The organism is Ligilactobacillus saerimneri DSM 16049 (assembly GCF_000423265.1).
Classification (GTDB): Bacteria; Bacillota; Bacilli; order Lactobacillales; family Lactobacillaceae; genus Ligilactobacillus; species Ligilactobacillus saerimneri.
This window is the reverse complement of the sequence record NZ_AUHQ01000005.1, coordinates 1-57,344: the sequence shown is the minus strand read 5'-3', so window position 1 is coordinate 57,344 and position 57,344 is coordinate 1. Positions and strand designations below refer to the sequence as shown.

Sequence of the window (57,344 nt, the reverse complement as noted above, 5' to 3'; positions counted from 1 at the left end):
TTAGATAACAGGCGGCAAGAATGTATTCTTGCTAACAAACAAGTTATGTACTTGGAGAATATCGGTGGCGCATGGTTTAGGCAAAAGAGTAGAGAAACTTCTGCAAAGAACACTAGACTGGTATAAAATAAAGGGTATATAACTTAGAGAAAGTTGAGAATTAGCTAGGATGACGAAAACACTCTCACTTGTGGTGCCGTGCTATTACGAGGAACAAACAATTGACCTTTTTTATGCGGCAGTTGAAGATATCAAATCCCAGCTGCCCGGATTAGAACTAGAATATTGGTTTATCAATGACGGGTCGCGGGACCAAACATTAGCCAAAATGCGGGCATTACAAGCCCGTGATCCAGAGCATGTGCATTATGCGTCCTTTTCCCGCAATTTTGGTAAGGAAGCAGCAATGCTATGTGGGCTTCGCTTAGCAACTGGGGATTACGTTACAGTAATGGACGCTGACCTGCAGGATCCACCAGATATGCTCCCCCAGATGGTTGAGATCTTGGAAACTACGGACTATGATTGTGTCGGCACTCGGCGGGTGGACCGCGAAGGTGAACCCCCAATTCGGTCATTTTTTGCCCGGATGTTTTACCGGATCATTAATAAAATTTCGGACAGTGAGATCGTCGATGGAGCCCGTGACTTTCGGGTGATGACGCGTCCGTTTGTCAATTCGGTGCTAGAGTTGAGCGAGTACAACCGTTTCTCCAAGGGGATCTTTAGCTGGGTTGGGTATAAGACCAAGTACCTCCCATATGAGAACCGGGAGCGGGTAGCTGGAGATACGAGCTGGAATTTTTGGGGCTTGTTTAAATATTCGATTGATGGTTTAGTGAATTTTTCCCAATTTCCGCTCGATATTGCTTCGCTGGTTGGCTTGTTCTCATCATTATTTTCCGGGCTGGGAATCCTCTTTATTGTTATTCGGTACCTGATGTATGGTGATCGGACAACTGGTTGGGCCTCAATGGTCTGTATTGTCCTTTTTATCGGGGGGATTCAGCTTTTGTGCTTGGGGATTCTTGGCAAGTACATTGGCAAGATTTTTACTGAGGTTAAGCACCGTCCGATTTATATCGTGAAAGAAAAGAAATAATTATCTAAAGTGAGGGTAGGATCATGATTGATTTACATGAAATCATCGACAAGATGAACCCCAAACAGAAGTTTAACTATGACAAAATAATGCAAAAGATGGTTCAGAGTTGGCAGGCTAATGGTATTCGCCCGCGGATCCTAATGCACAGCTGTTGCGCACCGTGCAGTACATATACTTTGGAATATTTGACCCAGTATGCAGATGTGACGATTTATTTTGCTAACTCTAATATCCATCCACGTGATGAGTACCTGCGACGGAAGTATGTCCAGCAGAAGTTTATTCATGATTTCAACGCGCAAACAGGAAATAAAGTCCAATTTATTGCAGCTCCTTATCAGCCCCAGGAATACTTTGAACAGGTTCGAGGATTGCAGGATGAGCCAGAAGGAGGGGCCCGGTGTCGGGTATGCTACAATTATCGTTTAGATTTAGTGGCACAAAAGGCCGTTGAGTTGGGCTTTGACTACTTTGGCAGTACATTGACGATCTCGCCCCATAAGAATTCCCAAGTGATCAACAATGTGGGGATTGACATTCAGGAGTTATACGATACGCAGTATCTCCCCAGTGATTTCAAAAAGAATAACGGGTACCGGCGGTCAGTTGAGATGTGTCATGAATATGACATTTACCGGCAGTGCTACTGTGGCTGTGTCTTTGCAGCTAAGGCCCAGGGGATTGACCTGAGTCAGATCAGGCGTGAGGCCCGGGCTTTTCTAGTTGGTAAGGATGGCGACCAAGAATTCCCAGAAATTGTCTTTAACATTGAACGAGAAAATAAGTAGCAATGAAAAGCGGATGGGGAATGCCTTAACAGCAGTACATCTGATAATAAAGGGTACTCCGCATATGGTAAAATCTCCGGGAGGCTGGCCCTGCATTCATGCCTTATTTCCTGGATGATCTGATAGTATCCTCTGACCGTGCGCGCTGGTGAACTAACTTCAAAACTAAATTTAGACATAGTAAAACCCCCATAATTGGATTGTTTTAGTCCAACTATGGGGGTATTTTTACTCCTAGCCTTTATGGTTATTCATGTTTTTCTGGTTTTTCCGCCAATGTAATCAACCCAACGGCATTCATCCCAGTGTGGGTCATAATGATAGGACTAGTTAATTCAGCAAGATAAGGAATATCCTTGTTGACGTTATTAACTAACACGTTGTCCTTGATCCTTTGTAAAAATTCTGGATCAGTAGCGACGTTGGACAAGGACAAAGCTTGGATTTGGTTGTCCTGGTGCATTTTCGCAATTTCCTTAGTATGCTTGAGGAAAAGTTTGCGTCCCCGCCCCTTAGCATAGATCCCCAAGCCATCGTTGTTAACCCGAACGATAACTTTAATATTGATGATTTTAGTTAAAGCACCGGCGACCTTGCTAATGCGTCCTCCTGCAACTAAAGCATCAAGATTATCAACTAAAACATCAATTTGAGTTCGATGCCAAATATCGGTTAAGTGGGCCTTGATCTCATCCATAGACTTGCCAGCAGCGATATCTTTGGCTGCGGCAATAACTTGGAAGGCCATCCCGCGGTCAGTTGACTTACTGTTGATAACAGTAACCTTGCCATCGACCATCTCGGCGGCAGCCACAGCTGTTTTGTAAGTTCCGCTTAGGAAGTCAGCCATCATAATTGCGAGCACTTCGCTCCCGTCAGCGGTTAACTGCTCGTAAAGATCAAGAAAACGTCCTAATGCGGGTTGACTAGTCTTGGGAAGGATGCCCCGCCGTAAGTATTCCACTAACTCTGGTCTTGTGATCGTTTCCCCATCAATGTATTGCTTACCTTCAAGTTCGACGGATAGTGGAATAATCGTAATATTGTATTTTTCAATTTCAGCAGGTGTTAACTGAACTGAAGAATCGGTTAAAATTTTAATAGCTCTTGTCATAGGGATACCTCACACACGATCCTTTATAAAAAGGTTTTCTTTCCTTTAATTATACGGCAAAAAGGTTTTGATATGCAACTAGTTATTAAGGTTGTCTGATATAGATTTGAAGTCTATATGTCTAGATTAAAAGACCAAGACGCGCAGAGAATACGGTCGTTGCCGTTCGCTGATTTGGAGCTCACCTTCCTCAAAGGTGATGATCTTGTACGGACCACCGTTAATTTGCGTTGCTAGACTAGAATTTTCATCACTTGCAAGAATGTTTTTTAGTTGCAAGTTATACTTTTGTGGCAAATGACCAATGATCAATGGTGGTCGGTCATGGGGGAGGTATTTGAGAGCATAGAGTTCTGCTGCGGGGTCAAAGTCAATCACAAAATCTCCCAGATAAACATCTTGGGGGTAACGTTGGACTTGGAGCTCCTCATAGTCTTTGAGCAAAAGTAATTGGATATTTTTTTGTAGTGCTTCATCAGTATAGGAATCTAAAAGAGCCGTTTCTGTATCAAGCTTGTGGAGGGCAAGCTGCAATACGTCAAGATGTTCATATAGATCGGGAATTTCAGTGTCGATATACCAGGGATCGTTATATTTGATTTCATGGTATGGACTGACAGCTGCGGGTTTTTTGGATGATTCTGCCATTAAATCACCTCCTAATGAATAAATTTTGCGTATGTTTATCTTAGCACAAGTCAGAGCTGGCGCCGAATAAAGTTGACAGCGCATTCGTAATGGAAGTGTAGTATCATAGAAAGTGAATAAAGGATGGTGAGCGGATATGTTTGCTGAACGACTACGAGCATTACGACAAGGAAGAAATATGACTCTGACAGAGTTAGCACGCGAATTATCGAAGATGACCCCTGATGAACGTCCCAATACTGGGCCCCAAATAGGTAGTTGGGAGCGCGGAGTGAATACTCCTTCATATATTGAGGTTCATAAATTAGCAGTTTTCTTTGGGGTTTCCATGGATTACTTGGCTGGTCGGGCTTATCCTCAAATTGACCTTAATGAATTGTTTGCGACGACTTCCCAGTTAGAATTTGCTGGGCAAAAATTGAGTTCAGCTGACCGTAACGCCATCTATGGCCTGGTTAAGGGTTATGTCCAGGGTAAATACTTCGATCCAAATGGGGCGAGTGGTACGGCCTTGACTGATGATTTGACATTACCACTAGATTGAGAGTTGAAAAAGTGAGAGTAGATTATAAGTTAATTATTCGTAACATCTTTCTAAACGTTATGGGAGCGCTGGTTTATGCCATCGCCGTCCGGGCTTTCCTCATTAGTAATGACCTCGGTGAGGGTGGGGTAACAGGTCTCATGACGATATTTTACTATTGCTTCAAGATCCCGACTTGGTTGACCAACTGTGTGCTCAACACAATCATTTTGATCTTGGGATGGAAACTACTGGATAAAAAGACGGTTTATTACACTCTTTTAACCATCTTTTCGATTTCAGCCTGGCTGCATGTTGTGGATCGGATCCACTTTGAACTACATGATCCCTTGGTAGCTGCTTTAGCAGGTGGGACTCTGATGGGGATCGCCATGGGATTGATTTTCAAAGGACATGGGACCATCGCCGGGAGTACCGTTTTAGCCGCTATTTTGAACAAATATTTTGGCTTCAAAACAGGTTATGCGATGCTAATTTTTGATTATGCAGTAGCTATTCCATCCTTAGTGGTCATAGGGTTTGAAAACATGCTACTAACCTTGGTAGAACTGTATGCTTCAGCAGTTGTTTTGAACAAGATCTTAGCCTGGGGAGTTGACCAAAAGGCGCTGTTAATCACCGGAGAATTTCCGCAGACCTTAGGCACAGACTTAACCCAGTTGTATGGGGGAAAAATAACTGAGTTAGCTGGAGATACAGGAGTCCAATTATATTATGTTTGCGCCACAAGCAAGTATGTTAATGCGCTTAACAAGATCAAACAATTAGCGCCAGCAGCATACGTCGTGGTATCTGATGTGCGCAGTAGTTACGGACGGGATGTACTGCGTTTACTATAACAAGATATTGTGAGTGGAAAATAATCTTTGCGGTAAGCTAGGACGATAAAGTGCGGTGTTCTTTGCTCGTACTTAGAATTAGACTTACGGTTATTTTCCCCGTTAGTTGTAAAACAAAGATCGAGGCTGGTGAGAAAACACTGTTTTCTCCCAGCCTCTTGTACTAGGAAGATAGGCGAAGCTTTTTGTCTCCCTTATAATCTATGCTAAAATTGAACTACTAACATTTAAATGCTTAGGACGCATGAAAGGAGAAGTAATCTGATTGTTTACGATTTTGCATAAAATGTACGGTCCACTGTTTGATGGTCATAACTGGGCAACAGTGGTGACGTCCAAAGAAGATTGGATCATCATTTTGACGTTAGTTCTATTAGAATGTATTTTGTCTGTTGATAACGCGATTGTTTTAGCTGCCCAAACGCAAAAGCTACCAACAAAGCTTGAACAAGAAAAGTCTTTATTCTATGGGCTATGGGGGGCCTATATTTTCCGCTTTATCCTGGTCGGATTAGGGTCATACTTGATTAATTTTTGGGAGATTAAAGTGGTCGGAGCAGTTTATCTGATTTACCTGTCTGTTCGCCACTTTTATGAAATTCTTCGTCCTGACCGGGTCCATCACAAGGACAAAAAGAAGTCCCTTTTTGCATGGATGCCTCTATTCTGGCAGGTAGTTATTTCAATTGAGATGATGGATATTGTCTTCTCCGTTGACTCGGTATTGGCTTCCTTGGCTGTTTCACCGAACCCTGTGATTGTATTTATCGGTGGGATGGTTGGGATCTTGTGTATGCGGGGGATCGCTGAAGTGATCATGCGGTTAATGGATGTCCTCCCCGAACTGAAAGTGATGGCCTATGTTCTGATTGGGATCATTGGGATTAAACTATTATTGTCAATCCCAGCAATTGATATTGAAATTCCAGCGACATGGTTCGGTTTAATCGTGTTATTAGCCTTTATTGTGACATTTATTGTGCATTGGGCTAGAAACAAAAAGTAATGTCCAAATGGAGAAAAGAGGAAGAGTGGATGCGACAAGTAACACCAGCAACTATTGAACAATTGACTGCGGATCACATGGCGCTAGTAGATTTTTGGGCTTCATGGTGTGGTCCTTGTCAAATGATGGAACCAGTCTTAGCTGCATTAGATCAGGAATTCGGGGTAGAGATTAACTTTGGCAAACTGAACGTTGAAAAGTACCAAGACTTTGCTGTATCCAATAACATCATGAGTATTCCAGCTTTAATCTTATATGTTGATGGTCAACCCAAAGAAAAAATTACGGGGTATCGGGAGTTAGCTGCCATGCGGGCATATTTGAAACGTAAGCTAGCTGAATATCCAGCTTAGGGGTTGTAATAGTGAAAATTAAGAAAAGTCAGATTATCGGTAATACATTGAGTATCATGATCTGCGCTATGCTGGGTGGGAGTTTACGCTACTGGCTCAGCCAGGTTATACCTTTATGGCCCATGCTTGTCATCAACCTTAGTGGATGTCTAATTTTGGGGGGCTTGACCTTTTATTGGCTTGAACGCAAGCCTCTCGCTGAATGGATCACTGTTGGCTTGGGAACCGGGTTGCTTGGTGCCTTTACCAGCTTTTCATCGTTTACCCTCGATGTAGTCAAAATGACTAGTCCTGGATTGGTCTGGGGATATGTGCTCCTCAGTATTGGTGGCGGGTTGCTGGCAACTGCTAGTGGCTGCTATATTGGGCATTACCTAGGTACACGGGAGGTACGCCGATGACATATTTGTGGATATGTTTGGGAGCCAGTTGTGGTAGTGCCGTGCGCTATCTGATTACAACATGGTTTAAAACTCAACGGTGGGGGCAAACCTTCCCGTATGCCACTCTCATTGTAAATCTCACGGGAGCCTGGGGTTTGGGCGTATTGGCCCACCACCTGGTAGCAACTAGTTCGGCTTATTTACTACTGGGAACTGGGTTTATGGGCGGATATACAACTTTTTCGACTATGAACCTAGAATTGTGGTTACAGGCTAAGAGTAAAAAGTGGGGGCAGTTGATACCTTATTTATTATTAACTTATGGTGGGGGTGTACTCCTAGCTTGGTGGGGGTATCTCTTATAAAAATAAAAGATGTGATTGAAGAACGATGAAAGAAGAAAAAATTGCGATAATAACTGATAGTTCTAGCGGGTTGCCGGCAGAATTATTAGCTAAAAACGATATACAAGTGATTAATATCCCCATTCGTGTAGGGGAAAAAGTCTATCGTGAAGGAGCAGGACTGGATCCGTTGTGGTTTCAGGCTGAGATGGCAGAAACAGATCAAGTTCCGGTTTTAGAACAATTACCTGTATCAGTGTTACAGGAACAGATGAATAATTTGAGAACGGCGGGGTATACTGACGCATTGTATATCCTTTTGTCGGGGGGAATTTCCCCTTTAGCTTCCAAAGTGGAGGCCTGTGCCAACCTCGTGGATGGGCTTAAAGTGACCGTCTTTGACTCTCTAACTGCAGGGGCAAGCCTGGCGCAGATGGTGCAGTTAGCAGTAGCTATGCGCCGTGACGGGTGTGATGTTTCCGAAATATTGACGGCTTTGCGTGAGTATCAAGGTAGTTCGGCGACACTGTTGGTGTTACGTAATTTGCGCCAGTTGAACAAGCACGGTTATGTATCCAATGGATCAACCCTGGTTAGTAACATTCTCTTGCGGTTAAAGACGCTGGCGCTATTTGATGAAACCGGGCGGTTAGTGATGGTTGATACTCAGAGTCGGCTCAAGACACTTTATAAAGAAGTTACTAAACGCGCCCATAAAGATTACTTGAACTTACAGGACCGAATGGTGATCACTATCATGGAAACGCCTGACCGGATGAGTACAGATAGTTTAGATGAGATTCGTGAACAATTGACCAGCACTTTTCCGAAAGCTAAAGTTGTGGTCAAACCTTTTCCACCATCTTTGATCACGATCACTGGGGCACACAGTGCGGGGATAACTTGGGGGCCCGACTGGGAGTTTCTAGCGTTAAAAAAGAATTGAGATTTAAATAGAGATTATGTGAGCGGGAGACGTAACTAGTGTTGCTAGTTAGGCCGCTCTTTTTTGATTGAGGAAGTGATGGGCATGCGGGTTGCGATCAGTAGTGATAATCATGTGGATAGTAATCAGGTAGATGTGGATGAAATTGTTGCACGACAAGCAGAATATTTACGTATTCACAGTGTGGATATGTATTTTATTGCCGGCGATGTCACCAATGATTTTCAAAAAACAGTGGATTATGTGGAAAAGTTAACTGCTTTAACCACAGCTGAGGTCCGTTTTATTGCGGGCAATCATGATATGCTCCATAATGTAACGTACACAGAGCTCGAGTCAAACCTTCATCCCCAATATTTCCACAGGCAGCAGTTAAGGCTCCCTAACTGGACGATTATTGGTAACAATGGCTGGTATGATTATTCCTTTTCACAGTATTATACACAGCCGGCTAGTGTGGCGCGGTGGAAAAAGGCTTTGTGGGTAGATAGTCCGCTCCAGCAGCCAGGATCCGACCGGGAACGGATGGATCGTGTTTTGGCCCAGATAAAACAAGCTTTGGACCAAGTACAAACCCCTAATGTGCTGGTCATTACCCACTTTGTTCCCCACCGCCAGCTTCTATGGCCCAAGCCAGCACGGGTTAAGACCGCCCGGCATGAACGGATTTATGAAATGGTAGTTGCAATGATGGGAAGTCAACGACTGGGTGATTTGCTTGCAAGTTATCCCCAGGTAAAGGATGTGATTTACGGCCATATTCATGGAGTTCACCCACCCCAAGTCTATGATGGGATTACCTACCTAAATCCAGCCGTGGGAGTAAATAAACCGCGCAATCAAGAATGGCAATGGCCAAACTTTATGCAACAATGGCAACATCAATTAGTGGTGCTCGATCTGACATAAAAAGTTATCCAGATGTTAATAACCCGGTAGCAAGGAGATTTTCTTGCTACCGGGTTATTTAAAGGCTATTTATTCTTATATGTGGAAACTTCGATCAAGTTTTGATCCGGGTCATGGACATAAAGGGAAAGCATTTCTCCTTCTGCTCCTAATTTTTTCACCGGACCAGCCACGATATCGACAAAGTAGCTCACCATATGGTTGTGCACATCTTCCATATTGTCACCAACAACAATTGCAAGGTCGGCCGCCCCAACGGTGGGGTGTGTGGCCTTGAGGGCGTCACGATCAACACGCTGCAGGCGAATCAATTGGTGCCCGCAACGGAGGGTAGTTACCTGGTCATCACTTTGGTCAGCGATGATCGGCATATCAAACACTTCATGGTAAAAACGTTCCGCAGTAGCAATATCACTAACAGTCAGAACGATATGGTCAAGTCTTCTTACACGCATAATTAAATACCTTCTTTTTTATAATTTTTCCATCCTTTAATGCAGGTGGTAACAAAGTAAGTCCCAATAACAGTAACCAGGGCTTCGGTGATCGGTACGCTAGCCCAAACCCCGTTGATCCCAAACAGGTGGCCACAGATGACAATGGCAGGAATAAGAATAATGTATCCCCGCATGATGGAAAGGAAAAAAGCCTGGCGTGGCCGGTTGACAGCAATCATGAACATCATCATTAAGACGTTTAGTGCGACGAAGAATGCACAAATAAAATAGATCGGTAAACCTGATGTTGCATAGACACTCAGAGCTTGGGAGTGAGCGGTGTTGAACACTGCAACTACTGGTTGGCGGAAAAGCGTCAAGCAGATAAAGGTTCCGGTTGCAATTCCCAAAGTAACCTTGAATCCCAGCTTCAGGGAAGTGATTACGCCCGCATAGTTATGCTTGCCAAACTCACGACTAGCAATCGGTTGGACTCCGAGCGCAACCCCGTTACTCATAGCGATGACAACAAGCGCGATGTTAGCGATAACTCCATAGGCAGCGATTGCCGGGTTGCCCCCTAAGCCAAGTAAGACCCAGTTAAAAGCAAAGATACTTACCCCACTGCTTAGCTCATTGAAGAAAGAAGCAGTCTCCAGGCGGGCGGCTTTGAGGAGCCAACGCCAGTCAGGCATAGCGAGGTGTAAGGTCAGAGTTCGCTGAGCAAAGCGCCGGTGAAAACTAGCTACCACAAGGTTGAGGGTCGGTGCGATCGCAGCAGCAATTGCTGCCCCATTCATTCCCAGGTCAAAGATAAAGATCAAGACATAATCCAAAACAATCATCGAAAGGGTTTCGGTAAGGGCAGCAGCCATCGTCAGTGAAGGATTACCATCGTTACGAATAAAGTTAACGGTGATGTACTTGCACATGATAAAGGGAGCTGACCAAGCAAGGATCCGAAAATAAGGATAGGCCAGAGGCAGGGTTTGTTCATTGGCTCCTAGCAGATGTAAGATTGGAGTGGTAAACAGATAAAATAAAATGATAAAGATAATCCCCGTTCCGGCAGCAAAGGTAATCAATTGGCTGAAGAGGTTGCGGACCTTTTCAGGATGACGCACCTTGTTGAGAGAAAAGAGGGTCGAGCCCCCGACCCCGAGCATCAAGCCGATCGCATTGAAAAAATTAAAGACAGGCAGAACAATATTAAGGGTGGATAACCCGAGCTCTCCTGCGGTGATGGAAACAAAAAGGGTATCAATCAAGATATATAGGGAGATCCCCAGGTATGCAAAAATATTGCGGAAAATATAGTGGCGAGTTTCTTGGATAATTTCTTTTTGCAAGCATGTTCTTCCTTTCACGAGCATATCAAATTTAGTATACCAGAGTTTATGGTGGAAAGCGTAAGGAAGTGTGCGTTGAGTAGGCAATTAAATTCAAGTATAATTGGGCGTGTGTAGAGGTATGATTTTTGATCTACATATAGGAGAGGCTGGGGAAATTTTGTTTTTCTCAGCCTCATTCTTTATTTGCAAATTCTATATCAATAACATGGCTGTTCGAGTTTGCCGCAAGGATTATTTCTAAGCATATTTGACAAGTATTTTTGGTTGTAAGGACCAAAGGTGTACAATGATACAGTTAAGTAATTATTTTAAAGAGGCGATAATATGCATAAGGGAACAAAGATTATTACTTTAGATAATGGCTACCATTTGTGGACTAATACGCAGGGCGAGGGGGACATTCATTTACTTGCCCTCCATGGTGGTCCTGGTGGCAATCATGAATATTGGGAAGACGCAGCTGTACAACTGCAAAAACATGGGATCAACGCCACAGTAACTATGTATGACCAATTAGGTTCACTTTACTCAGACCAGCCAGACTATTCCCGACCAGATATTGCGGCTAAATATTTGACGTATGAATACTTTTTAGATGAAGTCGACGAAGTACGGGCTAAGTTAGGTTTAGACAATATCTATCTGATCGGGCAGAGCTGGGGTGGCTTGCTTGTTCAAGAATATGCAGTTAAGTACGGGCAGCATTTAAAGGGAGCAATCATTTCATCTATGGTTGACGAAATTGATGAGTATGTTGACCATGTCAACTATCTACGGGAAAAGACTCTTCCTGCTGATGCCGTGGCCTTTATGAAAAAATGTGAGGCGGCGAATGATTATAGTAATCCCCAATACCAAAAATACGTTCAAGTAATGAATGAGAACTATGTAGATCGTAAGCAACCATCCAAGTTATACCACTTGTATGACCTAGGGGGAACTGCGGTATACAATGCTTTCCAAGGGGATAATGAGTTTGTGATCACAGGTAAACTCAAAGACTGGCATTTCCGGGATCAATTATCTAAGATCACGGTTCCAACCCTCTTAACCTTTGGCGAACACGAAACCATGCCTCTTGCAACTGCCAAGACGATGGCAAGTCTCATCCCTAACTCACGGCTGGTAACTACACCTGAAGGGGGTCACCACCACATGGTGGATAATCCGGATGTTTATTACCACAACTTAGCTGAATTTATCAGTCAAGTTGAAAATCATACTTTCAATTAAGCTTAAGTTTGCAGAGTGCGCAATGATGCTAGCCACAATATGGTCAGTGTTGTTCGGGCACTCTTTTTTTATTAACTAGACGACAAACGTAACGATAACGTCTTATAATGAAACTAATAATAATGAAAGGGTGATGACGATGCAAATTGGTTTTATCGGAACAGGGGTTATGGGAATGGGAATTATCCAAAACCTATTACGTGCAGGCTATCAAGTGCAGGTTTTTAACCGCACAAAGGCTCACGCACAGACAGTAGTAGCTGCTGGTGCTCAATGGGTGGATAGTCCAGCTGCTCTAGCTGAACAAGCGGATGTGATTTTCACAATGGTAGGTTTCCCCCAAGATGTCGAACAAGTTTATCTAGGTGAAAATGGTCTTTTAGCCCATGCCCATCCCGGACAAATTATGGTTGATATGACGACTAGCAAGCCATCACTAGCTCAAAAGTTGGGACAGTTAGGGCAGGAGCAGGGGGTTGCTGTTTTAGATGCCCCGGTTTCTGGAGGCGATATTGGGGCAAAAAACGGGACCTTGACAGTAATGGTTGGGGGCCCTGAGGCGACTCTAAAGCAGCTCCGCCCCTTAATGACCAGTTTTAGCAAGGAAATTAATTACTTCGGCAGTTGGGGTGCAGGCCAGCATGCCAAGATGGCCAACCAGATTATGATTGCGGGTACAATGACAGGGATGACAGAGGCGCTGGTTTATGCACGACATGCGGGCTTGGATACTAAGCAAGTTATTCAGACCCTCCAAGGTGGGGCAGCGGCCAATTTTAGCATGGGCACGTATGGCCCACGGATCTTAGCTCAAGACTATACACCCGGCTTTTTTGCCAAGCATTTTCTCAAGGACTTACGGATCGCACTTGCTGAAGCAGAAGCTATGCACCTTGACTTGCCTGGCACAGCTACTGCTAAGCGCTTGTACACAGAACTCGTAGATGAACGCCACCATGGCGATGATGGGACGCAAGCATTGATTAAGTTGTGGGAAGAAAATTAATCATTCGTAATGAGCAAGAAAAAATAGATTACTAATGATTGGAAAACTTCTTAAGTTGGGGGATGATCTGCAACTTAGGAAGTTTTTTGCATTAAAACCCATTATAAAGTAAACGTTTTCTTAAAAACGCTTGCATTATTTTGTAGGAGTGCTAGGATAATAGTTGTAGTTTATGTAAACGTTTACCTAAAGTGAATGATTTTCCGATAAAAGGGAGTGTTAACATGGATGCAACACATACTAATCACCATATTCACCACGAGAGTCAGCCGCAAGTAACCCAAAAAGAACGGGTCGATCTTGACGCTAACTTGCCTGATCTGTCACGGCGGGTGATTTTTGCTATCACGTTTGGCTTTTTAGGGATTAACATGGGCTTTTCGCTCCAAAGTTCCCAAATGAGCCGAATTTTTCAATCAATCGGAGCTAACCCCAATACACTAGGTTTCTTCTTTATCTTCCCACCACTAATGGGGATGATTGTTCAACCGTTGATTGGTAAGTATTCTGATCGTACATGGAATCGTTTCGGACGGCGAATGCCATATCTGCTATTTGGGGCGCCAGTTGCTGCGTTAGTTTTACTGATGCTACCATTTACAGGTTCTTTAGGTTTTGGCTATGGTTCAGTGGCAGCGATGGTTTTTGCTGCCTTTGCAGTCTGCTTCATGGACTTATTTAATAATATCTGCATGCAACCATTTAGAATGATTGTTGGAGATATGGTAAATAATAAACAGAAGAATTTTGCCTGGTCATGGCAACAGATTTTCTTTAACGGTGGTGGTATTTTAGCATCGTTGCTACCATTTGTTTTTGCTTTGTTGGGCATGCACAATACTGCTAAGCGTGGGGTAGTACCAAATACGGTTATTTGGGCTTACGTTGTAGCAGCTGCCGTTTTGTTCATCACTAGTATGTGGACTGTTTTCAATGTTAAGGAATATGACCCTAAGACTTATGCTAAGTATCATGGAATCGATCCAGCAGCCAATACTCAGTCGGTTTCCTTATGGCATTTGTTAAAGACGGCGCCTAAGTCCTTCTATGAAATTTGCTTGGTTCAATTTTTTAGCTGGGTTGGGGTAATGTATGTTTGGACGTATACCACTGGGACGCTAGCTAAGAATGTTTGGGGAACTTCCAACCCAACCAGTGCAGGCTTCCAAGCAGCTGGTAATTGGTATGGTGTTTTAACAGCTATTTTGAGTATTGCTGGTATTTGCTGGGGGTTCTTGTATTCCAAATCTAAAGCTAACGCGCGGAAGCAATGGTATGCTCTGGGTCTAGGTTTGGGTAGCTTAGGTTTGATTCTCGTTTCATTTGCACATAATCAAATGCTAACTATTATTGCCTTTATTCTGTTTGGAATTGCCTATTTTACTATCCACACTATTCCCTTTACGTTGCTAACGTCATCTTTGAATGGTGAAAATGAAGGAGCATATATGGGTTTGTTCAACATTGGGATCTGTTTGCCACAAATTATCGCATCCCTGTTGAGTTTTGTAATCTTCCCAATGACTGGGAAGAGCCAGCCGATGATGATGTTAATTGCCGGGATCTCCCTAGCAATTGGTGCCTTGTGTGTTCACCATATTCACGAAGGTGTTGCCAAGAAATAATTAAATAGAACCTAAAAATGAAGCCTAAGACCGGAAGGTGCATAAAGCGCCTGGCAAGTCTTAGGCTTTTTTAGATGGTTGTTACACTGTCTCTTGCGGTTATTGCAACAGGAATGAATTGAGAGTCATTGGTTTGAATGAGGTTTTCAACACTTGTTTTGCCCATTAAATAAAAGTCTTGGGTAACACTGGTCATTTGTGGCACTGTGATATCACAGATAAAAGTACCGTCGATACTAATAATTGAAAGATCATCAGGAAGTTTCAATCCGGCTGCGTGGGCAACTTTAATCAATCCAGCTCCAACCAGATCGCTCGCAGCCACTATTGCCGTGAGGTGTAAGCGTTGGATCGTGGCAAATGCTGCTTGCGCACTGGCAAGACTATAATCCCCGTATTGAATCCAATGGGGTTCGATTACTTGGTTAGCACTAAGCATGGCTTTTTCATAACCAAGTAGACGCTGATGTCCAGTAGGAGAGTTGTCGATTCCTACCAATCCAATCCGCCGGTGGCCATGTTGGAGCAGGTATTGGGTGGCTACTTGACCAATTTCAATATTGTTGGAACTGATAAATTTACTGGAATCATTATGTTCGCCATAGATAGAAACAAAGCGGTAGGGGATGCCGGACTTATCTAAGAGTTGGAGCTGGTCATGACTCGCTTTAGCAGCAACAAGGAGAATTCCAGAAACCGAGCGTGCCAATGCGGAATTGATTGCTTGAGTGAGCATAGCGCTATCATTATCTCCTGCATAAAAAATAATTGAATTTCGATGGTGAGCTTGAATGCCGTCTTGGATTCCATCTAAAACGTCTTGCCAAAAGTGAGTTTTAGTATTGTTAAGAATGATAGCAATAGTTTTAATTTCATTAGCTGCTAACTCTGCAGCGGAAACATTACGGTGGTAGCCCATTTCCGCAGCGATTTGGCGCACCTTTTGAGCAGTTTCTTCGCGGTATGAGCCCTCTTTATTGGCTAGTACTCGGGAAACAGTAGCAGTCGAAACATTGGCCGCTCTAGCGACATCTTTAATGGTAACTCCCATTAGTGAACACGTCCTTTTTAGTGTCATTGCCTTAATTATACTGTATTTTCGAAGTTATGCGAAAGAGTTATTTAGTTGATATCAGGCTATTGTAAACGTTTACGTAAAGTGGTAAGGTAAAGGTGGTAAACGAATTACATTAAACTTCAAGTCCATAATAAGGGAGTTAATGACAATGAATAACCAGAAATTTGGTTATCAAGATGACAACCAGAAAATTACACTTGATTTCGCCACAGGCAAAGAAATAATTCTCAATATTATTACCCCAGAAATTATTGAGGTATTTGAGGATCATGGTTGTGCAACTAACTCATATGCAATTGAAGGAAATAAAAAACAACCGACAGACTACACAGTTACTGATTGCGGTGATCATATCGAAGTACAGACCACTGCGTTAATTGGTAAAGTATATCCTGATCGGAAGATCGATTTTTATGACGCACAAAATCATCCGTTGGTTTTGGATTACCGTGGTGAACGGCAAATGTTACCAACAGATATGGATGATGAGCACCGGAATACAGTTATGTCAGAGGGGCATGCTGTCCACGCTAAAGCCACTCCAGATAATGTTAACTTTGAAATCCTCAAATCGTTAGCAAAGGATGAAGTCTTTTATGGCTTGGGTGGAAAAACAGGCTTTTTGAATAAGCGGGGCTATGAATATGACAATTGGAATACGGATGTTCCAGTGTTACATAATGATAGTCAAACCCACCTATATAAGTCGATCCCAGTTGTATATGGGATGAAAAATGGTTATCCGTATGGTCTGTTTTTTGATGATACTTATAAGAGCCATTTTGATCTAGGCAAAGAGAGCGATAATTATTATTTCTACTCTGCAGTGGGAGGCAACGTTGACTACTATGTTTTAGGTGGGCAAACGCTACAAGCCGTCGTTGCTAACTACACTTACCTAACAGGGAGAACACCCCTTCCTCAAAAATGGATGCTAGGTTATCAACAGTCTCGTTGGGGATATAGTATCAGCGATACGCGAGTGGAAGATATTGCAGATAAGTTTGCAGAGTATGATCTTCCGTTAGATGTTATTCATCTGGATATTGACTATATGCGGGGCTACCGTGATTTTACCTGGGACACGACAAAGTTTACTGATCCGAAAGCCTTTGTCCAAAAGATGCGCGAACGGGGCATTCGTTTGATGCCAATCTTAGATGCTGGTGTCAAAGTGGATGATAAGTATGACATTTACAAGGAAGGTATGGCTAAAGGTTACTTTGTTACAAATCCAGATGGAAGCGTTTATATTGGGTCAGTTTGGCCTGGTGATTCTGTGTTCCCTGATTTTGGCAACCCAGATGTTAGAGCATGGTGGGCTAAGCATATTAAGTTCTTTGCTGATATGGGAGCTTGTGGGATTTGGAATGATATGGATGAACCAGCCAACTTTAGGGCTAAAGGGCAACTTCCAGATGATCTAGTTTTCCATAATGGACAGGAAAAGACAACCCATGCCAAGATGCACAATGTATTTGGTCATCTTCAATCGCAAGCAGCCTACGAAGGAATGAAAGCTGCCACGCAGCAGCGACCATACATCATTACCCGGGCAGCTTATGCTGGCACACAGAAGTATTCAACCGTTTGGACAGGCGATAATGCTGCGGTCTGGTCGCATTTACAGTTAGCGATTCCCCAACTAAATGGCTTAGGGATGAGTGGCTTTGCCTTTGCCGGAACAGATATTGGCGGATTCCAAGAAGATACAACCCCAGAATTGTTGACGCGGTGGGTTGAAGCTTCTGTTTTAGTACCATTGATGCGGAATCACTCAATTCTGGGATCACGGTATCAGGAACCATGGTCATTTGACCAGCAGACGTTAGACATTTATCGGAAGTACCTAAACTTGCGGTACCGGCTGATTCCTTACCTGTATGACCAATTCCACCAAGCTGAAACATCAGGCTTGCCAGTAATGCGGCCATTAGTGTTGAACTATCCTCAAGATCGGGAAACCTGGAACTTAAACGATCAATACCTGGTGGGCGACAATATTTTAGTAGCTCCGATTGTTAATCAAGGAGCTACCAAGCGAATGGTTTATCTTCCTGCTGGTGAATGGGTCGATTTCTGGAACAATACGGAATATGCGGGACAGCGGTATGTTATGGTTGATGCTCCACTGGATACTCTTCCTTTGTTTGTCCGGAAAGATACGATCATCCCGTGGGGAAATAAGGTAATGCACGTCAGTGATGAACCAGAAAAGATGATGACATTCAAGGTATACGGTAACCAGGGTACGTATTGCCACTATCAAGACAATGGGCAGGACTTCAAGTATCAGCAAGGTGAATTCAATGAATATGTTATCAATGTAGCTAACGATCAAATTGAGGTCCGGTTACAGAAGCATGACTTCAAGCCGGTGTACCAGCATATTGTGGTTGAAACAGCTACTAAGCATGCAGAATTCACGTTCGATAGTGAATCTGACCAGTATCGACAAGTAGAAACTAACTAAAAAAGAAGCTGCGAGAAATATCCTCGCAGCTTTTTTAGCTAAAGCAGTGTATTAATGGAATGGTGTCATCTGCAACTCAATGTGTGACTTAGATGGGTCAATTGAATAAGTAATCCCCTGGTTGCCCCGAATAGTCATTGGCATATCGGTTGCGCAAATTACCAGGCCCAGTTGATGGCCTTCTAATAGGTGGTAATAGGCTGGCTGCAGGGACAGGTCAACTTGATAAAATGAACCAGGCTCAACAGGATCGGCCTGCCAGAGGTTGGTCCTGTTTTGAAGGTTGATATGCCCACGACTGATCAGCTTAAACGAACTAGGTTGCTTTGCCAAAGTAAATTCATGCAACTGGTTGTTTTGCCAATGATAGCCATAAGGAATAGAGAAGCCCCGCAGTGGGGTAGGGTCCGCTTTAAGTCGCCGGGCAGTCCCGTAATCAACCAGCATACAGCTAATTAAACCAATATCCTGGTCAGAAGCGACACGTAAACTGACTTGAGGTAGGCCTTGCAGGTATTGATCATGTTGGAGCGGTTTGGTCAGAAAGACAAGGCGCTGACTGGTTAGCTTAGTTGTCTTTAGGGTAAGCAGGTCATTTTCCCATTGGTCAAGATTATGAGTATAAAAGTCAAAATCTACTGGATCCAATTGATCAGTGAATGATGCTACTGGAACTTGAAGTTGACGTTGCGTCCTAAGCTGTTTTTCTCCTAGGTAGAGGGTTTGGTTAGGTTTTCCGCCCCAATCAGAAAAGGTATGCCAGGTAGCAGGTTGGCTATTGTCCTGAACCAAGACGTCCGGGAGAAGTTGCGGCGCCCCATTGTCGATGCCGTAGAGCTCATGGGAGAGCCACAGGTTCATCATGTCAGAAAAATCAAGTGACTGGAAGTTGTTGATATAAATATGTTGGCCCTGGTGGAGGATCAACTTACGGTTGCCCGATAGTGGCGCCAGTTTGTGCCAGAGATTGTAGGCATGGACGGGCTTGACATTTTGATCATTGAGGCCATGAACGATGAGAACATCAGCAGTAATATGAGCAGTATCTTTGAGATAGTTGCGTGCATCCCAAAAGGCATTGTAAGATCCAGTTGTCCGGTCTTGGCCAGCGGTTATCGCCGCCAGTTGCTCATGGAAACATTTCTTGATGTGAAGGTAATCGTTAGCTGCTTTTTGACGACTAAAGCATTCTTCGGCCAAAACATCGGCATCTTCACCAGGAAAGCCTCCAGGAGCAACAACTAGTCCGCCTTCACGATAATAGTCATACCAGTTAGAAATAGCGGCCTCAGAGATTACTGTTTTGAGACCGTCAACTCCGGTAGTAGCAGCAGCAGTTGCCAGGGTGCCGAGATAAGATTTGCCGGTCATAGCCACATTGCCAGTGGTCCACCAAGCGGTAATAGCGGTTGATCCCGTTCTATCGGTATAGGCGGGGCGGTTGCCGTTAAGCCATTCAATTACGGCCACTACCGCGGCTGTTTCGGCTGGATCACCAGTAGTTCTTACCCCATCAGAGTCCTTGGTCCCAATTCCGGCAGAATAGACGGCCGCGAAGCCCCGAGCAAGGAAATATTCATTCAACTTGACGCTTGGCTCAGTAGAAAAAGTTTCCGTGGCCGCTGTGACCGTATCGGTAGGAACCGTCTTTTGGGGTGTAGGCACTGTTGGTGCTTGATAAGCAATATCTGTGTAAGTTAGCGCTTGGACAGGCTTTTTGGTCAATGGCACGTTGACATCGTGCATCATCCGGTCCCCAGCTGCATCATTTGTTCCCTGGTTATACGGACTGGCAGTGAATACGACTGGGACCTGGATTCCTTGATTAGTTGCCTGTGGGCGAATGATGATAGTCTTTAAGCGGTCTGCGCGACCATCATGATCGGTATCTAAGTCTGATTCAACGTAGACAACTTCGCGGACAAGATTATCGGTAGCAAAAACGGGCTGGGCTTTACCATTGAAAAACAGCGGTTGTGGCAGGTTATCCAATTGATGGAAGTAGCCTGCTGCTGCCAGGTGATCGAGGTAAACATATCCGCCCTTAGTAAAGGTGTTGAGTAAGTTATACCATGCAGTGACGACATCACTGGTAGTAGTTAGTGGAGAATGATAGGGAAGGTGAAATCGGTTCATGGCAGGGAAAGGATCACCAATAGTAAAGTCTTCCCCATGTTCAAAGCCTAAAAGCTGGAGGGCAACAGTGTAGAAAGCAGTCGCATCAACTGCATGCCGGTTAACAAACTCAGGGACAGAAGTGGTAGGAGTAGCCAAATATTCTGCCACAGCCGCATTCTTCCCAGCTGGCGTCAAGGCCTGAACCTGGGTTTGCTGGAGCAGGTGCAACCACAGAGTCGTGGGGTTAGTCGCTGTGACCGTGAAGTCGGCCGGAAGGAAGCGTAATTGCTTGAGCTCTGATATTTGGGTTGCGAGATCAGGAGTATGGAATGCAAATTGATTAAATTTCATTGAGAAAATCCCTCCTAAATAATAATGATTTTTCTCAAGTTTACCACGCTTTAAGGGGGAAGCCCAAAATAACGCGAAAAAAATTCGTCAAAAATGTTGACGAAAATGAGAATTAAGTTATAATGTTTCCATAATCAATAATAAATTACTCAAAAGAAACGTTATGAACAGTAGAGTAGGAATCGGATATAGCTACAGAGAGCTCCTGGGTGGTGTGAAGGAGTGGTTGAAAGTTCTGAAGATGGACTGGGAATGGTGTTGACGATATTTAGTCAACAACGGGTTTGCACACGTTACTAGTGCAAGGTATTTCCTCAGGAGACGTCCTGGGGAGAAACCTAGAGAGGCTGGGCTCTGTGAGGGGCTCGGTGAAGTAAGGTGGCACCACGAGCAATCGTCCTTTATCAAGATAGTTGATAAAGGGCGATTTTTTTTGGGATAATTTAATTGGTTAGGAAAAAGATATCAGCAAGGATACAAGGGAGGAAATGAATTATGAGAAGAAGAAAGAATTTAATTATTTGGTTAGTCGTACTGGTAGCTATTATCGGAGGAGGAATTTTCTCACTTGTCCATAAACGGACCCAACAAAACAAAACAGTTACGGTTGGGGTAGTGGGGATCTCTAACCAGGATGAAAAGATTTGGGATCAAGTAAAGAAAACAGCCAAGGATAAGTATGGGGTAACCGTTCAGTTGAAGGATTTTACTGACTATAACCAACCCAACAAAGCTCTTCAAAATGGCGATATTGATTTAAACAACTTCCAACACACAGCATTCTTAAATGCTTGGAACAAGGCCAACAAAGGTGACCTGGTAAGCATTGGGAGTACGGTCATTGCCCCAATTCGGCTCTACTCAGAAAAGTACCACAAACTCAATGAGTTGCCACAAGGAGCTACTATTGCAGTTCCTAACGATGCCTCCAATGAAAGTCGGGCCCTTTATGTTTTGAAAAATGCAGGTTTGATCACTTTTAAGAAGGGAACAGGTAAATTAGCAACGATTGCTGATATTGACAAGAACCCTAAAGAACTTAAGATCAAGGAATTAGGGGCAGAACAAACTGCTCGTTCGCTGAAGGATGTGGATGCTGCGGTTGTTAACAACACATATGCAATTCCGGCTAAGTTAGGGGATAAGCAAACAATCTACGTTGAACCTTTGAACAAGGACTCTGAACAATGGATCAATGTCTTTGCTGCTAACAAGAAGGATAAGAACAACCAAGCATATAAAGATGTGGTAAAGTCTTACCAAACTAAGGAAGTTAAGCGCCTGTTGCACAAGTACTATGGTAATAAAGAAGTCACTGCATGGGATATTAAGTTGAAATAAGGAGGACCATATGGCAGACATCATTAAACTAGAAAATATTGAAGTGTCCTTCCAACAAAAAGGACGGACGGTCACTGCAGTTAAAAATGTCAACTTGAATGTTGAACAGGGGGATATTTTCGGAATTGTAGGTTATTCTGGGGCCGGAAAGTCAACGTTGGTGCGTACCATCAATCTTTTGCAAAAGCCAACAGCTGGAAAAATCACAGTTGCGGGGACAACGCTTTTTGCGGATCACAAGCAGCAGGTTACCCCCAAAGAGTTACAGGCTAAGCGGCGGAATATTGGGATGATCTTCCAACATTTCAATCTCTTGAATGAAACCACTGTGGCTGATAATGTGATGTTTGCTTTGCGCCATAGTCCCCTTTCAGATCAGGAGATCGAAACCAAAGCACTCAAGTTGTTGGATTTAGTAGGATTAAAGGACAAAGCTAACTTCTATCCAGTCCAGTTATCTGGGGGGGAACAACAGCGGGTGGCGATTGCCCGGGCGTTGGCTAATGATCCGGAAATCTTGATCTCTGATGAAGCTACTTCGGCTTTGGATCCACGCAATACCAACCAGATTTTGGACTTATTAAAGGATCTCAACCAAAAATTAGGCTTAACGATTGTCTTGATTACTCACGAAATGGATGCGGTCAAGCGCGTGGCTAACAAGATTGCAGTTATGCAACATGGAGAAATTATTGAACAAGGAAGTCTGCGGGATGTTTACTTGCGTCCCAAAGCAGAACTCAGTCGCCAGTTTGTGGGAGGGTCTTTAGCAGCGATTGAAACTCTTAAAGCCTTCAACTTGGGTAAACTGGGGACAGACCAGGGACTATTCCAAGTCGTCTTTTCCGCGGCTAACTTAACAAAGTCGATCATTTTGGACCTATACCGCGAGTTAGGCTTGGATGTGTCAATGCTTTACGGGAACATTGAGGTTTTAGGCAACGAACCAGTTGGAACAATGTTTATTCTAGTTAAAGGAAACGATGACCAGCTGGCTAGTGTTCCCGCCTTCTTAGGAGACAAAGATGTTGAAGTGACACGGATTGATGAACGGGGGATTTGGAATGACTAACTTTTTGAATGAATATTTGCCAAATGTAGTCAATTTAGGCTGGTCTGGCGATAGTGGCTGGGGAACAGCCATCGTCCAAACCCTCTACATGACTTTTTGGCCGGCTATTTTTGGTGGTTTGCTAGGGGTGGTCTTTGGGATTGCTCTGGTCGTAGCTAAACCGGATGGAATTTTACCTAATAAATTCTGGTTCGGTTTTTGTGACAAGGTAGTCTCCCTTTTTCGGGCCGTACCATTTATTATTCTGCTGGCGGTAATTGCTCCGTTTACGCAATTGATTGTCGGAACTCAGATTGGGACGACGGCAGCGATTGTTCCACTATCTCTGGGTGTCTTTCCTTTTTACGCCCGTCAAGTACAAGTGGCCTTGGAAAGTGTAGATAGTGGTAAGGTTGAAGCTGCCCAAGCTTTAGGGGCCACCAATACAGATATTATTGTGGATGTTTATCTGCGGGAAGCTCGGGCTGAATTGATCCGGGTTTCAACGGTAACCCTGATCAGTTTAGTCGGGTTAACGGCGATGGCAGGGGCAATCGGTGCCGGTGGTTTAGGTAATACAGCTATTGCTTATGGCTATAACCGCTTTAACAATGACATTACCATTGTTGCAACGCTGCTAGTTTTATTATTAGTGTTAATAATCCAGTTAGTTGGCGATGGTTTAGCCAAGAAGTTTAATCATCAAGCACGTTAATATAAGAAAAGAGATGTCTGATCATGGATAAGGCAAGTAAAATCAAGGTCTTGCGCGATTTATTGCAAATTGATACAGCTAATGGGAACGAATTAGCAGTTGCAACGTACTTACAGCGCCTGTTGCAACAATATGGACTAGCAGCCAAGGTTTTGGAATTTGCCTCCAACCGTGCCAACCTAGTTCTTGATATCGGAACGGGGGACCCAGTTTTAGGGATTACCGGACACATGGACACGGTGGCTTTAGGGGATACTGACCAGTGGACTTATTCCCCACTAGCGGCCCATGTCCAGGGGGACCGGATCTACGGACGCGGGGCTGCTGATATGAAAAGTGGGCTTGCTGCTCAGGTGTTAGCCCTCATTGAACTTGTCAGTGCAGGAAAATTACCCGGGCATGTACGGTGGTTAGCTACTGCTGGTGAAGAATATGGAACGCCGGGGGCCAACCGGTTGGAAAAAGCGGGCCTAGCCCGCGACCTAGCTGCACTAGTAGTCGGTGAACCAACGAGTGGGAATATTGTGTACGCACATGCGGGAAGTTTTAACTACCGGGTTGTCAGCCAGGGAAAAGCTGTTCATTCGTCCGAACCCAGTCAGGGTAAGAATGCCCTAGCAGCGCTAGTGGATTTTTGTGTTGCCGAACGAACTCTCTTTGCCGATGTGCCGGCGGATCCTTACCTCGGTGAGGTAAAGCATAGTGTCACGATTATGCATGGCGGAGACCAGGTCAATACGATTCCCGATCATGCTGAACTTTACGGGAATATTCGTGCCACTAAAGTCTTTGGCAATGAGTTAGTTAGTCAGAGATTGCAGAAACTGGTAACTCAAATCAATGCGCAAGGGCAGGCTCAACTGACCCTCGAAGTGCTCCACGATTGGCGACCGGTCGGAACGGATCCTGAGTCATCTTTGGTGCAGTTAGCATTAGCAAGCAGTCAGGCCGCATATGCAGCCTATCCAGATCATGCTGAACCAATGTTGACAACGATCAACGGGGCGACGGATGCATCGGTATTTGTTAAATCCAATCCTGACTTGCCTGTGGTACTGCTCGGACCAGATGATTGGAATATCGCCCATCAAGTTGATGAATATACTTCGATCAGTAGCTATTTAGCAACGATTGAGGCCTATAAGAAACTGATTGTTGGCTATTTTAATTAGCTATTAAATGTAACTGGAAAATAAAAGTCGAGGCTGGTGAGAAAACATTGTTTTCTTCCAGTTTCGGCTTTTTAGTAACAACCCTAGTAAAATAACACTAGATATTTTTAACTTGTTTTAACTTTTTGTAGAAAATTCTTCACAAATTCATCACAAATACTGCGTATGATAAAGACAATCAGTTAATAGCAATTAACTGACTCCCCTAAATTGAAAATTTTGTTCTTTTTCTCCCTAAATCCTAACGATGAACAAAAAAGTTTTCATAATTATAACCCTAACATTGGAGCGTGTTCATAGTAAATGGACCGCTCCTTTTTTATTCTTCACGTTATTGGTGTGTTATTAGTGAACAAAAATAAGGCTAGGAAAAAAATAGAATTTTCTTCCCGCCTTATAAAATTAGTCAACTTTATTTAACTTGCTGTGCCTAATGCCATAACTTAGGTAAATTACTGCTCCGATGATAAACCATACCAAGGATGCCAACAATGTTTCCGCTGGTAATTGGGTCATCAAGGCTAGACACATAATAACCGAAATAAGCGGTAAGACGGGATAGAAAGGAACTTTAAATCCCGTATTCTTAATATCAGGACGCTTACGCAGCCGGATAACACCATAGGATACAAAAGTAAAGGCTAGTAAGGTACCAATGTTGACCAAGCTAGTGATCTGATCCAAAGAAACTACCCCGCCAAAGAAAGCGATAATGATTGTTACAATGATCAAACTATTGGTAGGGACTTTAGTCTTAGGATTGATCTTTCCTAACGCTTCCGGGAACAACCCATCGCGACCGATAGAATAGATCAGGCGGGTGGAACTAAACATGGTGGAAATCATGCTAGTTGCCATCCCTGCCAAAGCCCCCACTGAGAGGATAGCAGCGACCCAGTCCTGGTGAACCAGCTGTAAGGCATAAGCCACTGGGTTGCTGACGTCTAGCTGTTTGTAATAAACTATTCCCGTGAGGACCACGGATACTGCAATATAAAGAATCGTGGTAATGACCAACGTGCCAATGATTCCCCGAGGCATATTTTTTTGGGGATCTTTGACGTCGGCGGCTGAAGCAGCCACAACGTCAAAACCAAGGTAAGCAAAGAAGACCAATGAGGAACCCTTGATAACCCCACTGAAGCCATATGGCATAAATGGGTGCAGGTTTTTGCCCTTAATAAAAAAGGCACCCACCACTACGAAGATCAAGATGATGATCACTTTGACGATTACCATGATGTCATTGACCCGTACTGAAGTCCGCGAACCATGAGCGAGCAAGAGTGCAACGATTAAAACAGAGGCGACGGCAGTGATATTAATATATGTACCGTGAGCCGGATCAAACGGTCCACTCAAAGCTTGGGGCATATGCAAGCCCAGGGCACTGATAAATGAGTTAAAATATGAAGCCCACCCTGTTGAAACAGCAGCTACGGCGAGCATGTACTCTAAGATCAAGGCCCATCCTAAAAACCAACCGATACTTTCGCCATACAGCACGTTACCGAAGGAATAGGCGCTCCCTGCGACGGGTAAAGCAGAGGACAACTCAGCATAGCACATCGCAGACAGGGAACAAACTAAAGCAGCGATAACAAATGAAAGACTGATGGCCGGGCCACTGTGCAGTGCAGCCACTGTCCCAGGCAAAATGAAGATTCCAGTCCCGATTACCACGCCGACCCCTAAGGAAATTAGGTCACGTGCGTTAAGTGTTTTAGTAAAACCCTTATCAGAAGCCAAGTAGCGGGAAAGATCTTCTTTTTGGAAAAGACGTTCTTTCAGCCCCATAAATTCACCTCCATAATATAGATATATTAAAAATAACAAGATGAGAATAAGATGTCAAAATTAATTTAGATCCCATTTTTATGCTAAAGGGATTTAGCTAGTAAGTAGGGCGGAGCTTGTATAAAATATGCTAAGAAATGAGAATAAAATTCGCCTCACGGAGGCGGGAATGCTAAACTAGAGAAGAAAATTCATCATCGAAGTGGGGGTGGAGCAGATGATTGATGAAGCGTTGGGTATTTTGCGGCGTAACAACTACAAGGTGACTAAGCAACGACAAAGTATACTGGAATATCTGAGTAATTTTCAGCATCATTTTATTGAAGTGACACAGGTAGATGCTTATTTGCGGCAGCTCTACCCAGGAGTTAGTCACAACACGATTTATCGAAATATCGAAGATTTTACCCGGATGGGAATTCTGGAAGCAATCAACCGGCCGACGGGGAAATGTGTGAAGTACCAATGCGATTTTCAGAACCATCACCACCACTTCATTTGTAAGAAGTGTGGGCGGGTGCAAGAGATAGCTGTTTGTCCGTTCGATGAACAGGTTAAACAACAACTGGCCGGGTGTACAATTGAAAGTCATGTTTTTGAAATCTATGGCATTTGTGCCCAGTGTAATGCAAGGCTAAAAAAAGAAACGGAGCGATCATAAAATGGCATACCGAGTACCACCACTGTTAACACCATTTGCGATTTTGTCAGCGGTGCTTGCCTTAGGAGCAACAAACGTTGCGGTCAACAAGGTGACTCATACATCAGAAGGACGCCAGATAACCCAAGTGTCCTCGAGTGTGAGTGAATCTATCCCAAGAGCAGACAGCAGTGATCAGAGCAGTAAAAAGGATAGTAGTTCGGAAGACAAAGATAAAAAACAAGATAGTTCTAGCGCAGATTCGAGTTCTGCTGCGACAAGTTCGGCGACAACGACGTATTCGCCGGATACTAATCAGGAAAATACCGGACAAAATAGTAACCAGACGGCAGATAGCTCGACTACAACGAAAAATGACACGACTACTGATAAGTCTAGTTCTAGTGCTGCTACGAATAGTAATGCTACTAATACGCAAAATCAAAACACAACAACGCAAGGCGGTGGGACCACTACCCAGAATGGTGGACAATAATTATAGAAAGGAGGATCACCGATGTTTAGTCTTTTAAGTATGATCAATGGCTGGATTGGCTACATTAACATGAATGCCAAAATAAAGAACCGTGTTTATACTGTGCTCGGCGGGCTGGGGAACTTCTATCTTCTCTATGTTGCTTACCGCTTTTATGCTAACGGTTTTGCGGGACGAGGCACATTGTTCATCTTAGCATTTTTGATTTTATTATATTTTACCTATTTAAATGTCATGTATTTCTTTACGGATCAGCCGGCGAAATTTGACATTAGTCCAGTGATTATGCAGTGGTTGCATATCACGCCCAAGGATCCAGAGGAAGAAGCACGGAAAAAAGTAGCGCGGGCCCGCGCCTTTTACCAGCAGCATGGTTATGTGCAGACGAATGGGATTTTTAAAGATGAAAATTTACTTCCTGCTACGCTAGCATTCTCACCCAAGCAGGAGGCCAATATCCAACAATTGGTGCAACAATTAGCAAAGATTCAATATCTGAATCTTGACTACGGAGGCCGAACTGATGATGATATTTATCAGGAGCTCAAAACAAAGAATCAAGGACAAGTTTATGCGTTAGCTGATCCGGTGGCTTTGCCATATTTCAACTTGAAAAACACTGGTGACCGGCTTGAGGTATACGGCGGTCTGAACCAAATGGAAAGTCAGTCTTTAGCAACGATTACTGAAATCGGCCTTATGCCAGCCACCCAAGCTTTGACCAAGTACCGCCTATCAATCGCAACGGCGGTTGTGGCAGGTGGACCATTTAAGCGCGGGGGCCGGTCCTCAGTGATGGAAGAACACCAACCATTTACTCTCAAAGTCCAACTAGCATATCAAGAAAAAACAGCCGTAGCTACCGCTCCAATAGCTCCGCCATCGTCCCAACCTGAGCCATCAAAAACCAATTCTAGCTCCGACCAACCTTTGCGACGGACCCAACATACTGATGCAGAGTGGAAAGACTCTTCGGATCAACCAAATAGTCTCGAACATTATAGTCGGACGGAACGGTATCACCGTTAATCGAATAATGAGAAAACAACTCACGATTAGTTCAGGATGAAAATCACTCATCCTGAACTTTTTTGTTATGCTAAGGGATAGCGCTAAGGTTATCCATAGCCGCGGTCTTTATTTACTAATGTCTCACAGATAACATGGGAAATAGTCGCAAGTCTAATATCTAAACTGCGAACGAAGGGGTGCTAACCATCGTCCTAGCTTAACCTAACGCCTGGCTGCAAAAATCAGCTCCCACCCACTTCTTAATGGTCAAAGACGCGAATAATTTCTTGTGGTAGGGGATTCGGCTTGATAATTCTGGTCAGATGAATTATTATTGAATTATTAATTTTATCATTTTTATTTAATCATACGTTAAGAAAAAGCGGTGAGTGACCTTGAGGAGGACAAGTAGATGGAAATGGTGGTAAATCCCAAACTCAACCGGTCAGAGCTAATCACGTTTTTTGATAGTGCAGGTTGGGATAAAGAAAACATTGAGAACTTGCGGAAGGGTTTGAAGAAGTCCCATGTTATTGCTGCCTTTGAAGAAGGCAAGCTAGTAGGACTTGTCCGGGCTATCAGTGACTATGCAACTACGGCCTATATTCAAGACCTACTAGTTTTACCTGAATATGAAGATTCACAGCTTGGGGCCGATTTGATTCGTCACTCGGTGCGGTATTTTGATTCGTTGAATCATATTGCAGTCCTCTCAGCCCGTGCTGACGACAAAACCGATCGCTTCTTCCGTTATTTAGGGTTTGATAAAGAGCAAGATATTGGCTATGGAGCTTACGTTTTAAGATAATGAAGATGACAAAAGAGGTTGGAAAGATAAAATTTTTCCAACCTCTTTTCGTTTACTATTAAGTTAGTCGATAATATGTTTGCGTTCTGCCCGCCGGTAGAAAATCCATGCGAGTACGCCAAAGAGAACAGGCCCAAAGGCAGTCCAAAAAGCAGTAGCGTAATCACCATCCAGAATTGGTTGCACACAAGTGAAGACGATTCCGACGGCAATAACTAACCAAACTATGATTGAAATGATCCATGTCCAAGTTTGGTTTTTGAAAAAGACAAACGGGCGATCGAGATCCTTTTTCATCTTAAAGAATGGGAAAGCCCCAATCAAGAAAAGATATGGTGCCGAGGATGAAACATTCATCATGTCGGTCAAAATGGTGTAGAACTGGTTAGCAGCATCGCCCCCAAAGGAGATGAAGAGGATGATTACTGATACCAGAGCTGCTTGACACCACATGGCAAAGGCCGGCATGCCGACATCATTGAGGGCAGTTAAGCGGCTAGGCAAAAGGCGGGAGTCGCTTCCTTCGATGAAAGATTTGATTGGGGAATAACACATAACAAAGGCAGCTCCCAAGCCCCCGAAAACATCACTCAGCGCAGTGATCTGGGAGAAAATCTTACCTAAGATGACAGCCCCGCTGGAACTTAGACCGAGCGCTTTACCGAGGGTTAACCCCATGTTGTTGATGAGGACATACTCAACATTAGCCAAGTTAACATGGGCTTTGCCTAACACTGTATTCCAGTTAGCAGCGACCCCACATAAGAAGATGGTCAAAATGTAGAGGAAGGTCATCATTAACATTGCAATGATCAGGGCCTTAGGGAAAGTTTTTTCAGGTTTATGAACAGAGTCAATCACCCCGGCCATTGTTTCTAAACCACCATAAGCAAACAATGCGTACACAATGAAAGACAAGATGGCGATTGGGGAAACAAACATCGGGTTAGGTGACTTGATCAAGTTAGTCGCTGTCATTGGTTCCGCTAAGTGACCGTGATTTAGTACCCACAGTAATAAGCTTGCCATGATAAAGATCACAGAAATTCCTAGGGTAATAACGCCCCCGACAGATGCAATCCGAGAAATCTTGTCGATCCCACGGGAAGCAACGAAAGTAACTATAATAAGGAAGATAACTTCTAGAATCCCCAGTGTTTTGTTGGCTGACATCCCTAGGAGGTGCCAACTTTGGGTAGTATCATGTCCGGTCAACATGGTTGATACTGAAACGAGGAAGAACTGCGTAGAAGAAACGAGCCAGACAATCCATGCGGATAACCAGATGAAAGTCCCGATGAAGGCCGGCTTTTTACCAATAGAACCTTCTAGCCAGGAGTAAATCCCACCTTTAGCCGCCTTGAAGGAGGCACCGTATTCAGCAAACATCAGAGCTGAAGGGACGAAGAACAAAATTGCAGTCAAAACGTACCAAATGATACTTGCATAACCCATCTGGTAGAAAGCAGTCATTGAGTTGCTAAACCCAAAAATTGATGAAAAAATCATCAAGACCAAACCGCTAAGGGTGATCTGCTTAATAGTTTTCTTGGACATAAAAATACTTCTTTCTACATAATGTATAGTTTTTTAAAATTAGTAATAATTATACACCTAAATTTATAAATGAGAGCCTTGCTTACAGGATGTTAATTAAACCCTAATTATCTACAAATGCAACGTTATTGGGGATATAATAACAATGAAAGCTATTACTTGTTATGCAAATGAGGCGATATTTATGAGTGAAAAAGATACTGTTACCGATGTAAAATTAATAAATTCTGTGCTCGACCAGTGCCGGACGTTGCGGTTAGGGTTGCGTGATGGGCAACGGGTATATGTAGTTCCTGTGCACTATGGCTACCAGGAAGAAAATGGGCATTACACACTGTATTTCCACGGACGGCCCAAAGGACGGCGGTATGAACTGTTAAAAGCAACCCACTATGCAGGGTTTGAAATTGACGACGATGATATTTTTGAACCGGGGCAAGATAACATGGCCTGTACCTACTCGGCGAGTTACAGGAGTGTGATCGGCGAAGGAAAAGTGACATTGGTGATGGATCCGCAAGAAAAACAAGCGGCATTTGGGCCGTTAATGCAGCACTATACCGGACAAACCGAATTTAAATATGATCCAAAGTCATTGGCATATGTGCAAGTTTACCGGTTGGATGTAACAGAAATGTCGTGTCGGATCCACCAAGCTGAATAAGTAATTGCAGGAATCGGGAATAGCACCTAAAAAATGAGGCTGAGAAATTTTTCAGTCTCATTTTTTAAGTGATGTAAGGTTCATGCAAAAGATGATTAATTTAAAAAGCGAACGAATAGAAAAAAGTACTTTTGGCAGAGGACACACGATATATAGTGAAATATGTGCAGAAAGGGCATTTAGAAAAACAGAGTTAATAGGAATGGGGAAGCTTGCACCTATATTTAAATATTGTCGTGTCAGTTCGGAAAAAGAGATCTAAAAGAAAATTTACTCGCAGTAAAAATAAAAAATTCCCAGCGGCTGTTCAGCAACGAACAGTTAACTGGGAATTGATAAGTTATTGGACATAATCTTGGAGTTGGGCCGCTAGTTGGGGACTGACCTCTGCTGTAATTTGGGTGCCAGTTGCGAGGTAATCGGTTTTGATGATTTGAGCTTCTTCATTGAGCTGTTGGACCAGCTGTCCTTCAGCAAAGGGAATGAGGAAGGTTAGTGTTTGGTAGCCAGTGAAAATCTTTTGGCGGATAACATCAGCGAGAACTTGCAGTGATTGCGAATCCCGAGCACTATAAGTAATTGCGTCACCAGTAACTAGAGGATACCGTGTATTGGCTAAGTTGGCTTTATTATATGCATAAATCATCGGAATATCATCAATCCCAATAGAAGCGAGTGTTTCTTCGGTCGTAGCGATCATTTCGCGGGCATGTGGATCGGAGGCATCGATGACTTGAACGAGCAAGTCGGCATTACGTGCTTCAGCTAGGGTTGATTCAAAAGCAGCCACGAGGTTATGGGGCAGCTTGCTGACGAACCCGACCGTATCGCTGAGGAGAAATTCTTTATTATCTGCAAAGTGAACTTTACGAACTGACGTATCCAGGGTTGCAAAGAGCATATTTTTGACAAAGACTTGCTTGTCTTCCTCCTGTCCGGTAAGTTGCAAAAGACCATTCATGGTAGTTGATTTGCCGGCATTGGTATACCCCACCAGGGCCACCTGGGGCAAACCAGAAGCCCGACGCTGCTTACTTTGGGTTACCTGGTCTTTTTGCACATCTTTGAGTTTTTTACGCAGCTGGGAGATCTGTTTTTCAATTACCCGCCGGTTTAATTCTAATTTAGTTTCCCCAGCTCCCCGGTTGGTAAAGCCTCCGCCGGCATTGCCGGCTGTCTGCTGGTCGAGTTTTTCCGCTGCACTTGTACGTAAGCGGGGAAGTTGGTATTGGAGTTTAGCAATTTCGACTTGGAGCTTGGCCTCTTTGGTCCGTGCCCGTGAAGCAAAGATATCTAGGATCAGGGCTGTGCGATCAATCACGGTGAGCCCAGTATCTTGTTCAAGATTCCGAATTTGGGTTGGCGAGAGTTCATCGTTAACGATCAGAGCGTCGGCGGCATGCACCTGGCCAGCCTGGAAAATTTCAGTTACTTTGCCCGTACCAAAGTAAGTAGCCGCAACTGGTCGCTCGAGCTTTTGGTGAACAGAGGCCACCACTTCGAGGTTGTCGGCTTCAGCAAGAGCTTGGAGCTCTTCCATAGTATAAGTAAAGTTTTCTGTTTGGTTTTCAATTCCACCAATTATGACGGCTGTCATAATATCACCCCTTTATCCTCTTAATTATAGCAAATGCATCAAATGATAAATATGCTCATAATTTCTTAATTTTAACGAAAAATAACGGCAAATAATGCGCAAATCATTACCGAATTAACTCCACTAATTAGTTGAAAAAAGAATCTTTTTAAGAACTACAATGCGTTTTAGCAGCAAAGAAAGCGGTTGTAAACAAACTTTCGCGCCCAATATGAGAAAGTTTTCTTGATTTTAATTTATTTATAATATATACTTTACTCAAGTTGCTAGGGATTTATTATTTCGTTGTTACATAGCTTAGCTTTTTTAGAAATGGGGTATAATTATGAAACTCAAAAAAGTTGCAGCTGCCGGGTCAGTTGTTTTCCTTTCAGCTTTAGCCCTGGCTGCCTGTGGTAATAAATCTGCTGATTCTTCCAAACAGGTTTTTAACTTTAGTGAAACTGGTGAATTACCGGGGATGGATTTGTCCAAAGCGACAGATACTATTTCCTTCACTAACTTAGCCAACACTATGGAAGGTCTTTATCGGATTGGTAAGGATAGTAAGATCGAACCTGGGGTAGCTAAGAAGACTGAAGTTTCTAATGGTGGGAAGACATATACTTTCTATCTGCGGAAATCCAAATGGTCTAACGGTGATCCTGTAACTGCTAAGGACTTCGTATATTCCTGGCGCAGAACACTTGATCCAAAGACTGCTTCTCAATATTCTTACCTCTTTGATGGTGTTCAAAACGCTAATGACATCATTGAAGGTAAGAAAGCTCCAGATACTTTGGGGATCAAGGCAGAAGGCGACTACAAGTTAGTTGTTAACTTGGAAAAGCCAATTCCTTACTTCAAGTTATTGATGGGCTTCCCTGTATTCTTCCCACAAAACCAAAAGGCCGTTGACAAGTTCGGTTCCAAGTATGCGACAGCTTCTGACAAGTTGTACTACAACGGGCCATTTAAGATGACAGGCTGGACTGGTTCTAACCTTTCTTGGAAGTTACAAAAGAACAATTCTTACTGGGATAAGAAGAACGTTCACCTAGACTCAGTTAACTACCAAGTTAACAAATCTGGTAACACACGTTACAATAAGTACAAGCAAGGATCAGTTGACTATATCACATTGGAAACAGATCAAGCTAAGAACTTGAAGAACAACGCGGATTACCACTTGATGAAGGAATCAACATTGGCTTACCTCGAATTCAATGAACAAGCTTCTAACCCAACAGTTAAGAAGGCCTTGTCGAACAAGAAGATTCGGCAAGCATTGTCCATGGCAATCAACCGTGACCAATATGTGAAGACTTCTGCCTTCGGTTCACAAGCAGCTCCTGGGATCGTGCCAGACGGCTTAGCAGTTCGCAACGGTAAAGACTTCAACAGTAACATCAAAGGTACTGGTGTAACTTCAGATGCTAAGGAAGCTAAGAAGTTATGGAAGGAAGGCTTAGCTGAAATCGGTGAAAAGAAGTTAACCTTGAACTTACTGGGTGACGATAATGATGCAGCTAAGAAGTCTGGGGACTTCATGCAAAGTAACTGGGAAACTACTCTTCCTGGTTTGAAGGTTAACGTGCAAAACGTACCATTCAAGACTCGTTTAGCACGGTCATCATCTGGTGACTTCGATGTAGTTCTGACCCTTTGGGGCGATGACTTCGCTGATCCAATCTCAACATTAGACCTCTTCACTTCTGACAACAGCCAAAACGATGGTAAGTGGAAGAATTCTGAATATGATAGCTTGATCAAGGCTTCTAAGACAACTGATGCCAACGATCCTGCAAAGCGTTGGGATGACTTGCAAAAGGCACAAAAGATCTTACTGGAAGACCAAGCAGTGGCTCCTATCTACCAAAGAAGAACACCATACTTGGTAAAGAGTAAGGTTAAGGGCCTGATCATCAACTCTGTTGGTGTCACATACAACTTCAAGAATGTCCAAATCAAGTAGCTAAAATTATGATCTAAATCTCAAGGCGGGGGCAACGAAATAACGTTACCCCTTGCTTTGTAATTATGAAGATAAAAACTTGGCCTGTGATTTGACCACTCTTTTATCTCACTCATAGCGAGTCTTATAAATAGAATGCGAGGTTAAAACAATGCGTAAATACCTACTCAAAAGAGTATTTTACATGATTTTGACGCTGTTCTTAGTGGCAACAATCACGTTCTTCTTAATGAAACTGATGCCCGGGACACCGTTCACAAATCAGCAAAAAATGTCAGCAGCGCAGATTGCAGTTGTGAATAAGCAATACGGTCTAGACAAGCCAATTTGGCAGCAATATCTGTCCTACATGCTCAATGCTGCTCATGGTGACTTTGGGACTTCTTTCCAATTCAGTAACCAATCAGTTTCGTACTTGATTTCTAGCCGGATTGGCGCTTCCGCCCAATTGGGTATCCAAGCGATTATCTTCGGGGTAGTGTTAGGAATTATTGTTGGTTCATTTGCAGCCATCAACCGTAATACTTGGATTGATACTTTATGTACAGTGCTTTCAATCATTGGTAAGTCAGTACCAAACTTCGTGTTGGCCGTGCTTTTACAGTACTATATTGCCTTGAAGCTAAACTGGCTACCAGTTGCCGGATGGAATGGCTTTAACTACACCATTTTACCGACGATTGCCCTTGGGGTAGGACCACTGGCTGAAACAGCCCGGTTCGTCCGGACGGGGATGGTGGACGTTTTGAACTCTGACTATATCGAATTAGCCCGGGCTAAGGGGATGAGTCGGTTCGGTATTGTTTACCACCACGCACTGCGGAACAGTTTGACTCCGCTGGTAACCCTGATTGGGCCATACACAGTTGCCTTGATGACTGGTTCAATGGTTATCGAAAACATCTTCTCAATCCCTGGGATCGGGGAACAATTCGTTAAGTCGATCACTACCAACGACTACCCAACTATCATGGGGGTAACGATGTTATTCTCAGCTGGGTTAGTGTTAGTGATCCTGTTGACGGATATTGTTTACGGCTTCATCGATCCACGGATTAGACTTGCAGGAAATGAGGGATAAAGATATGGCTGAAGAAAAACTGAATTTAACACCCCAGGACTTTGAGCCCGTATCTAAGAATGAAAAGGGCGACGATGAAAAGATCGCAGCTCCTTCCCTGACTTTCCTTCAGGACGCATGGCTGCGACTCAAAAAGAACAAGGGGGCAGTTGTTTCCCTGTTCATTATCATCATTATGTTAGTAGTTGCTTTCGGTTCAAGTTTCTTTATTACCAATGCCCAACTGGTAAAGTCCGCCCCACAATATGCAAACTTACCAGCTAAGATTCCAGGCATTGATATCAATGGCCTGAACGGGAAGTTGAAGATGGGGGGCGCATGGGTTGATGCTTATGCTCAAAACAACGTACCTGCTAACAAATACTTTATTTTAGGGACTGACTACTTAGGTCGTTCCTTGGCGCAAAGAATTATTTACGGGACTAAGATTTCCTTGATCGTTGCGATTGTAGCGACATTCTTTGACCTTGCCATCGGGGTTTCCTATGGGATCGTCTCTGGTTGGAAAGGTGGTCGTGTTGATAACGTTATGCAACGGATTATTGAAGTTATTTCTTCTGTGCCAAACCTGGTTATTGTGGTGCTGATGTTGCTGGTATTTAAGCCAGGGATGACATCCATCATCTTAGCCTTGGCCATCTCTTCTTGGACAACAATGGCCCGGATGATTCGTGCTGAAACGTTATCCTTAAAGACCCAAGAATATGTTCTGGCTGCCCGGACACTGGGCGAGTCACCAAGCAAAATTGCTTGGAAGCACTTAGTGCCGAACCTTTCCAGTATCATTATCATTCAAACAATGTACACTATTCCAAGTGCAATCTTCTTTGAAGCCTTCTTGAGTTTCATTGGGATTGGGATTTCTGCTCCGCAAACTTCACTTGGGGTACTTCTGAATGACGGACAAAAGAACTTCCAGTTCTTGCCATACCAAATGTGGTATCCAGCAATTGTCCTCTGTGTACTGATGATTTGCTTTAACCTGTTAGGTGACGGCTTGCGTGACGCATTTGATCCAAAGACAAGAAGGTAGGTTAGATTATGGCTGAAAGAATTTTAGATGTACAAAATCTTAAAATTGATTTCCACACATATGCAGGTGAAGTCAAGGCCATTCGCGATGTCAGCTTCCACCTTGACCGGGGGGAAACACTGGCAATCGTAGGGGAATCAGGTTCGGGTAAGTCCGTAACCACAAAGTCTTTGATGGGTCTGTTAGCAAACAACGCCAAGGTCAAAGGCGGACGCGTAATGTTCCATGGCGATGATATCCTGCAATATTCAGAAAAGAAAATGCAGACTATTCGGGGCAAGGACATTGCAATGATCTTCCAGGATCCGATGACTTCTCTGGATCCAACTATGAAGATTGGGCGGCAAATTGCTGAACCCCTGATGAAACATAAGCATGTGGACAAGAAAAAGGCGTTGGAACAAGCAGTTGAAATGCTCCGCTTGGTTGGGATCGTTAACCCTGAAGAACGGGTCAACGACTATCCACACCAATTCTCTGGGGGGCAGCGGCAACGGATCGTGATTGCGATCGCTTTGATTTGTTATCCAGAAATCTTGATTGCCGATGAACCAACGACTGCCTTGGACGTAACAATCCAAGCGCAGATCTTGGATTTGATGAAAGAATTGCAACAAAAGATTGAAACTTCAATCATTTTCATCACACACGACTTAGGGGTTGTGGCCGGAATGGCTGACCGAGTAGCTGTAATGTATGCTGGTGAAATCTTGGAATACGGGACTGTGGATGAAATCTTCTACAATCCTCAGCACCCATATACTTGGGGCTTGCTGAATTCCATGCCAACATTGGATAGTAAGCACCTGGAATCAATTCCGGGGACGCCACCAGATCTTTTGGATCCACCAAAGGGTGATCCATTTGCACCACGGAACCCATATGCAATGAAGATCGATACCGAAAAGAAGGCACCATTCTTCAAAGTATCCGAAACCCACTATGCATCAACATGGTTGTTAGCACCAGGGGCACCAAAGGTAACACCGCCTGCCGAAATCCAACGGCGGCAAAAAATCTATGCTAAGTTAAAGAGTGGCGAACTCAGTCGGACAGACGTCGCTAACTTGGCTGAATAGGGGGGAAATGTACATGCCAGAACAAAAGAAGAAACTTTTGCAAGTCAAGCACTTGAAACAATACTTCAACGTTGGCAAGCCAGATGAACTCCATGCCGTTGATGATATGACCTTTGATATCTATGAAGGGGAAACATTTGGTTTGGTAGGTGAATCAGGTTCCGGTAAGACAACGACAGGACGGGCAATCATCCACTTGTATGAACCAACCGATGGGGAAATTATTTTTAACGGTAAGGATGTTAGCCAGCTCAAGAGTCGGAAGGAACGGCTTGAATTCACGCGGGAAATGCAGATGATTTTCCAGGATCCATACGCATCTTTAAACCCACGGATGACAGTGCGGGATATTATTGCCGAAGGGATTGATATCCACCATTTGGCTAAGAATGAGCAAGAAAGAAACGACCGAGTAGCTGAATTACTGGATACAGTTGGTTTGAACAAAGACCATGCTAGTCGTTATCCTCACGAATTCTCTGGGGGGCAGCGGCAACGGATTGGGATTGCGCGGGCATTGGCTGTTGATCCTAAGTTTATCATTGCCGATGAACCAATTTCTGCCTTGGACGTTTCGATTCAAGCTCAAGTAGTTAACCTGCTCAAAGATTTACAAGAAAAGCACGGTTTAACATATCTCTTTATCGCCCACGATTTATCCATGGTGAAGTACATTTCTGACCGAATCGGAGTTATGCACTACGGTAAGTTACTAGAAGTCGGTCCGGCTGATGAAGTATATACCCAACCACTGCATGATTATACTGCTAGTTTGATCTCTGCTGTGCCTGTTCCTGATCCTGAGTTTGAACGGAACAGACGGCAAATTCCTTATGATGCAGCTGCGGAAGACGAAAGCGACGGCGTCCCACGTAAGCTGCATGAGATCACACCAGGTCACTTCGTACGGTGTACAGAGGCAGAAGTTCCGATGTATAAAGAACGGGCAGCCGAAAATGCTAAAAAAGCTCAGGCTCAAGCAGCTGAAAGAGCTGAACTCATTGAGGATTAAAGACCAATTATTAGTATTCCAACCAATTTTAAGTAAGTCTCTAACAGATGAACGGTAATAAGGAGAGAGATTTCTCACTCCACAAAAAACAGGATGCTGCTTAGCAGCATCCTGTTTTTTGTATAAGCAAGATAATGGTGATTAATTTATAAATATTATAAAATATTCTCAAAAAGAAGCGGGAAGTGATGAAGATGGCAGAAGCGATCATTACGATCAATGATCTGGATTATACTGTCGAAGATCATACTGTTTTACAGGATTTTAATATGCAGGTGATAAAGGGCGATTATTTAACGATAGCTGGACCTTCGGGAAGTGGCAAGAGTACCCTTTTGAAGCTGATGGCCGGCTTTCTCAGCCCTGACCGGGGAACGATCGTCTATCAGGGGCAAGATATAACGACTTATCCCATCACTGCCTACCGACAACAAGTTTCATATTGTATCCAACAGCCGTTACTGTTTGGAACAACAGTCATGGATAATTTTACTTTTCCGTATCAAATAAATAACCAGGCAGTTGATCACGACCGTATCCAGCATTTGCTGGCGGCAGTCGACCTGCCCCAAGAATATACCCAAAAGAAAATTACGGAGTTGTCTGGGGGCGAACGCCAGCGTGTGGCCCTAGTACGTAACCTCTTGTTAGAACCACAAGTCTTATTGCTGGATGAAGTAACCGCTGGTCTTGACGAACGGTCCAAACAAATCGTCCTGGATTTATTAGCCGTAGAACACCAGCGGGGAAAGACGTTGGTCAAGGTAACGCATGATACAGATGAGATCCATATGGCACACCACCTGGTACATTTGGAAAAAGGAGGAGTTAGCTAATGCAAGGTTTGGCAGTTTCCAACTTATCGTTACTACTGGCGTTGTTTCTGGTAGTTGTAGCGATGGGGATTAGTGTACGGGAGAAGTTAGATCTCCACCGGGATATTATCTACGCTATTTTACGGGCAATTATTCAATTAACAGTTGTAGGTTATGTCCTCAAAGCAGTCTTTCATGTTGCCAACATCTTCTTGACCTTAACCTTGACTCTGATCATTATTTTGAATGCATCATGGAATGCTTACCAACGAAATGGTCGCCAAAAACGTGGCTTTATCTACTCATTTATTGCAATTTTTTCAAGTACAACAGTGACAATCATGATTCTGGTGTTATCTGGTTCGATCAGACCGGTGGCCCAACAGTTAGTACCCATTTCAGGGATGATTGCGTCTAATTCGATGGTGGCGATTGGGTTAGCATACCGGGCAATGCGGACACAATTCAAGCAACAGGCCCAACAAGTCAATGAAATGTTGGCTTTGGGAGCAACTGGTTTTCAAGCTTCCCGGGCAATAATTCGGGAAAGTATCAAAACGGGTATGCAACCGACGATTGATTCGGCTAAAACGGTCGGGTTGGTTAGTCTGCCGGGGATGATGTCAGGTTTGATTTTTGCGGGCGTGGATCCGGTCTATGCGATTAAGTACCAGATTATGGTGACATTTATGCTAATGTCAGCGACAAGTATTGGATCAGTGATTGCTATTTATTTGTCGTACCGCAATTATTTCAACGACCGCTTACAGCTGATCTTACCAGAAGAATAATTATTTCAAAAGGATATAGCTAAAGAAATGTTCTGGGGGAATTTATCATGGTGACAGCTGGGCCCGTATTGTAGTGCCAGAAATGAGCTATTTGGGTACGGTATAAGGTTAAGCAGTAAACAAAAAGGAGCACCGCATTAGTGCTCCTTTTTTGGTATGTTAGTATTCTTGATCGTCGCAGGAATGATTGTAATAGTCAACCGTGACATCATCTGCAGTAACCGTAAAGCGGGTAACACTCCCGTTTTCCAGGTGTTCGCTGAGAATATCGAATTCAGGTTTGAAGCGATTAACCATATGGCGGATGAGGATACTGTGGCCAGTGATGAGAATGTTATCACCATCATGGGCAGTCTGCCGTAGACCATCTAAACCACGGTTGACCCGGGTCCAAAACTCAGTAGTGTTTTCAGCATCTTTGAACGGATCAGCTTCTTTCAAGAAGTTGAGGACTGCATCCATCCCGTAACGGGCTACGATTTCATCGTAAGTTTTGACTCCATGGGGCATTCCCGCCATGAACCAAGCCTGTTCAGCATCATTTCCTTCGAAGAATCCAAAACCTTGTTCACGGAAATCATAGTTGGCAACTGGGGTAGGTAATTGATCGCGGTAATCATTATTAGCAATCACGAGTTGGGCCGTTTTAAGGGTCCGTCCCACGCCACTATAATAGATTTTGTCGAATTTAACATGAGCAAGGTGGCGGCCGGCAGCATTAGCTTGAGCAATCCCTTCGTCATTGAGGTCAGAATCACACCAGCCTTGAAGACGGCGGTAGTGGTTGAGCATTGTCCGCCCGTGGCGAACGAGATAAAGTTTAAAAGCCATGTTTGAGTCGTCCTTTCGCATAGTTAGTCATTACGCTTCCCGATCTTTTGTTGCAATTCACGCGCGGTATTCTTATCCCCAGTTAGGAGTAAGTGGTCATACAGGCGGATACGCGTATTCCCGTGAGGGGCAATCGTCTTGCCGGCCCGAATGATCCGAGAGATCGTTAGCTTGTCAGTACCAGGCAGGTCCTTGATGTCGGTGCCATCGTACTTCGCATTCGTAACTTCAATTTCAAAGATACTGAAATCTTCTTGCTGAATAAACCGGAGCATTGATGGGGTTTCAACCATTGACCGGGTCATCCCCACATTAGTATCAAAGGCATCAAAGACTTCAATTCCCTGAGCAAGAAGGGCATTTTCGGTTGTATCCATTGGTTCACGGTTTTCAAGGCGACAGATTACCCGAGGAACCCCGTATTCCTTAGCAGCCGTCGCTAACTTGACGTTGGTTGAGGTGTCAAGGTGGGCCAATAAGAGAATATCAGTATCAAAAACTTCGTTGTCAATCAGACACTGGACATCCGTTGAGGCCAATTTTTGCACATTGGCTTGTGAATTATATGTGGAGTAGTTTTTCTCTCGGTCAGTAAAGAGGGTGACATCGTACCATTCTTTAGAAAGCTGTTGTGCAGCACTAACAGTAACCAAGTTAGCCCCAATAATCGATACTTGGGTTTTCTTCATATCTTCTACTTCTGGACGATAGAGTTTGTTGAAGACGAGGGGGCCGAAGATACAAGTCAGAATAGCAGCTAACATGAAAGCGCCCGACTGCTGGCTGGAGATTACGTGGAGTTCTTCAGCCACTTGCAGTGTTGCTAAAACTAAAGTAATGGTTGTTCCAGAAAGGAAGGATGCAGCCGCTGCATTTCGCTTGGAGAAGCGGCGAACAAAGCCAAAGTATGCTGGCAGTTTAGCAACGACATAAGCAATAAAGAACAACGGAATTAAGATCAAGGTTGTCGGTGATTGCATCAATGCGGGGATATCGAGCTTGACCCCAGTCAGAATAAAGAAGAAGGGAATCAAAAAACCGTATCCAACGGCATCGAGGTGGCGTTGGGTACTCTTAACTGGTTCGAGTAATTTAACTACGATCCCAGCGACGAAAGCCCCGAAGATGTTCTCAGCTCCTACTCCGGTAGCAGTAAGAACCAGGGCAATGATTACCATGAAAGAGAGGCGGATATCCAGCTGGGTGGTTGACTTGTTGATGTTGTCAAAGAAAGTAAAGAAACGCCGGAAACGGTGGAAAAGGAAGGCCGCTAGGATGAAAAGTAGGGAAATCAACCAGAGGCTGCCCCCCCGACCGCTATGGACGGAAGAATACACGGTTAAGGCTAGCATCGGAACAACTTCACCAAAGATGGCAAAGAGGAGGACTGCTTGCCCAAACTTTTTGCTCAGCAGTTCATTTTCTTTCAATAAGGAAATGACGATTCCTAAAGAAACGGTCGCAAAGAGGATAGTGGCCAAAGCGACATCGGTAAAGAGCCCGGAGACTTTGAACAGCATCGCTAGAATGAAAGAGGTAACGACGCTAAGAACATAGGCAATTGAAGCGGCCAACAGGGGTGAGGTGTTGGGAGTTGCTGCCATCCGTTTTTGTTCTAGTGGGGACGGATCAACGTTTTTCTTGAACAAGGAAAAGTCAATTTCAAGACCACTAAGGAACATCAGCATGATCACCCCGAGAGTTGAGAGGTAGGCGAGCGAACTATCAATGTGGATAACATTTAAGCAACTCTTACCGAGGATAATTCCGACCAAAATCTCAGCGACTGAGGTAGGAAGAATGGAAACTTTAAATTTGGCTAGTAACAGCGGGACGAAGAACGCCACGATTGTTACCAGTAACAGTGAAACTGTCATAAAAAATGAATACTCCTTTCAGGAAAATATTGACTACATTATAGCGAGAAAAACTATAAATGGCTACTGAAAGCAACAAACCGGTGAATTCCGCAGGGAACTCACCGGTTCGTTAATACTTATGTAATAATTGCTATTAGCTTACATAATTAATGCTTGTAAGCCAGTTGCAGCCAAACTACCTACTAATGGACCAACAAATGGTACCCAGGCATAAGCCCAATCAGCAGTAGTCTTGTTTGGTACAGGCAAGATAGTATAAGCAAAGCGTGGTGCCCAGTCACGTGCAGGGTTCATAGCAAAACCAGTTGCTCCTCCCAGTGCTTGACCGATAACCATAACCAAAAGCCCAATGATGAATGGCTTCAAACCTTCGCTGAAGTCACCCAGGTTCAAGAGAACGAAGACTAAGGCAAAGGTTGCGATGGCTTCACTGCAGAAGTTGAAGAAGTTGCTTCTGATCTGACCACCAGTAGCAAAGATCCCAACGTTGTTACCTTCTTCAGCTGTTTTGGTTTCCTTAAATTGTGGGTAGTAATGCACAATCACAATAGCAGCCCCGGCAAAGGCACCTAAGAATTGGGCCAAGATGTAAGGAGCAACTTGACTCCAAGGGAACTTACCAAAAGCTGCAAAACTCAAAGTTACAACTGGGTTCAAGTGAGCTTCTGAGCCCAAGTGACCTGCAACGTAGATGGCAAAAGCAAAAGCCAATCCCCACGCAAAAGTGACGTAGTGCCAGTTAGAACCAGACGCATGAGTTTTCTTCAAAGTTACTGAAGCGCCGATCCCAACCCCGAACAAGATAAGGACAAAGGTTCCGAAGAACTCTCCCAAAAATCCAGACATAATAATCCTCCGTAAACATTCTTACAATTTTAACAGTGATAGATTTTACCTGAAAACGACTTAAAATGAAAGTCTTTTTTGTGTTATTTTCATAACTTGTTTTCAAAAGCGAAAAAAGAAGGAGATCACTGGTACAGTAACATTTAATGGCATGGATATATCTAAAATAAAAAGAGAGTACCAGCGAATTATTCGTTCATTTACAAAAAACGCTTTCATGTAGTGGAGGGGGATTGTTTGAACCATAACTAGAAAAAATGCTACAATATTATGCTAAGAAATTGAGTGTTTAATAGTGATCAAACTAGGGGGCAAGCAAATGAGCTCGAAACCAGTTACTAAACAAGATGAACAAAAACGTATGGATATGGTTGTGGATAAGATCAAAGTTGCTGCAGCAGCCAATCAAAAGAAAATCGCTGCTGTTGAACGGGATAAAGAAAATATGCAGGCTGATTTTAATAAGAATCTGCGGATCAATACCAGTACCTATTCCGGGATGATGGATACCGCGATGACGATTCGCCAACAGCAACAAGCGCTAGCGGAGCGGGAGAATGCCTGGCAGAGTGCTACTCGGGAATTGGGAATGTTGCAAAAAATGGAGCACAAGCCCTACTTTGCGCGCATCGATCTCCAGGAAGCGGGTGAAGATAAGACCGAGGCAATTTATATCGGTCTGGGTTCCTTTGCAGATTCACCCGATCATTTTTTGATTTATGACTGGCGGGCGCCGATTTCCAGTGTTTACTATGATGGGCAATTAGGACATGTGACCTACAATAGTCCGATGGGGAAGCAAGAAGCTAAGCTCAAATTAAAGCGACAGTTCGTAGTTGAAGACGGTAAGATCATTACTCTCTTTGACACTGATGAAACTGTGGGGGACCAGATGCTTTTGGACGTGTTGGGCGATGCTTCTGATACTAAGATGAAAAGCATCGTGACCACAATCCAGCGGGAACAAAATAAGATCATCCGGGATACTAAGTCGGACTTACTCTTTGTTCAAGGGGCAGCCGGTTCGGGAAAAACTTCGGCTGTTTTACAACGGGTGGCCTTTCTGCTATATCGTTACCGGGGGAACCTGACTTCAAGCCAGATTATCCTCTTTTCTCCTAACCAGTTGTTCAATGACTACATTGATCAAGTATTGCCAGAACTAGGGGAACATAATATGGTGCAGATGACCTACTATCAATATACCCAACGGCGCCTACCTAAACTTAAAGTAGAAACTTTAGCTCAGCGCTTTGCTGAAGCAGACGACCGGCAAGCACGACGGCTCCAAGCGTTGAAAGATAGTTTGCGGATGTTCAAGGCCACTAGTAACTATGCCAAATACCTCAATCACAAGGGAGTACGGTTCCGCGATCTCAAATTCCAGGGAAAAACGTATTTTTCTAAAGAGGAAATTAGTGCAATTTACTATGGATTTAATGAATCATATAGTTTGCGCAATCGGCTTGAAGGCACAGTCAATAAGCTTTTGCATAAGTTACAAAGCCAGATCGGACGGCTAGCTAAGACCGATGAGGTGGAAAAAGCAATCCAGGACTTGAGTCAAGACCAGTTGAATGCTTTGTATGGCGATCATCCAAAAGACGCAGGTAACGGAACTGCGGAATTAAGCTTTTTAGCTAAACGTTATGTTCAAAAACAGTTGCAACCACTACGCAGAGCGATCTTAAAGGGATGGTTCTTTAATGTTAGTGGACAATTTATCCATTTCTTGCGCCATGTGCCTGACCTGGTCAACCTGGCCGATTATGGGGTAACACCCGCGGAATGGCAGGCAGATGTTGATGCAACAATTACCGCTATCAAAGCAGGTCAGATGGCGATGAGCAACGTGACACCATACTTATACCTGTATGATTTGATTACTGGTAAACGGGGCGATACCAAGATGCGGCATGTGTTTATTGATGAAATTCAAGATTATAGTGCCTACCAATTGGCGTACCTGAAGTTCCGTTTCCCCCGGGCTAAGTTTACGATGTTAGGCGACCTGAACCAGGCAATCTTTACGGGAGAAAATAGTCACAGTTTATTGAAAGAATTGAGTACGATGTTTGCTCCGGAAAAAACTCAAGTGGTGCAATTAACTAAGTCCTATCGTTCAACCCAGCAAATTACTGATTTTAGTCGGGAAGTATTGATCAATGGGGAAAAGGTCACTGCTTTTGCTCGTAATGGGGCGGTTCCTACAATCACGGTAGCCAAAAGCTCCGACCAGTTGCTGGCCGGAGTTATCCGCCAGGTCCACCAAAATGAAGCGGCTAAGATGACAACTGCTATTATTGGGAAAACGCTGACTGAATGTCAGGAATTAACCAAGAAACTTAAAGCACATAAGTTGCCAGTTACATTGATCAAAACGGAAAATCAACGGCTGGTTCCAGGGACGATTGTTGTACCGGCATACCTGGCTAAGGGGTTAGAGTTTGATGCGGTAATCGTGTGGAATGCCAACCGCAAGAACTATCATTTTGAAAGTGAACGTCAGCTAGTATATACGATTTGCTCACGGGCTATGCACCAATTAGATATTTTTGCAGTGGGTGAGTTGACCCCATTGATGGATAGTATTGATCCGGAATTATACGAATTAAGATATATTCAATAATTTTAATTAAACCCTCTCGAGTGTGGTCTACGATCGCTACCGAGAGGGTTTTTAGGTATTATTTGTTTTGTGTTGTAGGTAATCCATGCAACCATGCAGTCAATGTGTGGGCAATCTGTACTTGTTGTTCTTGGTTTGAAATAGTTGCGGAACGATCACCTTTTTGTAAACCATAACTGCCGAAGCCACTGTGATTGCCGCCAGGAATGGTAACAAATTGGGTGGTTGTTGGGAGGTATTTTTTGTTGTTGGAATATTTGTCCCAGTTCAAAACACCATCCCGATTCCCGGTGATATTGAGAACGGGTAGTCCGCTGTGGTCGAGACGTCCTTTTTGATCAGCATAAGCTGCGAGGAAAAAGACTCCTTTGAGGTGGGGGTTGTGCTGGTGGTGGGCATAGCGAGCGGCCATGGCTCCGCCTAGGGAATGACCGCCAAGTACATAGTTTTCATCGGAGCCAATAACTTCATGGACTTTATCTGGTGCTAGGACAGCCAGGTTGAGGGGAAAATGAACAATTTTCACAGTGTAACCAGCTTGTGCTACCTGCTGGGCCCAAGGAGCATAACTCGCTGGTTGTACAAGTGCTCCCGGATAGAAGACGACCGTTAGTCGGCTGTGTTTGGCTTTAAAAGTAGTGACATCTTTAGTTGTATGAGCAGAGCTAACAGCCTGCTGGGCAGTTGTAGTAGGGTGGTAGGTAGCATGGTGAAGGTACGCTCCGCCGATTCCGATTATTAACCCCAGTATGAGGACAAGGATCTTCCAAATGTGCTTCAAGCGATAGTGTTTCTTTGGCATGTGATTTCCAACTTTCAAAATAGGATATTACAGTATAACAGAAGAAACTGAATTGTATAAGGCGTAAATAAAGACTTATGAGCTACCAAAAAGTCATCGAAACCAACGGCGAAAGTTTGTAAAAAAGCCAAGCTGCGCAAATCAGGCGTTGCTTGGCTTTGATATTATTTGAACAGGTTCCGGTATTCTCCATACCCTTCTTTTTCTAGGTCAGCGACTGGGATGAATCGTAGTGCGGCCGAATTGATACAGTAGCGGAGACCACCACGGTCAACTGGTCCGTCGCAAAAGACGTGCCCTAAATGAGAATCAGCCCCCTTAGACCGAACTTCGGTACGTTCCATTCCAAACGATTGGTCACGCTTTTCTTGGAGCTTAACCAAAGGTTTAGTAAAGGCAGGCCAGCCACAACCAGAATCATATTTATCTAGGGAAGAAAACAAGGGTTCACCAGAAACGACGTCGACATAGATCCCATCTTCAAAGAAGTTGTCATACTTACCAGTAAAGGGCGCCTCTGTTCCTGCTTCCTGGGTGACTTTGTATTGCAATGGTGTTAAGTGTTCCAAATCTTTTTTGACCACAATAATCCCCTCCAATAATCATTCTTAAAAACCAGGTTACTCTATCAAATGACTTTTGGAAAGTAACTTGCTTAGGTTAAAGTAGAAGTAAACGGAGGTGCTAAGATGGCTTTTTACGACGATTATTTAGCAAAAATTGAGAATCCGGACCACCGGCAAAAAATGGCAAGGGTTTTGCAGTGGGTTGAAAAACGTTACCCCAATTTGGCAGGGCGGATTGCCTGGAATCAACCAATGTTTACGGATCATGGGACATTTATCATTGGTTTTAGTGTGGCCCAAAAGCATTTTGCATTTGCCGGTGAAGACGAAATCATTGAGGTTTTTGGTCCAGAGTTTGACCGGTTAGGTTTGTCCTATGGTAAAAAGTTAGTTCGCGTAAGTTTTGATCAGGAAGTTCCGTATGATCTCTTGGCTAAAGTGATTGAGTATAACATTGCAGATAAACAAGACTGTCAGACATTTTGGCGTCCACGCGCAAAGTAAGTTGGAAAGTTAGTAAAAGCTAAGGGGTTGGGAGAAAACACTGTTTTCTCACCAACCCCGCTTTTATTACTAATATTTCCCACTCACTTTCTTTAATAACCGACTAATTGCGGTTGAGTTGGGTCTTAATCAGAGGTAACAGGTGGTTAGTTAACAGGCGATAAGCATCCTTGGAATAGTGAATGCCATCAGTTTGTAAAAGTTTGTCAGAAGAATATTGCTGGCAAACTTGTTGCCAATTGAGGGTGGGAATTTTATTAGCTTGCCCGACTTTTAGAACTACTTGAACATACTGGTTCATTGTGACAAATAACGGTGTTGCTTGTTGGGCGTCTCTACTGGTGATTCCGGGAGTGACGAGGACACAGCGTTGGCGACCAATTTTGTCGATCATTGTTTGCAAGGCTGTCTGAAAATCTTTCGGACTGGTATTAGGGTCGGCACAGTCATTGGTACCAAAAAAGATAACAACGACTTGGGGATTAGCACTGAGAACGTCGGTTTGTAGCCGGGTCAAGGCTGTTCGGGCTTGGTCACCGATACCACCACGATTGATGATTTCATAGGTGCCCAAGGCATCCCGAATCATTCGTGAAAAGAGGGGGGAAGGGAAGCCATTAATCACACCAGCAGTGATGCTGTCGCCAAATAAGACGATATTATGCATTGAAAGTCATTCCTTTCTTTATCTGATTTTACGCATTTAAGTTTATCTATATTTTAGCACTAGCGTGTCAAGCTGTTGAAAACTTACTGTATGATAAAATTAAGCGTGAAAGGAATGGTGGAATAATGCTAACCAAAAAGTATCGCCTGGTCTTCGGCCTGGTTTTGATGATGGCTGGAGTTCTGAGTGCATGTAGTAGTACGGCAAATACTACTAATTCAGGCAATGAACAGCAGGCGCAAAAGCTTGCACAACGGACGATTGGAAAGCTCAATAAGCAAAAAAGTTTACAAGTAACACTAAACTCACGGGTCAAATCAACGACAACGAGCAAAAAGCGTAAAAAAACGGAAAATTATGAGTATGCGATGGCGGTAGCCTACCAGAAGAAACCGGATGTTATGCGGATTGATACAACTATTGTCACTGGAAAAAAGACCAGTGCTGCCCCAGTATATTTAAATGATTATGATGTATATACCAAACCCAATGATGGGCAATGGGTCAAAACAGCAGCTAATCAAGCGGGGTTTGACTTTGATACCCAAAAGGATCAATATGCAGCAGTGAGCCTACTCAAGCGGATGGCAACAAGTAGTAAGCTCCATGTGAAAACGCGTAAAGGGCAGTACATATTAACCTACCGGGGGCATGGTGATAGTGCAACCGAGATGGTCAAGGACACACTAGGCGTTGGCAATCCTGGGAATGACTCCGGAATGGGGGCTGTGATTGATCAGATGAATGTTGAATCCTTTGACTATCAGATTGTGATCGATCGGCATAGTTTGTTGCCACAGTCATACCAAGGCAAGATCAAGATGACAACTAAAGATGGAACTAAGGTGGCCCAAACGCAGAGTCTCAAGGGTAAGTTCAGCCAGTATAACCAAGTGCCAACGATAACTTTGCCTGAAGCTAAGCGGGTAACGACGACAAGTCAAACAACAAATAATTAAGACCAGTTTTTATGAATAAAGTGGAAGCGAGAGGAAATGGTTAGGCAGAGAAGCCGTTTTTCTTAACGCCTTCACTTTTCTGATGGGGTAACTTGTGTTGTTTGCCTAAGAATATGCTATAATTTTGGCATTATTGAGCAGAGATGCAGGAGAAATAAATATTAAAGATGGAAGATCAATTAAATTATTATCGGCTGGCTCGGGACGAGTGGCAACGCCTTCGGACCGGTGAAATGGTAGCGACTTTAACTGCAGATGAACTCCAACAGATTCAGTCACTGAACGACCGCATTTCATTACGCGACGTTGCCGAAGTTTATATGCCATTAGTCCATTTATTGCGGGTATATTTACGCAATCATCGGACTTTAAACCGGGATCAAACTAAATTTTTAGGTATCACGGAACAACCCAATCCCTTTATTATCGGGATTGCTGGTTCAGTAGCCGTTGGCAAGAGCACAGTAGCGCGACTTTTGCAGATTCTTTTGAGCAAGCTTTTGCCACAAGAAAAGGTTCAAATGATCACTACGGATGGTTTTCTTTATCCTAATGCGGAGTTGCAACGGCGGGGAATTATGGATCAGAAAGGCTTCCCCGAAAGTTATGACATGCAGCGGTTGATTAATTTTATCGATGATGTAAAAAATGGGCGCCCAGCCTATGCTCCCCGGTACTCGCACCAGGTGTATGACATTGTCGCTGACGAGTATGATACAGTGGCTAGTCCAGATATTTTAATCGTTGAAGGAATCAATGTTTTGCAGTTGCCATCCAACCAGCAGATCTATGTCAGTGATTATTTTGATTTTTCATTGTATATTGACGCCCCGGAGAGCTTGATACAGCAGTGGTACCTGGAACGCTTTGGGATGCTATTGGATACAGCCTTTCAGGACCCAACGAATTATTATTATGACTTGGCTCAACAAGACCGCAAGGAGGCTTTTGCCTTTGCCAAGCAAGTGTGGCAGAAGGTTAACCATACTAACCTGCACAAGTTTATCCTGCCAACACGAAACCGGGCTAATTTGATTATTCGCAAAGGAGTCGAACACCGGGTTAATGAACTGTGGTTGCGCAAGACGTGATTATTAGGATTAGGCAAGAAATCTTGCTAATCGTCCTAACTTGATGATATATTTCCATTACTGTACAATAGAAAAAAGCAATAATTCTTGAGAAATGATGAGGTGAATATCTTGGCAAATGTGGATATGCAGGCTTTCGACAAAATCATTGTGCTTGATTTTGGGAGCCAGTATAATCAATTGATTACCCGGCGGATCCGGGACTTTGGGATCTACTCTGAACTGTTATCCCATAAGATTACAGCTGCGGAGATTAAGAAGATTAACCCTAAGGGTATTATCTTCTCAGGTGGTCCGAACAGCGTCTATGCAGACGGAGCCTTCACAGTTGATCCAGATATCTATAAGTTAGGTATTCCAATTTTGGGGATCTGTTACGGGATGCAACTGATGGCCCACAACTTAGGTGGTAAGGTTGAATCAGCAAAGGATTCTGAATACGGTCGGGCAGATATTGAGGTTACTGACGACAATGCGGTAGTATTCAAAGACTTGCCTAAAGACCAGTATGTATGGATGAGTCACGGAGACTTGGTTACTGAAGTACCAGCTGGCTTTACCGCTACGGCTACAAGTGCTAACTGCCCAATTTCAGCGATGGCTAATGATGCTAAGAAGTTCTATGGCTTGCAGTTCCACACTGAAGTTCGGAATACTCAGTACGGTTTAGATATTTTACGACGGTTTGCCTTTGATGTCTGTGGTGCCGAAGCCAACTGGACGATGGATGACTTCATTGATTTACAAGTTGCCAAGATTAAAGAAGAAGTTGGCTCCAAGAAGGTGATTTTAGGTCTTTCTGGTGGGGTCGATTCTAGTGTAGCTGCTGTACTGTTGAACAAAGCCATTGGCGATCAGTTGACTTGTATCTTTGTTGACCACGGTTTGCTGCGGAAGAACGAAGCACAACAAGTAATGGATGCTTTGAGCCGTGATCTTGGGGTTAACATTGTTAAGGTTGACGCTGCTGACCGCTTCTTAGGCAAGTTAGCCGGGGTTACTGATCCTGAACAAAAACGGAAGATTATCGGTAACGAATTTATCGAAGTCTTCAATGAGGAAGCTTTGAAGATCAAGGATGTTGACTTCTTGGCTCAAGGAACACTGTATACTGACGTCATCGAGTCAGGGACAGATACAGCCCAAACGATTAAGTCCCACCACAACGTTGGGGGCTTACCAGAAGACCTGCACTTCAAGCTGATTGAACCATTACGGTCCTTGTTCAAGGATGAAACCCGTGAACTTGGTGAAAAGTTAGGTATTCCGCATGAATTAGTATGGCGGCAACCATTCCCAGGTCCTGGTTTAGGGATCCGCGTAATTGGTGAAATTACTGAAGAAAAGCTCCGCATCGTGCGTGACACTGATGCAATTTTACGCGAAGAAATTGCTAAGCATGGTTTGGACAAGGAAGTATGGCAATACTTCACTGTTCTTCCAGGGATTCGCTCTGTTGGGGTCATGGGTGACGGTCGGACTTACGACTACACTATCGGTATTCGGGCAGTGACATCCATTGACGGGATGACAGCTGACTTTGCCCAATTACCATGGGATGTCCTTCAAGAAATCTCTGTCCGGATGGTCAACGAAGTCGACAACGTAAACCGTGTAGTCTACGATGTTACTTCCAAGCCACCGGCAACGATTGAATGGGAATAAAAATCAAATATAACTTGGTGAGGGAATGCCTATAAATCAAGCTTTTGAAGAAGGTAGACCTACGAAAAACAGGGTGTATAAAGATAGTTGTTTGCCAAGGTTTGTTTTTTCCAGTAGTTTAATAGCTACTGGTTTTTTTGTAGACAAAAAGTAGTACTTGCGCTAAGTTAGGTCAAAAGATATATAGGGGTGAACTGAAGTAATAACAAAAATTAGTAATAGTAGTTCGCTGACGCTACTACAAGATTCAGCTTGTGAAGTTGGTGCGAGGAAGCCTAACCACCAATCCCATAAGCCTACCAATATTTTTGCAACTAAAGAGTGGCAGGAATACGATTATTACAAGGATTTAGTCGAAGACGAAGAGTTAGCTGAAGCCAACCCGGTAGGTAAAGAATGGTTAAGCTGACATACACCTTGATACTTGTGTGAAAGGGTAAAACTCCATCCTAAGTTTATTATGCGGGATGGAGTTTTTTATATTTACAGCGTCAATTCCACGATATTACTTTAGAAAAGTCGTCAGACTAAATAAAAATACTTGACCTACGTGAAGTATTAACCTAAACTGTAAATGGTAATAATTACTATTTAACTTAAAGAGAGGTTTTTTATGGCGACAAAAGCAAAGATTGCTAAGGCAAAGAAACGTGAAGAACTGGTAGCAAAGTATGCAGAGTTGAGAGCTCAATTAAAGGCGCAGGGTGATTACCAAGCTTTGGCTAAGCTTCCTAGGGATGCTAGCCCAGTGCGGTTGCATAACCGGGATGCTTTAGACGGTCGAGCCCGGGGGTATCTTCGTGAATTTGGACTTTCACGGATAAACTTTAGAAAACTCGCGTTGGCGGGAAAAATCCCTGGGGTTAAGAAAGCTAGTTGGTAGGTGATACTATGTCAAAAAGTGATTATGCAACGGCGTTACGTAATTTAAACAGTCCTAACATTAAGACGCGCAAGCGCGCTTTGAAAATTATTAAGCAATTTAAGCTACAAAAAGGACAAAAATAACTAACCGCTAGCAATTACGTTACTAAAACGTTGATTGCTAGCGGTTTTTTGATGGCGCTATTCAAAATTCACTTAGAAAGTTAGGTTTTATTACAAATGGTTTGAGTATTAGAAGAAACACGTGTTGAGTTATGTCTAGTCAATAATTAATTACTATTGTCATATAAGTTTTTGTGGTCAGTTACTTCGACAAAACGGAGGTACAATTGTTTTTGTTTTCGAACGTAAATCACCAAAACATCATCATCGTATAAGCGATACTCTCGATGATTCTGATAAGGACTTCTTCTTAAGATGTGGTCCTGATACTCTTTTGGAAGGATGCCATCATATTGCTAATATGATGATTGATTCACGGATTTCATCGATAATTTGACCGTACTCTTCTTTAATATATTTTTGTTTAAGTCGCTTAGCACTTCGCCAAAAGCCCTTACTAATCTTTACCTTATATTTCATATTCCTATTTTAAATTTTTTTCAAAAGCCTGGTTAAGACTTTGTTCATCGGTAAATTCATCAGCATCGTCAGGTAAATAACCCATTATTTTTAGTTCATCTTCGCGCAGTTTTGCCTCAAGTTCAGCATTGACTGGTTCAATAACTTACTAGCACTGCTAACTCTAGTAATTGTAGCATTGTTCTGTTGGCTCATAATCAACCTAATTACAAGTCAATTTAAACGTGATATTACTTCAAGGCAATTGGTTAAATCGCTATTGCGTCATGTTTCTTCTTCCAATATTAAGCTAGTCGCAGAAGAAGAAAAGCTTGCCAACAAGTGGCTTAAATTCGGCAGAATAATCCGCAAACGAGGAAAGCTCATGCTGAAAATCCCATGTGGCAACAACGTTTCTGTTGTCAATATCATAATGAAGCGGTGTGATGGTTATGTTAACCAATGGCTAGCTCAGAATTGTCCTCGGAAGAACTGGGCACCAATTGAAGTTAAACATGGGTTGTTCATAACCTGGCTATATGTGAGGGAGAAGTAATCTTATAGCGCCAACAAGGGTAAGGGAATGCACGCGGAGCAGGGCAAATTCCATTATCCTTGTTGGTGCAATCCAGGGGAGCGAGCTTGCTCGCGGGGGTGGAAGACTCCATAAATATCTAAAATGAAGCCAAAGACATTGGTGTATCAAGGTTTATACTCCTTTTCCTTTATCGAATGGGAATAAGTTATATAAAGTAAAACAGAAAGTCTAAGACTTAATTTTTGCTAAGTTTGAGTTAAAAAATAAAAGAAGCAGTTAGTTCATATACTAATACTATATGAGTTAGCTGTTTTTTTGCAGGATCAATTAAGGGAGAAAATTTTATGAAAAAGATTATATCACTTGCAATTGGCATAATCTGTACATTAATGTTAGTTGCATGTGGGAAGCAACCTGTAAAAAATAAGGTGAAGGTAGTTTCGTCAACTTCTAAATTAACAGGGATTTATCAACTTGATGAAAAATATCGAGATAAGGACAGCCAAGGTAATGAGCAAACGAGTTATATGCGTTTTACCAAAGCTGGTAAGGTTCTGTACGCTGAACCGGAAACTGGTGATGATAGCCATGGGAACTATGGAACTGTTAAGCGAGGAACTTGGCGTCATTTAGATGGAAATAAATTTCAAATCAAGTTGCATGACGTGTATGATAAGGATTATTTTACTATTACAGCTATCAAGGAGAATAAGAAGCATTTCCGAACACTAACTAATCTTAAAGGGGAATATCATTGGAGTGCTGATTCTTGGACACTTTACCCTACTATTATGACAGCTTCCGATTTTCAGAGTATGTTTGAACGGGCAGCTGAATCTTCCCAAGAGAAAATTCAACAAAATGGTTATGATAAGCCGGACAAAAAAGTGAATGACCCTAGTTCCACTGCCACATCTGAATCCACTTTATCCGTTCATCTAACTGGTGGTCAAAGTTCGATTGATTATATTACCAAGAAGATGGGCGACCAAGGATGGGAAATTGAGGGTGGTACTATGGCGGTGCTCACGGTGCACCAACTGATAGTGATTATGTGCCATACAATTCTGTTAGAAATGATTCCGGTGATATGTATCGCGTTTATCAAGATGGTCGAATCGAAAAAGAAGACTAGTTAAAATAGGCTAAAGTTGATTGTTATATTTAGCGTTTGAGCTTATAAAGCAAATTCCTCATCCATTACGGATAGGGATTTTTTATTTTCTTCGAAACCAAACTTTCTCTTTTAAAGTAAACGAACCATATTCTTTCACTTTTGCGCGGGGCGACCCGATATATAGTAAGATAGGTGCCTGGGTCAACAGTAAAGTTCTTGATTGGTGCTGGTTGTAGCTTGCGCCTATTTTTCAATATGACGGGCCTAGTTTGAACAAGCTGAGTAAACAAAAATTTGTGTCAGCAAAATCAGTCCATAAAATTTGTTTCAACGAGCAAAGATTACAAAAACATTGATTATGGAAATTATTTTAAAAATTAAAGTTACAAATTAGCTACAAATTGGCGATAGCATTGCCAAGCGTAAAGAAAATTGCGTAATATAAAAGGCAGATTGTAAAATTTAAGTTGAACATTTTAGTGGACAGAAAAACCCATAAAGGTCTTTAATGGTGTCGTTACAACATTCCATTAGAAA

Annotated in this window: 56 protein-coding genes and 1 other annotated feature (1 of these 57 running past the window's edge); of the genes, 40 read left to right on the top strand and 16 right to left on the bottom strand. The window is 43.4% G+C overall.

What is annotated here, in order from left to right:
- The 3 genes in view from G541_RS09970 to G541_RS0102960 are tightly spaced (at most 43 nt apart) and all read left to right on the top strand, a layout consistent with a single transcriptional unit that may run on beyond the window.
- On the top strand, window positions 1–126 hold the 3' portion of the coding sequence (locus G541_RS09970) for a YolD-like family protein (RefSeq protein ID WP_051174543.1). Its footprint begins 309 nt before the window's first position; only the last 126 of its 435 coding nucleotides appear in the window; its start codon lies off the left edge, out of view; it ends in the stop codon at window positions 124–126.
- Between the two features lie 43 nt (window positions 127–169).
- The gene (locus tag G541_RS0102965; RefSeq protein ID WP_027826461.1) at window positions 170–1,102 is read left to right on the top strand and encodes a glycosyltransferase family 2 protein; all 933 of its coding nucleotides are present in this window, start codon (window positions 170–172) and stop codon (window positions 1,100–1,102) included.
- A gap of 23 nt (window positions 1,103–1,125) precedes the next feature.
- A complete protein-coding gene (locus G541_RS0102960; RefSeq protein WP_027826460.1) occupies window positions 1,126–1,893 on the top strand; it encodes an epoxyqueuosine reductase QueH in 768 nt (255 codons plus the stop codon).
- A gap of 247 nt (window positions 1,894–2,140) precedes the next feature.
- Here G541_RS0102960 and G541_RS0102955 read toward each other — a convergent pair whose 3' ends face one another.
- Together G541_RS0102955 and G541_RS0102950 are read right to left on the bottom strand one after the other, a co-directional pair.
- Window positions 2,141–3,007, bottom strand: coding sequence for a DegV family protein (locus G541_RS0102955; RefSeq protein WP_027826459.1), 867 nt, complete (start codon window positions 3,005–3,007; stop codon window positions 2,141–2,143).
- Between the two features lie 126 nt (window positions 3,008–3,133).
- Window positions 3,134–3,655, bottom strand: coding sequence for a hypothetical protein (locus G541_RS0102950; RefSeq protein ID WP_027826458.1), 522 nt, complete (start codon window positions 3,653–3,655; stop codon window positions 3,134–3,136).
- 136 nt (window positions 3,656–3,791) lie between these two features.
- Here G541_RS0102950 and G541_RS0102945 point away from each other — a divergent pair, with 136 nt between their 5' ends.
- The 8 genes from G541_RS0102945 (at window position 3,792) to G541_RS0102910 (ending at window position 8,979) form a co-directional block, all read left to right on the top strand.
- Window positions 3,792–4,199, top strand: coding sequence for a helix-turn-helix domain-containing protein (locus G541_RS0102945; protein ID WP_027826457.1), 408 nt, complete (start codon window positions 3,792–3,794; stop codon window positions 4,197–4,199).
- Window positions 4,200–4,210: 11 nt separating this feature from the next.
- Window positions 4,211–5,038 (top strand): YitT family protein, encoded by an 828-nt coding sequence (locus G541_RS0102940; protein ID WP_027826456.1) that lies wholly within the window; start codon window positions 4,211–4,213, stop codon window positions 5,036–5,038.
- Between the two features lie 286 nt (window positions 5,039–5,324).
- Window positions 5,325–6,044 (top strand): TerC family protein, encoded by a 720-nt coding sequence (locus G541_RS0102935; protein ID WP_035162797.1) that lies wholly within the window; start codon window positions 5,325–5,327, stop codon window positions 6,042–6,044.
- 29 nt (window positions 6,045–6,073) lie between these two features.
- Window positions 6,074–6,397 carry a thioredoxin family protein gene (locus G541_RS0102930; protein ID WP_027826454.1) on the top strand — a complete coding sequence of 108 codons (324 nt, stop codon included), beginning with the start codon at window positions 6,074–6,076 and terminating at the stop codon, window positions 6,395–6,397.
- Window positions 6,398–6,408: 11 nt separating this feature from the next.
- Entirely contained in the window at window positions 6,409–6,798 is a 390-nt protein-coding gene (locus G541_RS0102925) for a fluoride efflux transporter FluC (RefSeq protein ID WP_051174542.1), read from the top strand.
- Entirely contained in the window at window positions 6,795–7,145 is a 351-nt protein-coding gene (crcB, locus tag G541_RS0102920) for a fluoride efflux transporter CrcB (protein ID WP_027826452.1), read from the top strand. Before G541_RS0102925 ends, crcB begins: the two co-directional genes overlap by 4 nt.
- Window positions 7,146–7,170: 25 nt before the next feature.
- Window positions 7,171–8,070 carry a DegV family protein gene (locus G541_RS0102915; RefSeq protein ID WP_027826451.1) on the top strand — a complete coding sequence of 300 codons (900 nt, stop codon included), beginning with the start codon at window positions 7,171–7,173 and terminating at the stop codon, window positions 8,068–8,070.
- Window positions 8,071–8,154: 84 nt separating this feature from the next.
- Window positions 8,155–8,979 carry a metallophosphoesterase gene (locus G541_RS0102910; protein WP_027826450.1) on the top strand — a complete coding sequence of 275 codons (825 nt, stop codon included), beginning with the start codon at window positions 8,155–8,157 and terminating at the stop codon, window positions 8,977–8,979.
- Window positions 8,980–9,044: 65 nt separating this feature from the next.
- Here G541_RS0102910 and G541_RS0102905 read toward each other — a convergent pair whose 3' ends face one another.
- Together G541_RS0102905 and G541_RS0102900 are read right to left on the bottom strand one after the other, a co-directional pair.
- Window positions 9,045–9,434, bottom strand: a complete 390-nt coding sequence (locus G541_RS0102905; protein ID WP_027826449.1) for a VOC family protein — start codon at window positions 9,432–9,434, stop codon at window positions 9,045–9,047.
- Between the two features lie 2 nt (window positions 9,435–9,436).
- Complete coding sequence (locus G541_RS0102900; RefSeq protein WP_051174541.1) at window positions 9,437–10,789, bottom strand: MATE family efflux transporter; 1,353 nt, start codon at window positions 10,787–10,789, stop codon at window positions 9,437–9,439.
- Window positions 10,790–11,092: 303 nt separating this feature from the next.
- On the opposite strand from G541_RS0102900, the gene G541_RS0102895 reads away from it, so the two are divergent.
- From G541_RS0102895 to G541_RS0102885, 3 genes are all read left to right on the top strand, one after another.
- Window positions 11,093–12,001, top strand: coding sequence for a proline-specific peptidase family protein (locus G541_RS0102895; protein ID WP_027826447.1), 909 nt, complete (start codon window positions 11,093–11,095; stop codon window positions 11,999–12,001).
- A gap of 130 nt (window positions 12,002–12,131) precedes the next feature.
- A complete protein-coding gene (locus G541_RS0102890) occupies window positions 12,132–13,007 on the top strand; it encodes an NAD(P)-dependent oxidoreductase (RefSeq protein ID WP_478211989.1) in 876 nt (291 codons plus the stop codon).
- 224 nt (window positions 13,008–13,231) lie between these two features.
- Window positions 13,232–14,632 carry an SLC45 family MFS transporter gene (locus G541_RS0102885; protein ID WP_051174540.1) on the top strand — a complete coding sequence of 467 codons (1,401 nt, stop codon included), beginning with the start codon at window positions 13,232–13,234 and terminating at the stop codon, window positions 14,630–14,632.
- Window positions 14,633–14,702: 70 nt separating this feature from the next.
- On the opposite strand, the gene G541_RS0102880 is transcribed toward G541_RS0102885, so the two are convergent.
- Entirely contained in the window at window positions 14,703–15,683 is a 981-nt protein-coding gene (locus G541_RS0102880) for a LacI family DNA-binding transcriptional regulator (RefSeq protein WP_027826444.1), read from the bottom strand.
- 175 nt (window positions 15,684–15,858) lie between these two features.
- Between G541_RS0102880 and G541_RS0102875 the strand changes: the two genes are divergently transcribed.
- Window positions 15,859–18,183 (top strand): glycoside hydrolase family 31 protein, encoded by a 2,325-nt coding sequence (locus G541_RS0102875; protein WP_027826443.1) that lies wholly within the window; start codon window positions 15,859–15,861, stop codon window positions 18,181–18,183.
- A gap of 51 nt (window positions 18,184–18,234) precedes the next feature.
- Here G541_RS0102875 and G541_RS0102870 read toward each other — a convergent pair whose 3' ends face one another.
- Complete coding sequence (locus G541_RS0102870) at window positions 18,235–20,652, bottom strand: Xaa-Pro dipeptidyl-peptidase (RefSeq protein ID WP_027826442.1); 2,418 nt, start codon at window positions 20,650–20,652, stop codon at window positions 18,235–18,237.
- 154 nt (window positions 20,653–20,806) lie between these two features.
- Window positions 20,807–21,057: a binding site (T-box leader), on the top strand.
- Between the two features lie 90 nt (window positions 21,058–21,147).
- Here G541_RS0102870 and G541_RS0102865 point away from each other — a divergent pair.
- Genes G541_RS0102865 through G541_RS0102850 form a run of 4 tightly spaced genes read left to right on the top strand, consistent with a single transcriptional unit; the run spans window position 21,148 to window position 24,931 of the window.
- Window positions 21,148–21,993: a MetQ/NlpA family ABC transporter substrate-binding protein gene (locus G541_RS0102865; protein ID WP_009551195.1), complete on the top strand. Its 846-nt coding sequence runs from the start codon at window positions 21,148–21,150 to the stop codon at window positions 21,991–21,993.
- A gap of 10 nt (window positions 21,994–22,003) precedes the next feature.
- Window positions 22,004–23,065: a methionine ABC transporter ATP-binding protein gene (locus G541_RS0102860; RefSeq protein ID WP_027826441.1), complete on the top strand. Its 1,062-nt coding sequence runs from the start codon at window positions 22,004–22,006 to the stop codon at window positions 23,063–23,065.
- Window positions 23,058–23,759 carry a methionine ABC transporter permease gene (locus G541_RS0102855; RefSeq protein ID WP_009551191.1) on the top strand — a complete coding sequence of 234 codons (702 nt, stop codon included), beginning with the start codon at window positions 23,058–23,060 and terminating at the stop codon, window positions 23,757–23,759. The genes G541_RS0102860 and G541_RS0102855 overlap by 8 nt, the downstream gene beginning before the upstream one ends.
- Before the next feature lie 23 nt (window positions 23,760–23,782).
- Complete coding sequence (locus tag G541_RS0102850; protein WP_027826440.1) at window positions 23,783–24,931, top strand: ArgE/DapE family deacylase; 1,149 nt, start codon at window positions 23,783–23,785, stop codon at window positions 24,929–24,931.
- Window positions 24,932–25,333: 402 nt separating this feature from the next.
- Here G541_RS0102850 and G541_RS0102845 read toward each other — a convergent pair whose 3' ends face one another.
- Window positions 25,334–26,728 carry an APC family permease gene (locus G541_RS0102845; RefSeq protein ID WP_027826439.1) on the bottom strand — a complete coding sequence of 465 codons (1,395 nt, stop codon included), beginning with the start codon at window positions 26,726–26,728 and terminating at the stop codon, window positions 25,334–25,336.
- Window positions 26,729–26,945: 217 nt separating this feature from the next.
- On the opposite strand from G541_RS0102845, the gene G541_RS0102840 reads away from it, so the two are divergent.
- From G541_RS0102840 to G541_RS0102825, 4 genes are all read left to right on the top strand, one after another.
- Window positions 26,946–27,389 carry a Fur family transcriptional regulator gene (locus G541_RS0102840; protein ID WP_027826438.1) on the top strand — a complete coding sequence of 148 codons (444 nt, stop codon included), beginning with the start codon at window positions 26,946–26,948 and terminating at the stop codon, window positions 27,387–27,389.
- Window position 27,390: 1 nt separating this feature from the next.
- A complete protein-coding gene (locus tag G541_RS0102835; protein WP_027826437.1) occupies window positions 27,391–27,864 on the top strand; it encodes a hypothetical protein in 474 nt (157 codons plus the stop codon).
- Between the two features lie 21 nt (window positions 27,865–27,885).
- Window positions 27,886–28,893, top strand: coding sequence for a DUF6681 family protein (locus tag G541_RS0102830; protein ID WP_027826436.1), 1,008 nt, complete (start codon window positions 27,886–27,888; stop codon window positions 28,891–28,893).
- Window positions 28,894–29,287: 394 nt separating this feature from the next.
- Window positions 29,288–29,683: a GNAT family N-acetyltransferase gene (locus tag G541_RS0102825; RefSeq protein ID WP_009551178.1), complete on the top strand. Its 396-nt coding sequence runs from the start codon at window positions 29,288–29,290 to the stop codon at window positions 29,681–29,683.
- A 63-nt stretch (window positions 29,684–29,746) separates the two neighbouring features.
- On the opposite strand, the gene yjeM is transcribed toward G541_RS0102825, so the two are convergent.
- Window positions 29,747–31,240, bottom strand: a complete 1,494-nt coding sequence (gene yjeM, locus G541_RS0102820; protein WP_009551176.1) for a glutamate/gamma-aminobutyrate family transporter YjeM — start codon at window positions 31,238–31,240, stop codon at window positions 29,747–29,749.
- A gap of 184 nt (window positions 31,241–31,424) precedes the next feature.
- On the opposite strand from yjeM, the gene G541_RS0102815 reads away from it, so the two are divergent.
- A complete protein-coding gene (locus G541_RS0102815; protein ID WP_027826435.1) occupies window positions 31,425–31,904 on the top strand; it encodes a pyridoxamine 5'-phosphate oxidase family protein in 480 nt (159 codons plus the stop codon).
- Between the two features lie 340 nt (window positions 31,905–32,244).
- Here G541_RS0102815 and hflX read toward each other — a convergent pair whose 3' ends face one another.
- On the bottom strand, window positions 32,245–33,501 hold the full coding sequence (gene hflX / locus G541_RS0102810; protein WP_027826434.1) for a GTPase HflX: 1,257 nt from the start codon (window positions 33,499–33,501) through the stop codon (window positions 32,245–32,247).
- Window positions 33,502–33,826: 325 nt separating this feature from the next.
- Here hflX and G541_RS0102805 point away from each other — a divergent pair, with 325 nt between their 5' ends.
- The 7 genes from G541_RS0102805 to G541_RS0102775 all read left to right on the top strand — a co-directional run bounded on the left by G541_RS0102805 (window position 33,827) and on the right by G541_RS0102775 (window position 41,266).
- The gene (locus G541_RS0102805) at window positions 33,827–35,455 is read left to right on the top strand and encodes a peptide ABC transporter substrate-binding protein (protein WP_027826433.1); all 1,629 of its coding nucleotides are present in this window, start codon (window positions 33,827–33,829) and stop codon (window positions 35,453–35,455) included.
- Window positions 35,456–35,606: 151 nt separating this feature from the next.
- Window positions 35,607–36,536 carry an oligopeptide ABC transporter permease gene (opp3b, locus tag G541_RS0102800; protein ID WP_027826432.1) on the top strand — a complete coding sequence of 310 codons (930 nt, stop codon included), beginning with the start codon at window positions 35,607–35,609 and terminating at the stop codon, window positions 36,534–36,536.
- 4 nt (window positions 36,537–36,540) lie between these two features.
- Complete coding sequence (locus tag G541_RS0102795) at window positions 36,541–37,569, top strand: ABC transporter permease (RefSeq protein ID WP_027826431.1); 1,029 nt, start codon at window positions 36,541–36,543, stop codon at window positions 37,567–37,569.
- Between the two features lie 8 nt (window positions 37,570–37,577).
- Window positions 37,578–38,648: an ABC transporter ATP-binding protein gene (locus tag G541_RS0102790; RefSeq protein WP_009551163.1), complete on the top strand. Its 1,071-nt coding sequence runs from the start codon at window positions 37,578–37,580 to the stop codon at window positions 38,646–38,648.
- Between the two features lie 13 nt (window positions 38,649–38,661).
- Window positions 38,662–39,660: an ABC transporter ATP-binding protein gene (locus G541_RS0102785; protein ID WP_009551161.1), complete on the top strand. Its 999-nt coding sequence runs from the start codon at window positions 38,662–38,664 to the stop codon at window positions 39,658–39,660.
- A gap of 188 nt (window positions 39,661–39,848) precedes the next feature.
- Window positions 39,849–40,496, top strand: a complete 648-nt coding sequence (locus G541_RS0102780; protein ID WP_081654771.1) for an ABC transporter ATP-binding protein — start codon at window positions 39,849–39,851, stop codon at window positions 40,494–40,496.
- Window positions 40,496–41,266, top strand: a complete 771-nt coding sequence (locus G541_RS0102775) for an ABC transporter permease (protein ID WP_027826429.1) — start codon at window positions 40,496–40,498, stop codon at window positions 41,264–41,266. The genes G541_RS0102780 and G541_RS0102775 overlap by 1 nt, the downstream gene beginning before the upstream one ends.
- Before the next feature lie 159 nt (window positions 41,267–41,425).
- Here the strand turns inward: G541_RS0102775 and G541_RS0102770 are convergent, their stop codons facing one another.
- From G541_RS0102770 to G541_RS0102760, 3 genes are all read right to left on the bottom strand, one after another.
- Complete coding sequence (locus tag G541_RS0102770) at window positions 41,426–42,097, bottom strand: histidine phosphatase family protein (protein WP_027826428.1); 672 nt, start codon at window positions 42,095–42,097, stop codon at window positions 41,426–41,428.
- A gap of 23 nt (window positions 42,098–42,120) precedes the next feature.
- The gene (locus G541_RS0102765) at window positions 42,121–43,974 is read right to left on the bottom strand and encodes a monovalent cation:proton antiporter family protein (protein WP_027826427.1); all 1,854 of its coding nucleotides are present in this window, start codon (window positions 43,972–43,974) and stop codon (window positions 42,121–42,123) included.
- Between the two features lie 141 nt (window positions 43,975–44,115).
- Window positions 44,116–44,823 (bottom strand): MIP/aquaporin family protein, encoded by a 708-nt coding sequence (locus G541_RS0102760; RefSeq protein ID WP_009551150.1) that lies wholly within the window; start codon window positions 44,821–44,823, stop codon window positions 44,116–44,118.
- A gap of 319 nt (window positions 44,824–45,142) precedes the next feature.
- Between G541_RS0102760 and helD the strand changes: the two genes are divergently transcribed.
- Window positions 45,143–47,452 carry an RNA polymerase recycling motor HelD gene (helD, locus tag G541_RS0102755; RefSeq protein ID WP_027826426.1) on the top strand — a complete coding sequence of 770 codons (2,310 nt, stop codon included), beginning with the start codon at window positions 45,143–45,145 and terminating at the stop codon, window positions 47,450–47,452.
- A 58-nt stretch (window positions 47,453–47,510) separates the two neighbouring features.
- Here the strand turns inward: helD and G541_RS09255 are convergent, their stop codons facing one another.
- Window positions 47,511–48,254, bottom strand: a complete 744-nt coding sequence (locus G541_RS09255) for an alpha/beta hydrolase (RefSeq protein ID WP_035162789.1) — start codon at window positions 48,252–48,254, stop codon at window positions 47,511–47,513.
- A gap of 164 nt (window positions 48,255–48,418) precedes the next feature.
- Entirely contained in the window at window positions 48,419–48,838 is a 420-nt protein-coding gene (gene msrB / locus G541_RS0102745) for a peptide-methionine (R)-S-oxide reductase MsrB (protein ID WP_027826425.1), read from the bottom strand.
- Window positions 48,839–48,943: 105 nt separating this feature from the next.
- On the opposite strand from msrB, the gene G541_RS0102740 reads away from it, so the two are divergent.
- Complete coding sequence (locus G541_RS0102740; protein ID WP_027826424.1) at window positions 48,944–49,324, top strand: iron chaperone; 381 nt, start codon at window positions 48,944–48,946, stop codon at window positions 49,322–49,324.
- Between the two features lie 103 nt (window positions 49,325–49,427).
- Here the strand turns inward: G541_RS0102740 and G541_RS0102735 are convergent, their stop codons facing one another.
- The gene (locus G541_RS0102735; RefSeq protein WP_027826423.1) at window positions 49,428–49,991 is read right to left on the bottom strand and encodes a GDSL-type esterase/lipase family protein; all 564 of its coding nucleotides are present in this window, start codon (window positions 49,989–49,991) and stop codon (window positions 49,428–49,430) included.
- A gap of 125 nt (window positions 49,992–50,116) precedes the next feature.
- Here G541_RS0102735 and G541_RS0102730 point away from each other — a divergent pair, with 125 nt between their 5' ends.
- The 5 genes from G541_RS0102730 to G541_RS10475 all read left to right on the top strand — a co-directional run bounded on the left by G541_RS0102730 (window position 50,117) and on the right by G541_RS10475 (window position 54,714).
- Complete coding sequence (locus tag G541_RS0102730) at window positions 50,117–50,950, top strand: DUF6612 family protein (protein ID WP_027826422.1); 834 nt, start codon at window positions 50,117–50,119, stop codon at window positions 50,948–50,950.
- A 167-nt stretch (window positions 50,951–51,117) separates the two neighbouring features.
- Window positions 51,118–52,041 (top strand): type I pantothenate kinase, encoded by a 924-nt coding sequence (coaA, locus tag G541_RS0102725; protein WP_027826421.1) that lies wholly within the window; start codon window positions 51,118–51,120, stop codon window positions 52,039–52,041.
- Between the two features lie 111 nt (window positions 52,042–52,152).
- On the top strand, window positions 52,153–53,706 hold the full coding sequence (guaA, locus tag G541_RS0102720; RefSeq protein WP_027826420.1) for a glutamine-hydrolyzing GMP synthase: 1,554 nt from the start codon (window positions 52,153–52,155) through the stop codon (window positions 53,704–53,706).
- A gap of 613 nt (window positions 53,707–54,319) precedes the next feature.
- Window positions 54,320–54,589: a 30S ribosomal protein S14 gene (rpsN, locus tag G541_RS0102715; RefSeq protein WP_027826419.1), complete on the top strand. Its 270-nt coding sequence runs from the start codon at window positions 54,320–54,322 to the stop codon at window positions 54,587–54,589.
- An 8-nt stretch (window positions 54,590–54,597) separates the two neighbouring features.
- A complete protein-coding gene (locus tag G541_RS10475; protein WP_009551130.1) occupies window positions 54,598–54,714 on the top strand; it encodes a putative metal homeostasis protein in 117 nt (38 codons plus the stop codon).
- A 146-nt stretch (window positions 54,715–54,860) separates the two neighbouring features.
- Here the strand turns inward: G541_RS10475 and G541_RS10780 are convergent, their stop codons facing one another.
- Window positions 54,861–55,037, bottom strand: a complete 177-nt coding sequence (locus G541_RS10780; protein ID WP_081654770.1) for a type II toxin-antitoxin system YafQ family toxin — start codon at window positions 55,035–55,037, stop codon at window positions 54,861–54,863.
- A 500-nt stretch (window positions 55,038–55,537) separates the two neighbouring features.
- On the opposite strand from G541_RS10780, the gene G541_RS10375 reads away from it, so the two are divergent.
- Together G541_RS10375 and G541_RS09965 are read left to right on the top strand one after the other, a co-directional pair.
- Window positions 55,538–55,708 (top strand): hypothetical protein, encoded by a 171-nt coding sequence (locus tag G541_RS10375; protein WP_155824462.1) that lies wholly within the window; start codon window positions 55,538–55,540, stop codon window positions 55,706–55,708.
- A 326-nt stretch (window positions 55,709–56,034) separates the two neighbouring features.
- Window positions 56,035–56,829, top strand: a complete 795-nt coding sequence (locus tag G541_RS09965) for a hypothetical protein (protein WP_009551128.1) — start codon at window positions 56,035–56,037, stop codon at window positions 56,827–56,829.
- Window positions 56,830–57,344: the final 515 nt, after the last annotated feature.

Excerpts from the sequence above, each read along its gene's own strand:
- G541_RS0102965 (WP_027826461.1), top strand. The coding sequence starts at position 170 with ATGACGAAAACACTCTCACTTGTGGTGCCGTGCTATTACGAGGAACAA.
- G541_RS0102960 (WP_027826460.1), top strand. The coding sequence starts at position 1,126 with ATGATTGATTTACATGAAATCATCGACAAGATGAACCCCAAACAGAAG.
- G541_RS0102955 (WP_027826459.1), bottom strand. The coding sequence starts at position 3,007 with ATGACAAGAGCTATTAAAATTTTAACCGATTCTTCAGTTCAGTTAACA.
- G541_RS0102950 (WP_027826458.1), bottom strand. The coding sequence starts at position 3,655 with ATGGCAGAATCATCCAAAAAACCCGCAGCTGTCAGTCCATACCATGAA.
- G541_RS0102945 (WP_027826457.1), top strand. The coding sequence starts at position 3,792 with ATGTTTGCTGAACGACTACGAGCATTACGACAAGGAAGAAATATGACT.
- G541_RS0102935 (WP_035162797.1), top strand. The coding sequence starts at position 5,325 with ATGTACGGTCCACTGTTTGATGGTCATAACTGGGCAACAGTGGTGACG.
- G541_RS0102930 (WP_027826454.1), top strand. The coding sequence starts at position 6,074 with ATGCGACAAGTAACACCAGCAACTATTGAACAATTGACTGCGGATCAC.
- crcB (WP_027826452.1), top strand. The coding sequence starts at position 6,795 with ATGACATATTTGTGGATATGTTTGGGAGCCAGTTGTGGTAGTGCCGTG.
- G541_RS0102915 (WP_027826451.1), top strand. The coding sequence starts at position 7,171 with ATGAAAGAAGAAAAAATTGCGATAATAACTGATAGTTCTAGCGGGTTG.
- G541_RS0102910 (WP_027826450.1), top strand. The coding sequence starts at position 8,155 with ATGCGGGTTGCGATCAGTAGTGATAATCATGTGGATAGTAATCAGGTA.
- G541_RS0102905 (WP_027826449.1), bottom strand. The coding sequence starts at position 9,434 with ATGCGTGTAAGAAGACTTGACCATATCGTTCTGACTGTTAGTGATATT.
- G541_RS0102900 (WP_051174541.1), bottom strand. The coding sequence starts at position 10,789 with ATGCTCGTGAAAGGAAGAACATGCTTGCAAAAAGAAATTATCCAAGAA.
- G541_RS0102895 (WP_027826447.1), top strand. The coding sequence starts at position 11,093 with ATGCATAAGGGAACAAAGATTATTACTTTAGATAATGGCTACCATTTG.
- G541_RS0102885 (WP_051174540.1), top strand. The coding sequence starts at position 13,232 with ATGGATGCAACACATACTAATCACCATATTCACCACGAGAGTCAGCCG.
- G541_RS0102880 (WP_027826444.1), bottom strand. The coding sequence starts at position 15,683 with ATGGGAGTTACCATTAAAGATGTCGCTAGAGCGGCCAATGTTTCGACT.
- G541_RS0102875 (WP_027826443.1), top strand. The coding sequence starts at position 15,859 with ATGAATAACCAGAAATTTGGTTATCAAGATGACAACCAGAAAATTACA.
- G541_RS0102870 (WP_027826442.1), bottom strand. The coding sequence starts at position 20,652 with ATGAAATTTAATCAATTTGCATTCCATACTCCTGATCTCGCAACCCAA.
- G541_RS0102865 (WP_009551195.1), top strand. The coding sequence starts at position 21,148 with ATGAGAAGAAGAAAGAATTTAATTATTTGGTTAGTCGTACTGGTAGCT.
- G541_RS0102860 (WP_027826441.1), top strand. The coding sequence starts at position 22,004 with ATGGCAGACATCATTAAACTAGAAAATATTGAAGTGTCCTTCCAACAA.
- G541_RS0102855 (WP_009551191.1), top strand. The coding sequence starts at position 23,058 with ATGACTAACTTTTTGAATGAATATTTGCCAAATGTAGTCAATTTAGGC.
- G541_RS0102850 (WP_027826440.1), top strand. The coding sequence starts at position 23,783 with ATGGATAAGGCAAGTAAAATCAAGGTCTTGCGCGATTTATTGCAAATT.
- G541_RS0102845 (WP_027826439.1), bottom strand. The coding sequence starts at position 26,728 with ATGGGGCTGAAAGAACGTCTTTTCCAAAAAGAAGATCTTTCCCGCTAC.
- G541_RS0102840 (WP_027826438.1), top strand. The coding sequence starts at position 26,946 with ATGATTGATGAAGCGTTGGGTATTTTGCGGCGTAACAACTACAAGGTG.
- G541_RS0102835 (WP_027826437.1), top strand. The coding sequence starts at position 27,391 with ATGGCATACCGAGTACCACCACTGTTAACACCATTTGCGATTTTGTCA.
- G541_RS0102830 (WP_027826436.1), top strand. The coding sequence starts at position 27,886 with ATGTTTAGTCTTTTAAGTATGATCAATGGCTGGATTGGCTACATTAAC.
- G541_RS0102825 (WP_009551178.1), top strand. The coding sequence starts at position 29,288 with ATGGAAATGGTGGTAAATCCCAAACTCAACCGGTCAGAGCTAATCACG.
- yjeM (WP_009551176.1), bottom strand. The coding sequence starts at position 31,240 with ATGTCCAAGAAAACTATTAAGCAGATCACCCTTAGCGGTTTGGTCTTG.
- G541_RS0102815 (WP_027826435.1), top strand. The coding sequence starts at position 31,425 with ATGAGTGAAAAAGATACTGTTACCGATGTAAAATTAATAAATTCTGTG.
- hflX (WP_027826434.1), bottom strand. The coding sequence starts at position 33,501 with ATGACAGCCGTCATAATTGGTGGAATTGAAAACCAAACAGAAAACTTT.
- G541_RS0102805 (WP_027826433.1), top strand. The coding sequence starts at position 33,827 with ATGAAACTCAAAAAAGTTGCAGCTGCCGGGTCAGTTGTTTTCCTTTCA.
- opp3b (WP_027826432.1), top strand. The coding sequence starts at position 35,607 with ATGCGTAAATACCTACTCAAAAGAGTATTTTACATGATTTTGACGCTG.
- G541_RS0102795 (WP_027826431.1), top strand. The coding sequence starts at position 36,541 with ATGGCTGAAGAAAAACTGAATTTAACACCCCAGGACTTTGAGCCCGTA.
- G541_RS0102790 (WP_009551163.1), top strand. The coding sequence starts at position 37,578 with ATGGCTGAAAGAATTTTAGATGTACAAAATCTTAAAATTGATTTCCAC.
- G541_RS0102785 (WP_009551161.1), top strand. The coding sequence starts at position 38,662 with ATGCCAGAACAAAAGAAGAAACTTTTGCAAGTCAAGCACTTGAAACAA.
- G541_RS0102780 (WP_081654771.1), top strand. The coding sequence starts at position 39,849 with ATGAAGATGGCAGAAGCGATCATTACGATCAATGATCTGGATTATACT.
- G541_RS0102775 (WP_027826429.1), top strand. The coding sequence starts at position 40,496 with ATGCAAGGTTTGGCAGTTTCCAACTTATCGTTACTACTGGCGTTGTTT.
- G541_RS0102770 (WP_027826428.1), bottom strand. The coding sequence starts at position 42,097 with ATGGCTTTTAAACTTTATCTCGTTCGCCACGGGCGGACAATGCTCAAC.
- G541_RS0102765 (WP_027826427.1), bottom strand. The coding sequence starts at position 43,974 with ATGACAGTTTCACTGTTACTGGTAACAATCGTGGCGTTCTTCGTCCCG.
- G541_RS0102760 (WP_009551150.1), bottom strand. The coding sequence starts at position 44,823 with ATGTCTGGATTTTTGGGAGAGTTCTTCGGAACCTTTGTCCTTATCTTG.
- helD (WP_027826426.1), top strand. The coding sequence starts at position 45,143 with ATGAGCTCGAAACCAGTTACTAAACAAGATGAACAAAAACGTATGGAT.
- G541_RS09255 (WP_035162789.1), bottom strand. The coding sequence starts at position 48,254 with ATGCCAAAGAAACACTATCGCTTGAAGCACATTTGGAAGATCCTTGTC.
- G541_RS0102740 (WP_027826424.1), top strand. The coding sequence starts at position 48,944 with ATGGCTTTTTACGACGATTATTTAGCAAAAATTGAGAATCCGGACCAC.
- G541_RS0102735 (WP_027826423.1), bottom strand. The coding sequence starts at position 49,991 with ATGCATAATATCGTCTTATTTGGCGACAGCATCACTGCTGGTGTGATT.
- G541_RS0102730 (WP_027826422.1), top strand. The coding sequence starts at position 50,117 with ATGCTAACCAAAAAGTATCGCCTGGTCTTCGGCCTGGTTTTGATGATG.
- coaA (WP_027826421.1), top strand. The coding sequence starts at position 51,118 with ATGGAAGATCAATTAAATTATTATCGGCTGGCTCGGGACGAGTGGCAA.
- rpsN (WP_027826419.1), top strand. The coding sequence starts at position 54,320 with ATGGCGACAAAAGCAAAGATTGCTAAGGCAAAGAAACGTGAAGAACTG.
- G541_RS10475 (WP_009551130.1), top strand. The coding sequence starts at position 54,598 with ATGTCAAAAAGTGATTATGCAACGGCGTTACGTAATTTAAACAGTCCT.
- G541_RS10375 (WP_155824462.1), top strand. The coding sequence starts at position 55,538 with ATGCTGAAAATCCCATGTGGCAACAACGTTTCTGTTGTCAATATCATA.
- G541_RS09965 (WP_009551128.1), top strand. The coding sequence starts at position 56,035 with ATGAAAAAGATTATATCACTTGCAATTGGCATAATCTGTACATTAATG.